General features: G+C 72.1%; 39 protein-coding genes and 1 pseudogene (2 of these 40 only partly in view). 23 read left to right on the top strand and 17 right to left on the bottom strand.

Annotated elements, in window-relative coordinates:
* On the top strand, positions 1-881 hold the 3' portion of the coding sequence (locus tag ACIQAC_RS23270; protein WP_402193831.1) for a PLP-dependent cysteine synthase family protein. It extends 244 nt beyond the left edge of the window; 881 of the gene's 1125 nt are visible here — the last part of the coding sequence; its start codon lies off the left edge, out of view; its stop codon occupies positions 879-881.
* A gap of 24 nt (positions 882-905) precedes the next feature.
* Here the strand turns inward: ACIQAC_RS23270 and ACIQAC_RS23265 are convergent, their stop codons facing one another.
* Both ACIQAC_RS23265 and ACIQAC_RS23260 read right to left on the bottom strand, forming a co-directional pair.
* Positions 906-1376 carry an SRPBCC family protein gene (locus ACIQAC_RS23265; RefSeq protein WP_402193830.1) on the bottom strand — a complete coding sequence of 157 codons (471 nt, stop codon included), beginning with the start codon at positions 1374-1376 and terminating at the stop codon, positions 906-908.
* Between the two features lie 58 nt (positions 1377-1434).
* On the bottom strand, positions 1435-2262 hold the full coding sequence (locus ACIQAC_RS23260) for a DeoR/GlpR family DNA-binding transcription regulator (RefSeq protein WP_402193829.1): 828 nt from the start codon (positions 2260-2262) through the stop codon (positions 1435-1437).
* Positions 2263-2551: 289 nt separating this feature from the next.
* On the opposite strand from ACIQAC_RS23260, the gene ACIQAC_RS23255 reads away from it, so the two are divergent.
* Complete coding sequence (locus ACIQAC_RS23255) at positions 2552-4873, top strand: hypothetical protein (protein WP_402193828.1); 2322 nt, start codon at positions 2552-2554, stop codon at positions 4871-4873.
* A gap of 40 nt (positions 4874-4913) precedes the next feature.
* Here ACIQAC_RS23255 and ACIQAC_RS23250 read toward each other — a convergent pair whose 3' ends face one another.
* The 4 genes from ACIQAC_RS23250 to ACIQAC_RS23235 all read right to left on the bottom strand — a co-directional run bounded on the left by ACIQAC_RS23250 (position 4914) and on the right by ACIQAC_RS23235 (position 9542).
* Complete coding sequence (locus tag ACIQAC_RS23250) at positions 4914-7349, bottom strand: right-handed parallel beta-helix repeat-containing protein (protein ID WP_402193826.1); 2436 nt, start codon at positions 7347-7349, stop codon at positions 4914-4916.
* Positions 7350-7457: 108 nt separating this feature from the next.
* Positions 7458-8060: a hypothetical protein gene (locus ACIQAC_RS23245; protein WP_402193825.1), complete on the bottom strand. Its 603-nt coding sequence runs from the start codon at positions 8058-8060 to the stop codon at positions 7458-7460.
* 183 nt (positions 8061-8243) lie between these two features.
* Entirely contained in the window at positions 8244-9068 is an 825-nt protein-coding gene (locus ACIQAC_RS23240) for an MOSC domain-containing protein (protein ID WP_402193823.1), read from the bottom strand.
* Between the two features lie 48 nt (positions 9069-9116).
* Complete coding sequence (locus tag ACIQAC_RS23235) at positions 9117-9542, bottom strand: DUF6643 family protein (RefSeq protein ID WP_402193822.1); 426 nt, start codon at positions 9540-9542, stop codon at positions 9117-9119.
* A gap of 297 nt (positions 9543-9839) precedes the next feature.
* On the opposite strand from ACIQAC_RS23235, the gene ACIQAC_RS23230 reads away from it, so the two are divergent.
* Positions 9840-11126, top strand: coding sequence for a TerD family protein (locus ACIQAC_RS23230; protein WP_402193820.1), 1287 nt, complete (start codon positions 9840-9842; stop codon positions 11124-11126).
* 31 nt (positions 11127-11157) lie between these two features.
* On the opposite strand, the gene ACIQAC_RS23225 is transcribed toward ACIQAC_RS23230, so the two are convergent.
* Positions 11158-12351 (bottom strand): glycosyltransferase, encoded by a 1194-nt coding sequence (locus tag ACIQAC_RS23225; RefSeq protein WP_402193817.1) that lies wholly within the window; start codon positions 12349-12351, stop codon positions 11158-11160.
* A 39-nt stretch (positions 12352-12390) separates the two neighbouring features.
* On the opposite strand from ACIQAC_RS23225, the gene ACIQAC_RS23220 reads away from it, so the two are divergent.
* Together ACIQAC_RS23220 and ACIQAC_RS23215 are read left to right on the top strand one after the other, a co-directional pair.
* Positions 12391-13182, top strand: coding sequence for a glutamate racemase (locus ACIQAC_RS23220; RefSeq protein WP_402193816.1), 792 nt, complete (start codon positions 12391-12393; stop codon positions 13180-13182).
* Between the two features lie 95 nt (positions 13183-13277).
* Positions 13278-13823: a hypothetical protein gene (locus ACIQAC_RS23215; RefSeq protein WP_402193814.1), complete on the top strand. Its 546-nt coding sequence runs from the start codon at positions 13278-13280 to the stop codon at positions 13821-13823.
* 205 nt (positions 13824-14028) lie between these two features.
* Here ACIQAC_RS23215 and ACIQAC_RS23210 read toward each other — a convergent pair whose 3' ends face one another.
* The gene (locus ACIQAC_RS23210) at positions 14029-15102 is read right to left on the bottom strand and encodes an O-antigen ligase family protein (RefSeq protein ID WP_402193813.1); all 1074 of its coding nucleotides are present in this window, start codon (positions 15100-15102) and stop codon (positions 14029-14031) included.
* A gap of 444 nt (positions 15103-15546) precedes the next feature.
* Between ACIQAC_RS23210 and lnt the strand changes: the two genes are divergently transcribed.
* From lnt to ACIQAC_RS23190, 4 genes are all read left to right on the top strand, one after another.
* Positions 15547-17148, top strand: a complete 1602-nt coding sequence (gene lnt, locus ACIQAC_RS23205; RefSeq protein WP_402193812.1) for an apolipoprotein N-acyltransferase — start codon at positions 15547-15549, stop codon at positions 17146-17148.
* A gap of 68 nt (positions 17149-17216) precedes the next feature.
* Positions 17217-17696, top strand: coding sequence for an NUDIX hydrolase (locus ACIQAC_RS23200; RefSeq protein WP_402193810.1), 480 nt, complete (start codon positions 17217-17219; stop codon positions 17694-17696).
* 54 nt (positions 17697-17750) lie between these two features.
* Complete coding sequence (locus tag ACIQAC_RS23195; protein WP_402193808.1) at positions 17751-18644, top strand: 3-hydroxybutyrate dehydrogenase; 894 nt, start codon at positions 17751-17753, stop codon at positions 18642-18644.
* Positions 18645-18720: 76 nt separating this feature from the next.
* Positions 18721-20655, top strand: coding sequence for a helix-turn-helix domain-containing protein (locus tag ACIQAC_RS23190; protein WP_402193807.1), 1935 nt, complete (start codon positions 18721-18723; stop codon positions 20653-20655).
* On the opposite strand, the gene ACIQAC_RS23185 is transcribed toward ACIQAC_RS23190, so the two are convergent.
* A complete protein-coding gene (locus ACIQAC_RS23185; RefSeq protein WP_402193806.1) occupies positions 20644-22059 on the bottom strand; it encodes an MFS transporter in 1416 nt (471 codons plus the stop codon). The two genes, ACIQAC_RS23190 and ACIQAC_RS23185, sit on opposite strands and share 12 nt — an antisense overlap.
* Positions 22060-22370: 311 nt before the next feature.
* Between ACIQAC_RS23185 and ACIQAC_RS23180 the strand changes: the two genes are divergently transcribed.
* Positions 22371-23378, top strand: coding sequence for a hypothetical protein (locus tag ACIQAC_RS23180; protein ID WP_402193805.1), 1008 nt, complete (start codon positions 22371-22373; stop codon positions 23376-23378).
* Between the two features lie 79 nt (positions 23379-23457).
* On the opposite strand, the gene ACIQAC_RS23175 is transcribed toward ACIQAC_RS23180, so the two are convergent.
* From ACIQAC_RS23175 to ACIQAC_RS23155, 5 genes are all read right to left on the bottom strand, one after another.
* The gene (locus ACIQAC_RS23175; RefSeq protein WP_402193804.1) at positions 23458-24207 is read right to left on the bottom strand and encodes a thioesterase II family protein; all 750 of its coding nucleotides are present in this window, start codon (positions 24205-24207) and stop codon (positions 23458-23460) included.
* Positions 24204-29498 (bottom strand): type I polyketide synthase, encoded by a 5295-nt coding sequence (locus ACIQAC_RS23170; protein WP_402193802.1) that lies wholly within the window; start codon positions 29496-29498, stop codon positions 24204-24206. The genes ACIQAC_RS23175 and ACIQAC_RS23170 overlap by 4 nt, the downstream gene beginning before the upstream one ends.
* A complete protein-coding gene (locus tag ACIQAC_RS23165) occupies positions 29495-38560 on the bottom strand; it encodes an SDR family NAD(P)-dependent oxidoreductase (RefSeq protein WP_402193801.1) in 9066 nt (3021 codons plus the stop codon). Before ACIQAC_RS23165 ends, ACIQAC_RS23170 begins: the two co-directional genes overlap by 4 nt.
* Before the next feature lie 118 nt (positions 38561-38678).
* Complete coding sequence (locus ACIQAC_RS23160; protein ID WP_402193799.1) at positions 38679-40157, bottom strand: acyl-CoA carboxylase subunit beta; 1479 nt, start codon at positions 40155-40157, stop codon at positions 38679-38681.
* A 462-nt stretch (positions 40158-40619) separates the two neighbouring features.
* Positions 40620-41171 carry a DoxX family protein gene (locus tag ACIQAC_RS23155; RefSeq protein ID WP_402193798.1) on the bottom strand — a complete coding sequence of 184 codons (552 nt, stop codon included), beginning with the start codon at positions 41169-41171 and terminating at the stop codon, positions 40620-40622.
* Positions 41172-41478: 307 nt separating this feature from the next.
* Here ACIQAC_RS23155 and ACIQAC_RS23150 point away from each other — a divergent pair, with 307 nt between their 5' ends.
* The gene (locus ACIQAC_RS23150) at positions 41479-42210 is read left to right on the top strand and encodes an aquaporin (RefSeq protein ID WP_402193797.1); all 732 of its coding nucleotides are present in this window, start codon (positions 41479-41481) and stop codon (positions 42208-42210) included.
* Between the two features lie 113 nt (positions 42211-42323).
* A complete protein-coding gene (locus ACIQAC_RS23145; RefSeq protein ID WP_402193795.1) occupies positions 42324-43784 on the top strand; it encodes an aldehyde dehydrogenase in 1461 nt (486 codons plus the stop codon).
* A gap of 156 nt (positions 43785-43940) precedes the next feature.
* On the opposite strand, the gene ACIQAC_RS23140 is transcribed toward ACIQAC_RS23145, so the two are convergent.
* Complete coding sequence (locus tag ACIQAC_RS23140; protein ID WP_402193794.1) at positions 43941-44690, bottom strand: IclR family transcriptional regulator; 750 nt, start codon at positions 44688-44690, stop codon at positions 43941-43943.
* A 159-nt stretch (positions 44691-44849) separates the two neighbouring features.
* Between ACIQAC_RS23140 and ACIQAC_RS23135 the strand changes: the two genes are divergently transcribed.
* The 3 genes from ACIQAC_RS23135 to ACIQAC_RS23125 are packed head-to-tail and all read left to right on the top strand — an operon-like array spanning position 44850 to position 47448.
* A complete protein-coding gene (locus ACIQAC_RS23135) occupies positions 44850-45482 on the top strand; it encodes a nuclear transport factor 2 family protein (RefSeq protein WP_402193793.1) in 633 nt (210 codons plus the stop codon).
* The gene (locus ACIQAC_RS23130; RefSeq protein WP_402193791.1) at positions 45479-46546 is read left to right on the top strand and encodes a maleylacetate reductase; all 1068 of its coding nucleotides are present in this window, start codon (positions 45479-45481) and stop codon (positions 46544-46546) included. Before ACIQAC_RS23135 ends, ACIQAC_RS23130 begins: the two co-directional genes overlap by 4 nt.
* The gene (locus ACIQAC_RS23125; protein WP_402193789.1) at positions 46543-47448 is read left to right on the top strand and encodes a dioxygenase; all 906 of its coding nucleotides are present in this window, start codon (positions 46543-46545) and stop codon (positions 47446-47448) included. Before ACIQAC_RS23130 ends, ACIQAC_RS23125 begins: the two co-directional genes overlap by 4 nt.
* Before the next feature lie 56 nt (positions 47449-47504).
* Here ACIQAC_RS23125 and ACIQAC_RS23120 read toward each other — a convergent pair whose 3' ends face one another.
* Entirely contained in the window at positions 47505-48089 is a 585-nt protein-coding gene (locus ACIQAC_RS23120) for a TetR/AcrR family transcriptional regulator (protein ID WP_402193787.1), read from the bottom strand.
* Positions 48090-48262: 173 nt separating this feature from the next.
* Between ACIQAC_RS23120 and ACIQAC_RS23115 the strand changes: the two genes are divergently transcribed.
* The 3 genes and pseudogenes from ACIQAC_RS23115 (at position 48263) to ACIQAC_RS23105 (ending at position 51194) form a co-directional block, all read left to right on the top strand.
* On the top strand, positions 48263-49723 hold the full coding sequence (locus tag ACIQAC_RS23115) for an MFS transporter (protein ID WP_402193786.1): 1461 nt from the start codon (positions 48263-48265) through the stop codon (positions 49721-49723).
* A gap of 19 nt (positions 49724-49742) precedes the next feature.
* A pseudogene (locus ACIQAC_RS23110) lies at positions 49743-49883 on the top strand (GMC oxidoreductase); the annotation flags it as partial.
* A 141-nt stretch (positions 49884-50024) separates the two neighbouring features.
* Positions 50025-51194, top strand: a complete 1170-nt coding sequence (locus ACIQAC_RS23105) for a sensor histidine kinase (protein ID WP_402193953.1) — start codon at positions 50025-50027, stop codon at positions 51192-51194.
* 299 nt (positions 51195-51493) lie between these two features.
* Here ACIQAC_RS23105 and ACIQAC_RS23100 read toward each other — a convergent pair whose 3' ends face one another.
* A complete protein-coding gene (locus ACIQAC_RS23100) occupies positions 51494-52039 on the bottom strand; it encodes a TetR/AcrR family transcriptional regulator (RefSeq protein WP_402193784.1) in 546 nt (181 codons plus the stop codon).
* 363 nt (positions 52040-52402) lie between these two features.
* On the opposite strand from ACIQAC_RS23100, the gene ACIQAC_RS23095 reads away from it, so the two are divergent.
* The 5 genes from ACIQAC_RS23095 to ACIQAC_RS23075 all read left to right on the top strand — a co-directional run.
* Entirely contained in the window at positions 52403-53566 is a 1164-nt protein-coding gene (locus ACIQAC_RS23095; RefSeq protein WP_402193951.1) for a serine hydrolase domain-containing protein, read from the top strand.
* A 258-nt stretch (positions 53567-53824) separates the two neighbouring features.
* A complete protein-coding gene (locus ACIQAC_RS23090) occupies positions 53825-54892 on the top strand; it encodes an aldo/keto reductase (protein WP_402193782.1) in 1068 nt (355 codons plus the stop codon).
* Positions 54893-55111: 219 nt separating this feature from the next.
* Positions 55112-56053, top strand: a complete 942-nt coding sequence (locus tag ACIQAC_RS23085) for an SDR family NAD(P)-dependent oxidoreductase (protein WP_402193781.1) — start codon at positions 55112-55114, stop codon at positions 56051-56053.
* A gap of 153 nt (positions 56054-56206) precedes the next feature.
* The gene (locus ACIQAC_RS23080) at positions 56207-57238 is read left to right on the top strand and encodes an SDR family oxidoreductase (protein ID WP_402193779.1); all 1032 of its coding nucleotides are present in this window, start codon (positions 56207-56209) and stop codon (positions 57236-57238) included.
* 78 nt (positions 57239-57316) lie between these two features.
* A protein-coding gene (locus ACIQAC_RS23075) for a VOC family protein (protein WP_402193778.1) crosses the window boundary here: on the top strand, positions 57317-57671 show its 5' portion. It continues 17 nt past the right edge of the window; only the first 355 of its 372 coding nucleotides appear in the window; it begins with the start codon at positions 57317-57319; its stop codon lies beyond the right edge, outside the window.

Below are 57671 nucleotides of genomic sequence, written 5' to 3'. Positions count from 1 at the left end.
ACGGCCTGTGCAACGGCTGGATCCGCCCCGGCCGCCCGGTGATCGAGGCCTCCAGCGGCTCCACCGCCGTCTCCGAGGCGTACTTCGCGAAGCTGATCGGCGTGCCCTTCGTCGCGGTGATGCCCCACACAACCAGCCCGGAGAAGTGCCGCCTGATCGAATTCCACGGCGGCCGGTGCCACTTCGTGGACGACCCCCGCACGGTGTACGCGGAGTCGGCCCGGCTCGCCGACGAGACCGGCGGCCACTACATGGACCAGTTCACCTACGCGGAACGGGCCACGGACTGGCGCGGCAACAACAACATCGCCGAATCCATCTTCCGCCAGCTGGAGTTGGAGCGGTTCCCGGAACCCGCGTGGATCGTCGCCACCGCCGGCACGGGCGGCACCTCGGCGACCCTCGCGCGCTATGTGCACTACATGCAGTACGACACCCGGATCTGTGTCGCCGACCCGGACAACTCCTGTTTCTTCGAAGGCTGGACCACCGGCGATCCGCACGTCACCTGCGACTGCGGCTCACGCATCGAGGGCATCGGCCGCCCGCGTATGGAACCCAGCTTCGTGCCCGGTGCCATCGACCGGATGATGAAGGTGCCCGACGCCGCGAGCGTGGCCGCCGTCCGGGCACTGGAACAGGCCATCGGCCGCAAGGCGGGCGGTTCCACCGGCACCGGTCTGTGGAGCGCCCTGAAGATCATCGCCGAGATGGTCGCCGAGGGGCGTCGCGGCAGCGTGGTGACGCTCCTGTGCGACCCGGGGGACCGGTACCTGGACAAGTACTACTCGGACGCCTGGCTGTCCGAACAGGGCCTGGACATCGGCCCGTACTCGACGGCGATCGCGAGCCTCCTCGCGACGGGCGTGTGGCCGAACTGACCGGGTCGTCCGCGCGGTAGGGCGTCAGCCCGTCAACCGTCGGTCCAGTCCCGTCACCGCGTCCCTGAAGGCCCGTCCCAGCCCCGCCCGCGCGCCCCTGAGCACGGCCCGGAACACCGCCGACCCGTCCGCCGCGAACGTCCACTGCACGCGCGTGCCGCCACCCGCCGGAGCCAGGCGCCACTCCTCCGCCAGGGCACGGACACCCGGCACGTTCGTCGCCTCGACCCGGTAGGCGTACACGGAGGGCTCCTCGGCGACGAGGATCGTCTCGTCGAAACGGGTACCGCCCCTGAGCCGGATCTCCCGCCCCGTGCCGTCCGCCGTCGGCCGCGCCACCGTCACCGCGGAGAACCACTCCGTCCAGCCGGGCACGTCGTGCGCCAGCGCATGGAAGACCGCGTCCGGGGGAGCGGAGATCTCACGGGCGAACACATGCCGTACCGGAGCCCTCCCGACGAAACCGGAGTCCACCGGACGCAGACGGCGAGCCATACGAACACCCCCAGGACAGCGGCCACTTCGCAGGCCACTCAGCCTAGTTGGCGGTCCGTCAGATGTCTGTGTCGCGCACGGGCTCGCCGGCCACGACCAGCCGCAGCTGCTCGGAGATCTCCTCGCGCTCCTCGGCGCCCAGACCGGAGTCGGTGACCAGCGTGTCGATCTGCTCCAGCGTCGCGAACGAACTCAGGCCCACCGTGCCCCACTTGGTGTGGTCGGCGACCACCACGACCCGCCGCGCGGACTGTACCAGCCGCCGGTTCGTCTCGGCCTCCGCGAGGTTGGGCGTCGAGAGCCCCGCCTCCAGCGATATGCCGTGCACACCGAGGAACAGCAGGTCGAAGTGGAGCGTCGCGATGGCCTGGTCGGCCACCGGCCCCACCAGCGAGTCCGACGGAGTGCGCACACCGCCGGTCAGCACCACGGTCGCCGCGCCCGGCCGGGGTCCGGAGGACCGCTGCGCCGCGTGGAAGACGTCCGCGACCCGCACCGAGTTGGTGACCACGGTCAGATCCGGCACGTCGAGCAGCTGGTGCGCCAGCGCGTACGTCGTCGTACCGCCGGACAGGGCGATCGCGCCGCCGGGCGTGACCAGCTCGGCCGCCGCCCGCGCGATGTCCTCCTTGGCGCTCAGCTCCAGGCCCGACTTGGCCTCGAAGCCCGGCTCGTGGGTGCTCGCCTCCACCACCGGGACGGCGCCCCCGTGCACCTTCTCCAGGACGCCCTGCCGGGCCAGCGCGTCGAGGTCGCGGCGGACCGTCATGTCCGACACGCCGAGCTTGCGGGTCAGCTCGTTGACCCGGACGCCACCCCGGCGCCGCACCTCGTCCAGGATCAGGGCCCGCCGCTGCTCCGCGAGGAGGTTCTGATTCTCACTCACGTACGCTCCGGTCCTTTCGCCGCTGGGCCTTCGACAAGCCCCGCACCTGCTACGACAGGCGGATATCCGCCTCTTTGGTGCGTGGGCGTCCCATCCTCGCACGGGTCGCGGCGGGCCGCGTCACCGCCTGCGTGGACGCGCACATGTCAGTTGTGGCCGCTCCGTTGCCGGTCCGTCACACAGAACGGGGAGATTCAGTGACGACAGGTGTGCGGGGGCCGCACGATGGAGATCCTTACGCGCGCACCGACAAACGCCGGAAGGCACGTCACGGGGGAAGTGCTCGACAGTGGAACGCGCGCAGGAACGTGCCGCGGCCGGCGGCACCGCCGGACCGGAACCAACGACCGCACTGGAGCTCCTCGTCCACGGAGTGGGCGGAGCGACACCGGAGAAGATGCTGCACGACCCGCGCACCGAGCGGGTCACCGGCGACGACACCGCGGCGATCTACCGCCGCGCCGACGACGTGGACGCGGAGAGCAGACCGCGCGGCGACCGCGACGGCAAGCCCGTCCCCGAGGCCTACGTCTGGTCCAACCTGACCTCCGGCAACGGCGCCCGCGCGCTGTGGCTGTTGCTGCTGCCGTTCATGGTCGTCAACCTCGCCCACTGGATGCGCCCCGCGGCCCGCGGCCGCGCCCGCGCGGTGCGCCTCTACGGACTCCTGGTGCGGCTCGCCGGGCTCACCCTGACCGTGCTGCTGGTCGCGGCGGCCTGCGAGGTCGCCCTGGACCTGGCCGCCTGGCAGTGCGCGGGCACCCGCGCGTGCGCCGAGCGCAACTCCTGGCTCGGCTTCATGTCCCCCGCCCTGTCGCACAACGGCTGGTGGAGCCCGCCCGGCCGCCGGCTCGCCCTGGCCGCCGTCGTCCCGACGGTCCTGGTCTGCCTGCTGTGGTACCTCTCCCACCGCACCTGGAGCGCGTACGAGTCAGCCCGCCCGATGTCGGGCAGCGCCGAGCCCGGTGACGCCACGGCCCGCACCGCGCTCGGCCGGCCCGGGTTCTGGTTCGGCCGCCGCCTGGTCGCCCGGCTGCGCGCCGCGCACACCGCCGCCGGCCTGCTCACCGTGGCCGGCGCCCTCACCTACGCCGCCGCCCGCCACGACCGCGAACCCGGCGGCCCGGCCACCCTCGACTGGCTCGGCCGGCTCCTGGAGGCCGCGCTGGTCGTGGGCGGCCTCGGCGTGCTGTGGGTGATCTGCCGCCGCGGCCGCAGTGAACGGCGCCTCGACCGCGAACTGGACGGCCATCTCGTCCGCCGGCTGCCGCTCGCCGCGCTGACCCTGCTGCTGCTCGCCGTGCTGTACACGGGCTGGGAGCGCCCCGACTGGCGGTCTACGCACGGACTGCCCGGCGACGCGGCCTTCGGTGCCGTCACCCTCGTCCAGGGCCTGTTCGTCCTCGCCCTCGGGGTGGTGGCCCACGTGCTGCATCGCGCGCGTCCCGAGCCCCGCGCCGCCATGCGCGGCCTCGGCGGTCCCGCGGTCGCCCTGCTGGCCTGCGCGCTGGGAGGCGTGTTCTCCGGCGGCGTGTCGCAGCGTGTCGCGGACTGGCTGGACGGCACCGGGGTGACGATCCCCGGCCCGCCCGTGCTGCTCACCTGGCAGGCGTCCGTGATCCCGCCCCTGCTGATCGTGCTGCTGCTGATCGTGGCGTGGCTGGCCCGGCGCGCCATGCGGCTGGCGCGCGCCGAGGCGGCCACCGTGGAGCGCGAGTACCCCCAGGAGTCCGCGGACGACGGCCGTACCCGCCGGATCGCCCGCACGCGCGCGATGGCCACCCTCACCGACCGGGCGCCCGTCCTCGTCGCCGTGACGGCGTGCGTGACCCTGCTGCTGGGTGCGGGCGCCCTCGTCGGGGCGATGACCACCGACCGGACGCCTGCGACCGCCGCGGCGGACGCCCACCCGTTCGTCCACGGCGCCGCCCAGACCGCGCAGGCCCTCGGCTCCTGGCTGATCGGGCTCGGCTTCATACTGTTCGTCACCTGGGGCCGGCGCGCCTACAAGGACGCCTCCGCGCGGCGCACGATCGGCATCCTCTGGGACGTCGGCACGTTCTGGCCGCGCGCCGCCCACCCGTTCGCGCCGCCCTGCTACGCCGAGCGCGCGGTGCCCGACCTGACCTGGCGGATGGCCACCTGGACGAAGGTGACCGGCGGCCGCCTGGTGATCTCGGGGCACTCCCAGGGCAGTGTCCTCGCGGCGGCCGCGGCCTGGCAGCTCACCCCGTCCGTGCGCAGGCGGGTGGCCCTGCTGACGTACGGCTCACCGCTGGAGCGGCTCTACGGCCGCTGGTTCCCCGCCTACTTCGGTCCGGCCTCGCTCAGCGCGCTGCACCACGACGTGGACTGCTGGCGCAATCTGTACCGCGTGACCGATCCGATCGGCGGCCCGATCCGGCTGACCGGCGAGTGCGGCCCGGAGGTCGACCGGGAGGCACTGGACGACCCGCTGGCGTTCGGCCGCACCGATCTGCACCCGCTGCCCGCGCCGATCCTCGGCCACTCCGACTACCAGGCCGACCCGGCCTTCGAGGACGAACGGGCCCGGCTGCTCGACCGGTTGCACCCGGGCGTGCCGGGCCAGCGTCCGGAGACCGGGACCTAGAGCGGCGCCCGGAAGAGACGGTCCCGGGAGGCCCGCCCGATCACGAGAGTTCGGGCAGGTCCTCCACGAAGAGCAGCGACAGATCGTCCGTGCTGGGTTCCGCGACCTGGGCGACCCGGCTCGCGTGCCGCTCCACCATGGCCTCGAACGTCTGCCGCGCGGTACGGCCGTTGCCGAAGGCGGGGCCCTTGGGGATCTCCGCGAAGTACTTCCGTACGGCCTCCTCGGCGCCCGGCGCGAGCCGGTACTCGTGCTCCTCGGCCTGCTGCTGCACGATCCGCAGCAGCTCGTCGGGGTTGTAGTCGCCGAAGGTGATCGTGCGCGAGAAACGCGACGCCACACCGGGGTTGACCGACAGGAAGCGCTCCATCTCGGCCGTGTAGCCCGCGACGATCACTACCACGGCGTCACGGTGGTCCTCCATGAGCTTCACGAGCGTGTCGATGGCCTCCTTGCCGAAGTCCCGGCCCGCGTCCTCCGGCGACAGCGCGTACGCCTCGTCGATGAACAGCACACCACCACGCGCCCGCTCGAACGCCTCCTGCGTGCGGATCGCCGTGGACCCGATGTGCTCGCCGACCAGGTCGACCCGGGACACCTCGACGAGATGCCCCTTCTCCAGCACACCGAGCGAGCGCAGGATCTCGCCGTACAGCCGCGCGACGGTCGTCTTGCCGGTGCCGGGGGAGCCCGTGAAGACCAGATGGCGCTTGACGGAGGCCGCCTTGAGGCCCGCCTCCTGGCGGCGCCGCCCGACCTCGATCATGTCGGTCAGGGCGCGCACCTCGCGCTTGACGCTGTCCAGGCCGACCAGCGCGTCCAGTTCGCCCAGCACGGCCTTGGAGGAGCGGGACGGCTTCTCCGGTTCCGCGGCGGCCGGCGACGGCTCCTGCTCGGACGTACGCTGCCCGGGGATCGCGCCCAGCAGACCCCCGGAGCGGCCCGCCGTCTCCACCGCCGGCTCCGCGGCGAAGGACGGCCCCACACCGCCGCTCTCGTCGCTGGTGCAGTCCTCCACCACCGCTCCCGCGCCGGACGAGTCCGGGCCCGCGTCCGCGAACTCGTACCCACCGCGCGCGCAGCGCTCCGTACGGCACTTCTTCAGCGTCGCGCGGCAGCCGTCGATCACATGGAAGCCGTAGCCGCCGCTGCCCGTGACCCGGCAGCCCAGAAAGCTGCCGCGGCCGCCCGCCGAGACATAGAACCCGGCCTCGGAGGGGGAGTCGACCGTGCAGCGCTCGACGGTGGGGTCGGCGCCCTTGGTCACGATCACGCCGGTCTGGGTGCCGGTCACCGTGCAGTTGTTGAGGGTGCCGCCGCTGCCGTGGTCGCGGAACCAGGCGCCGGTCGCGGCATCCCGGATCCGGCAGTCGTCGAGCTGCGCGGTGGCGCCGTCGCTCACCGACACCGCCGTGTTGCGCACCTGGGAGAGATCGCTGTCGACGACGTCCGCGCGGGAGCCGCGGTCCAGCACGAACAGCGCGTCGGGCACGTCGTGCACCCGGCAGGAGTCGAGCACCGCGGTCGCCCCGTCACTGACCCACACCGCCGGGTAGTCGCCGGTGCTGTCGAAGATCTCGCACTGGTTGGCGTCCACGCGCGTGCCCGGGTCCCACACCGACAGACCGTTGCGGCCGAACTGCCGCACGGTGGTGCGGGTCAGTGTCAGCACCGAGCGGGAGCGCAGGTCGACCGCGTTCTCCGGGATGTCGTGGATGCTGCAATCGGCCAGCGTCAGCACCGCGTCCGTGTCGAGGGTGACCCCGTCGGTGGTGGTGCGGTGCACGTCGCAGTCGGTGAGATGGGCGGTGGCGCGGGCGGTGATCTGCACACCGCTGCCCCGCACCTCGTAGATCTCGCAACCGACCGCCTCCAGCGCGGAGTTCTCACCCGTCGCGGTCAGGCCCGCGCCCGAGGCGTGGTGCACCCGGCAGCGGTCCAGGCGCGGATGACCGCCGCCGCGCACCGCGACGCCGGCCTGTCCGGCGGAGACCACCTCGCACTCCTCGAACACCCCGCCCCCGCCGTCGACGACGGCGATGCCGATGCCGGCCGGGTTGTCCACGGTGCAGCGGCGCACGGTCGGGCGGGCGCCGCCGCGCACCTCGATCCCGGACGCGGACCGGGTCACCACCCGCACGTCGATCAGCTCGGGCGCCCCGTCCTCGACGAGCAGCGCGGGCGCCGCCGCGTCCTGGCCCTCCACATGCAGATCCTGTACGACCGCCGAGGCGCGCACGGTCAGTGGCACCCCGTCGGCCGGGGCGATCCGCACCGAGCCGGGGGAGCCCTCCGGGCCGCGCAGCGTCACCGCGTGCTGGACCACGAGATTCTCCCGGTAGGTGCCGGGGGCGACGGTGAGCACGTCACCGTCGGCCGCGGCCTCCAGGGCGGCGGCGAGCGAGGCGTACTCACCCGTGCGGCGCCGCCACCTCGATGTACCGGTGTGCGTCACCTGGACCGTGCCCTGTGCCATGGCGTTGCTGTGCCCCCACCTCGTCGTACTCGGCTGCGCTGCCGAAGGGTTCGGCCGGTCCACCGTAGCGTGCGCGCGGGTGGTGGGTTGACCAGAGACGAAAGGCCGTCAACTGCCCGTCCCGGTCCGGCCCCAGTCCGGGCCCGCGCTGTCCCAGGCCTGGTCCCAGTGGGCGTAACGGCGTCTGACCATCCGCCAGACGATCAGCCGTCGGCCGCCCTCGATCAGCGCCGCGACGGCCAGGGCCGTCCCGAAGCCCGCGAGGACCGCGTGTGTGGTGGCCGTGGCCGGATCCAGCGGGCGGGCGACGGTCCGGCCGTCGTGGTCGGTCCAGATCGGGAAGTGGTCGCCCGGCCGCGGCGCCTTCAGCCGGGTCATGACGGCCCCGCTCCGGTCGCCGCCGTCCGGCGCGGCCCAGTGCGCGAGGACCCGGCTGCGGGTGTCGCCCGCGGCGGCCTCCGGGTCGAGGTCCAGCACACTGCGGTCGAGCTTGCGCACCACGGTGGCCGTCACCCGCAGCCGCTCGCGATGCTGCTCGCGCACGGACCGCTCCAGCGCGCCCCCGGCCGCGGAGCCGGTCAGGGAGCCGAGCAGCGGCGCGAGGACAAGGATCAGCAGCAGGGCCGCGAGGGCCACCCACGACTCGACGAGATCGGTTCTGCGGCGCAGCGGATTGTGCCGCCAACGCCAGAGACCGTTGATCGCTCGCACCGTCCCGCACCCCCTTCCTCGCTCCGTGATAACTCCCGGCGGAGCCGTGAACGCGCGAGTCCGGTCGAAGAGAGAGCGAAATCACCTCCGGCCGGGACCTCTCGTGCGGCTTTGACGCGCGGCTCTCATGCGGCTCTCAGAATCCCAACGAGACGCTCCCCGGCCCGGGTTCCCGCCGGACGGCTACGGAAGGATCCTGACCGGATCACCCACGTGGATCGTGCCGCGGTCGAGCGGCACCAGATTCTGTCCGAATACCAGCTTGCCACCGATACGGCGATGCCGCCCGAGGGTGAGCAGGGGCTCCCTGCCGCGCTCGGCGGTGACCTGGTCGGTGGTGGTCACCACACATCGCCCGCAGCGCTTGGCGACACGGAACCGCACCTGGCCGATCGCGAGGCGTGACCACCCGTCCTCGGCCCAGGGCTCGGTGCCGGACACGACCACGTTGGGCCGGAAACGGTTCATGGGCAGCGGGCCCTCGTGCGGATGATCGCCGTTCGCGATCAGCGAGTTGAGGGCGTCGAGGGAGGAGGCCGAGGTCAGCAGGAGCGGATAGCCGTCGGCGAAGCTCACGGTCTCACCGGGCAGCGCGAAATCGGGATCGACGGCACGGCGGCCGGCCGGGTCGTCCATGTGCACGAGGCGTGTGTCGGCGCCCAGAAAAGCGCTGCACCAGGCGTGCGCGGCGGCGTCCGCGAGCACGCCCTCCACCTTGTCCCGGAAGATCTGAAGCGTGATGGTGCTCGCCGGTTCGGGCACGGCCACGGCCAGCGGGTTGAACCCGGGCGCGGACAACAGCACTCCACCGCCCGGCAACGGCTCGGCGGCGGCCTGCGCGAGGCGCGGCTGCTGCCGTTGTGTGACGACCTTTCCCCCGTCGTCGATCAGCACCCAGCGTCGGTCACCGGCCGGCCCCCAGGGCTCCACGACGCATTCTCGGAGTGGCACACTCCGGAACGCCTTGACCGGATGGATGTGGATCGACTGCAACTGCGCGTTCCCCATGAGGCCATCGTGCCAGGTGGCACCCGCGGCCGGTGGTGGGGAACGCGATCAGTAGCCGCGGTACTGCTGGTTGTTGTACGGGTCCTGGTACCCCGTCGGAGCGGGCCGCGGGGCGGCCGGACGCATCGCCTCGTACCCGCTCGGAGCGGCCGGGCGGGGCTGCTGCGGCTGCGGGCCGGGGTAGCCGCGCGGCGCGGCGGTCTGCTGCGGGATGTACGCGGCGGGCGCCTGCTGGAGCGGCGAGGGCTGCTGCGCCTGCGGGTAGCCGTAGGAGGGCTGGGAGGGGCCCGCCGGGAGAGCGGGGAGCGCCGACGGCAGCGCGGGCAGGTGACTGCCCGTGTCGTACGCGGCGGGGACCCGGATCGGGGCGATCTGCGGGGTGCCCCGCTCGGCCACGAGAGAGTCGTAGATCGGAGTGTCCGGGAAGGAGGCGGAGTAGTAGCCGCCGCCATAGGTGGAGCGGGGGGAGGTCATGGCACATAAGTTAAGCCCACGATGTGCTGGTTGGGGAGACCGATAAGAGGGTTGTTTTCCGTGTCGGGCGTGAGCTGGGATCGCCAATGCGAGCGAACTCGGCAAAAAAGGGCGGCAGTCCGCGTTGAGATCGTGTAAAGGCTCAGTTCCCGGCGGGTAACCGGCGGTTGACCACGGGTGTTCGCGTGCGCGGCGCGGGAGTTCCGTGGCCTCAGGGAATAGGTTGAACCGACCGCGAAACGACGGTCGTCCGGAGCGCCGCGCGGCGCGAAGCTCACGATGGGGGCGGACATGTCAATGCCGAAAGGATCAAACGTCCCGGTGCCCACGACGGCACTGCGGGTCGAATTGGGGTGGCGCTCCGGAACGGGGGTGCCGGACGCCGATGCCTCGGCGCTGCTGCTCGTGAGCGGAAAGGTACGCTCCGACACCGACTTCGTCTTCTACAACCAGCCGGCGCACACCTCCGGCGCCATCCGCCACGAGGGCAAACGGGACAGCGGGGGCCGGGTGACCGACTCGCTGGTCGTCGACCTCGCGCGCGTGGAGCCCGCGGTCGAGACCGTCGTCCTCGCCGCTTCCTCCGACGGCGGCTCCTTCGGAAAGGTGCCCGACCTCTACATCGAGGTCCGCGAGGACGGCCGGGACACCGTCGTCGCCCGCTTCGACAGCACCGGCGCCACCGTCGAGACCGCCTTTGTGCTCGGCGAGTTCTACCGCCGCCAGGGCGCCTGGAAGTTCCGCGCCGTCGGCCAGGGCTACGACACCGGCCTCGCCGGCCTCGCCAGGGACTTCGGCATCACGGTCGACGAGCCCCAGCAGGCGGCACCGCCCGCGCGGCCCGCCGCGCCCGCACCACAGCCGGCCGCGCCCGCCCGGCCGCTGACCCCGCCCGCGGCACCACCCCCGCCCGCCGCGCCGCCGGCCACCCCGCCCGCACAGCCCGTACGACTGACCAAGGTCACGCTGACCAAGGCCGCCCCCTCTGTCTCCCTCACCAAGCAGGGCGGCACGTCCGGGATGATGCGGGTCAACCTCAACTGGGAGGTGCGCAAGCAGTTCTCCGGCTGGGGCGACAAACTCGGCCGCGCGGTCGCCATGCACTCCGACCTCGATCTCGACCTGTGCGCCCTGTACGAACTCACCGACGGCCGCAAGGGCGTCGTCCAGGCCCTCGGCAACGCGTACGGCGCGCTGAACCGGCCTCCGTTCATCCACCTCGACGGCGACGACCGCACCGGCGCCACGTCCAGCGGCGAGAACCTCACCATCAACCTCGACCAGCAACAGCAGCTCCGGCGCGTCCTGGTCTTCGTCACGATCTACGAGGGCGCCCGATCCTTCGCCGACCTGCACGCGACGGTCACCCTCACCCCGCAGCACGGCGCCCCCATCGACTTCTCCCTCGACGAGTGCACGGTCCCGTCCACCGTGTGCGCGCTCCTGCTGATCACCAACAACGGCGGCGAACTGACCGTCCAGCGCGAGGCCCGCTACCTGGTGCCCGCGCGCGGTGTCAGCCCCCAGCGGACCGTCGACCACACCTACGGCTGGGGCATGAACTGGACCCCCGGCCGCAAGTGACCGCGCGCGGCCGAGGCAGGCGGACGGTGGCTCAGGCCTCGTCCGTCACCGCGTCCGGGCGGCTGTAGGTGCGGCCCTTCCAGGCGGCACCACGCCCCCGGTAGTGCTGCACCGCGGAGTCCACCGTCATCAGGAGATAGAGGAACGCGGTGAACGGCAGCAGAGGAGCGAGCCACAGGGGCTGACCGTAGTACCGCAGCATCGGGACATACGTCCCCGTCATCACGAGCCATGCCGCCGCGCCGAGCCACGCGGCCGCCGCGTCGCCGGTGGCCGCGCCGCCGGCCAGGGCGACGGGCGGCACGAGATAGACGAGGGCGAGTCCCGCGACCGTACCGGCCAGGAGCAGCGGGTTGTGCCGCAGCTGCGCGTAGGCGCTGCGCGACACCATCCGCCACAGGTCGTGCAGCCGCGGATACGGACGCACGCTGTCCACCCGGTCGGCCAGGCCCAGCCAGACGTGACCACCGCTGTGCTTCACCGCGCGGGCGAGCGCCACGTCGTCGATCACCGCGTGCCGGATGGCGTCCGGGACCCGCGCCCGGTCGGCCGTGGCCGCGCGCAGCAGCACACAGCCGCCGGCCGCGGCCGCCGTGCGCGAGCCCTTCCGGCCGATCCGGCGGAAGGGATACAGCTGCGCGAAGAAGTAGACGAAGGCCGGTACGACGAGCCGCTCCCAGACGCTCGCGACCCGCAGCCGGGCCATCTGCGACACCATGTCGAAACCGCCGCCCTCCGCCGAGGCCACGAGTGCGCGCAGACTGTCCGGCGTGTGCGCGATGTCCGCGTCCGATAGCAGCAGAAACTCCGGACCGCGCGCGCGTGCCAGACCGATGCCGTGCCGCACCGCCCAGAGCTTGCCGGTCCAGCCGGTGGGCGGCTCACCCGGCGAGTCCACGGTCAGCGCCAGACCGCCGTGCCGCCGCGCGAGATCGCGGGCCAGCTCCCCGGTGCCGTCGGTGCTGCCGTCGTCCACGAGGATCACCTCGGCGCGCCCCGGGTACTCCTGCGCGAGCAGCGACGGCAGGCTGTCCGGCAGCACCGCCGCCTCGTCACGGGCGGGGACGACGACACAGACGTACGGCCACACGTCCGGCTCCCGGCGCGGCGGCAGACGCACGTCGGTGCGCCAGAAGAAGCCCTGGCAGAGCAGCAACCACAGCCAGGCGGCGAGGGACACGGCGGAGATCCACGCGAAGGCGCTCACGCGCGCAGTCTGCCCCACCGGACCGGCCCGACACGGCCCATCGTCTATCGTGGCCGGGTGAAGATCGCGGTTATGGACTCCGGAATCGGCCTGCTGGCGGCGACCGCCGCGGTACGACGCCTCCGCCCCGACGCGGATCTCGTCCTCTCCCTCGACCCCGACGGAATGCCCTGGGGTCCGCGTACGCCCGAGGACCTCACCCGGCGGGCCGTGGCCGTCGCCGAGGCCGCCGCCGCGCACCACCCCGAAGCCCTGATCGTCGGCTGCAACACGGCGACCGTGCACGCCCTGACCGCGCTGCGCGAACTGCTCGAACCCGCGCTGCCGGTGATCGGCACGGTCCCCGCGATCAAACCGGCCGCCTCGGGCGGCGGACCCGTCGCCATCTGGGCCACCCCCGCCACCACCGGCAGCCCCTACCAGCGCGGACTGATCCGCGACTTCGCCGACGGAGTCGCCGTCACCGAGGTGCCCTGCTGGGGCCTCGCCGAAGCGGTGGAACACGCGGACGAGAGCGCGATCGACGCCGCCGTGACGGCCGCCGCCGCGCTTACCCCCCACGAGGTAACGACCGTCGTCCTGGGGTGCACCCACTACGAACTGGTCGCCGATCGCATCCGCGCCGCCGTGCAGCGGCCCGGCGCACCGGCGCTGGTCCTGCACGGCTCGGCCGAAGCGGTGGCCGCGCAGGCGCTGCGCCGCATCGGCGGCCGGCCCAGGCCCGACGCGGTGGCCGACGGCACCGTGACCGTCCTGCTGAGCGGACGCCCCGGCGCGCTGCCCGAGCCCGCGCTCGCCTACGCGGAGGGGCGGCTCCTGCGCGCGGCCGCCCCGGCCCGCTCCGCCTAGCCGGCGAGGGGCCCGGACGCCCCGGGCGGCCGTCCGGAGCAGTCACTGTGTGCACCGAGGTACCCGCGCAGCGAATCCTGAGTAACCTCGAAGCCATGAGGGACCACCCCCACGGCGCGCACGCGCCGCATCCCGATGTCTGGACCGGGCGTGCCACCAACCGTGTCCAGTGGTTGCTGGCGCTCGTGGGCGCCGCCTGTCTGGCGCTCGGCATCCAGCTGGCCGTCGACTCCGCGTGGACGTCGAGCTCGGCCCCGCTGGTGATGTCCGTCGTCGGCTGCATCCTCGCCGGGATGCTGGTCCTCTTCGGCACCCTCGCCTTTGTGCACGTGGCCCTGCGGGTCGACCAGGAGTGCCTGGAAGTGCGCTGTGGCCACATCGGCGTACCGCGCCGCACCATCCCTCTCTCCCATGTCGCCGGCGCCGACTTCGTCGCCCACGTGACACCGCGCCACTGGGGCGGCTGGGGCTACCGCTGGCTCCCCGACAAGGGCACCGCGGTCGTCGTACGCCAGGGCGAGGGCCTGGTCCTGCGGCTGTGGGACGGCCACACCTTCACCATCACGGTGGACGACGCCGAGGCGGCGGTCCGGGTCATCCGCGACCGACTGCGCTCGACGACACCGGACACCGCGCACTGACTCACCCGTCCGGCGGTGGTTGGGTGCGTGAGCGGGGGCCTCGCGAGGACAGACGCGGTCGCTGACCGGCGCGCGCTGTCGGGTCGCCGCCGCCGCCGCGCGGGAGGGCCGGGTTCTTCGTCGGGCGCTGGGCAGGCGTTGGCCTGTTCGTCCGCCGGTCGCGTGCGCGGGCCGGGATGCCGTCGGCCACGAGACGGTCGGCGGTCTACCCCTCCGGCCGGGACGCTGTCGCCTGTACGCGTCGGGGTTCCTCGTCCCGTAGTGGACGTGCCGTGCTCAGACCGATCAGCAGGCCCGCGCCCGCCGTCACGGCGGTGAAGCTCAGCGCGTTGCCCACGGCGGCGACGACCGCCAGCGCGGTCAGCGCGGCACCGGCGGTGAGAACGACCGGCGTCGGCCGCGCGGCCCGCCACAGCGCGAACAGCACCCAGCCGAACGCCGCCCCGAGCAGCAGCACACCCACCACACCCTGTTCCGCCGCCTGCTGGAGCAGGGCCGAATGCGGTTTGCCGTCGGACGCCAGGGTCTCGACGGCCGTCGGACTCAGCTCGCCGAAACGACCCGGACCCACGCCCACCATGGGCTCCTGGCCCGCCATCCGCAGCGCGTCCCGCCACAACTCCACGCGGTGACCGGTCAGCTGTCCCTCCAGGGAGAGGGTGAGCCCGTCCGGAAGGATCTTCGCGGCCACGGCCCAGGTCCCTCCCGTCACCGCCGCCGCCGCGACGGCCAGACCCGCGATGCCGGCCCCGCGCCGCTGCATCCGCCCCGCCGCGATCGACGCCAGCAGCACCAGGGCGCAGGCCAGCGCGCCCGTCAGCGAGCCGAGCGCCGCCGCGGTGACCGCGGCCGCGGCGGCCAGCGCGCGCAGGGCCAGCCGGTTCGCGGGTACGGGGGTCGCCCAGGCCGCGCAGCAGGCGGCGCCCGCGGCGAGGGTGAGCAGGGCGGCGGTGGCGCCGGTGTGCCCGAGCGGCGGACCCGGCTGCGGTCCCGGGCCGAGGTGCGGCACCGCCACGGTCAGCGAGATCCCGGCCACCGTGGCGGCGCAGGGCGCGGCGACCGGAAGGAGGGCGCCCGTGATCCGGCCCGCTGCGTGACCGGCGGCCACGGCGAGCACGGCCAGCAACGCCCCCTCGGGGCGGCCGTCGTGCGCGGCAGCCGTGATCAGCGACCAGACGGCGCAGCCGCCGAGCACGGCGACGCCGACCGCGTCGGAAACGTTTCGTCTGTCGTCCTCCGCCGCCGCTCCGGCCGCGGAAACACTCCTCGTGGACCCCACCAGTCCCCCCGGACCTCTGCCCCGGCCCCGGCCGCGCGCGCCGGTGTGACAGCGGCGCGCCTCGGGGCTCGGGCACACGGTAACGGCTGAGGGGCGTTTTGTGGATGAAGGGCGGTGAGATGTGCAGAAACCGTGCGGTCCGGGACACGTGCGGAGGGCTCGGCCGCCGGGTCCGGTCCGCGTGCCGGGCCCCCGCCCCTCGCTCGCCCCCGACCGTCCTCCCGGCGTCACACCCCGGCCCCGGGCCCGCGCCCCGATCGCCCTCCCGGCGTGACAGCCGGCTCTCCGTCCCTCGCCTGCCACCGACCCGCTTCCCGGCGTGACCGCCCGCTCCCCGTCCCTCGCCTGCCTCCGGTCCGCTTCCCCGCGTCGCAGCCCGCCCCCGTCGCTCCCTCGCCCCGACCGTCCTCCCGGCGTCACAGCCCGTCGCCGTACACTCCCGGAGTGACCGTGACCGCACCTCCCGACAACGGCCCCGTCCAGACCCAGCCGCAGCGACCGCGCCCCGGCTGGCCTGTGCGTCTCGTCCCGGCCGTCGCCGCCGCACTCTCCGGAGTGCTGCTCTACGTCAGCTTCCCGCCGCGCACCCTGTGGTGGCTCGCCCTGCCGGCCTTCGCGGTCTTCGGCTGGGTGCTGCGCGGCCGGAGCTGGAAGGCGGGGCTCGGTCTCGGTTACCTCTTCGGGCTCGGATTCCTGCTGCCGCTGCTGGTGTGGACCGGCGTGGAGGTCGGCCCGGGACCGTGGCTCGCGCTGGTGGTGATCGAGGCGATCTTCGTTGCCCTGGTCGGCGCGGGTGTCGCCGTGGTGTCGAAGCTGCCGGCCTGGCCGGTGTGGGCGGCCGCCGTGTGGATCGCCGGAGAGGCGGCACGCGCGCGGGTGCCCTTCGAGGGGTTCCCCTGGGGCAAGGTCGCCTTCGGACAGGCCGACGGGATCTTCCTGCCGCTCGCCGCGGTGGGCGGCACACCGGTGCTCGGCTTCGGTGTCGCCCTCGCGGGCTTCGGCCTGTACGAGATCGTCCGCCTCGGCATCGAGACCCGCCGCACGCGCGTGGTGCGCCGGGGCGCGGCCGCGGTGGCCCTGCTCGCCGTGGCCGTACCCGTACTGGGCGCCCTGGCCGCCCGTTCGCTGGTCAGCGACGACGCCGAGGACGGCACGGCCACGGTCGCCGTCGTGCAGGGCAACGTGCCCCGCGCGGGACTCGACTTCAACTCCCAGCGCCGCGCGGTGCTCGACTACCACGCGCGCGAGACGGAGCGACTGGCCGCCGAGGTCAAGGCGGGCAAGGTCGCCCAGCCCGACTTCGTACTGTGGCCGGAGAACTCCTCCGACATCGATCCGTTCACCAACGCCGACGCCCGCGCGGTGATCGACAAGGCCGCCAAGGCCATCGGCGCACCGATCTCCGTCGGCGCCGTGGTCGAGCGCGACGGCAAGCTGCTCAACGAACAGGTCCTGTGGGACCCGGTCGAGGGTCCGACCGACACCTACGACAAGCGGCAGATCCAGCCCTTCGGCGAGTACCTGCCGCTGCGCTCGCTGATCGGAGCGATCAACAGCGAGTGGACCAGCATGGTCGCCCAGGACTTCAGCCGCGGCAGCGAACCCGGTGTGTTCACCATGGACGGCGCCAAGGTCGGCCTGGTCACCTGCTACGAGGCCGCCTTCGACTGGGCCGTGCGCTCCGAGGTCACCGACGGCGCCCAGATGATCTCCGTGCCGAGCAACAACGCCACCTTCGACCGCAGCGAGATGACCTACCAGCAGCTCGCGATGTCGCGGGTACGGGCCGTCGAGCACAGCCGTACCGTCACCGTCCCGGTCACCAGCGGCGTCAGCGCGATCATCATGCCGGACGGCACGATCACCCAGCGGACCGGAATGTTCGTGGCCGACTCGCTCGTCCAGGAGGTGCCGCTGCGCTCGTCGCAGACGCCCGCCACCCGGATGGGCATCGCCCCCGAGATGGCCCTGCTGCTGGTCGCGGCCGGCGGCCTCGGCTGGGCGATCGGATCGGGTGTGCGTCGGCGGCGCGCCGGTGACGCGTAGTCGTACGACCGCCGTACGCCCCCTGAAGTGGGCCGGAGCGCGCGTAGCGGCCCGTTAGGGTCGGAGTCATGGCTACTCCTGACTTCATCACCGCGCTGCGTGAGTCCGTCGGTCATCAGCTGCTGTGGCTCCCCGGGGTCACCGCCATCGTCTTCGACGACGAGGGCAGAGTGCTGCTGAACCGGCGTACCGACACCCGCAGGTGGTCGGTGCTCGGCGGCATCGTCGACCCGGGGGAGCAGCCCGCGGCGTGCGCCGTGCGGGAGGTCTACGAGGAGACGGCGGTGCGCTGCGTCGCCGAGCGGGTCGTCCTCGTCCAGGCGGGGAACCCGGTGACGTACGACAACGGTGACGTCTGCCAGTTCATGGACATCACGTTCCGCTGCCGCGCGGTCGGCGGCGAGGCCCGGGTCAACGACGACGAGTCGCTGGAGGTCGGCTGGTTCGCGGTGGACGCCCTGCCGGAGCTGAACGAGCACGGGCTGCTGCGGATCAAGCAGGCGATGGCCGACTCCCCGACGTGGTTCGACCCTATGGGTTCCAGGTGAAGTGTGGGGCGTGACCACATGGGTCGGGGTGCAGGGACGGCCTAGGGTCGGGCCATGACCACGCCCCCCGCCGCCGTCCCGGGCCCGCCCGCCACCCCAGCACCACACAGCACCTCAGCACCCCGTCCCGCTTTGGTACCCCATGCCGCTCCTGCACCCCATGCGGTTCCGGCTCCCTACGCCGTCCCGCTCGATCTCGGCGGGCGCACGGCCCTCGTCACCGGTGCCGCCGGGGGCATCGGCCGAGCCTGCGCGCTGCGGCTCGCGTCCGCCGGGGCCAAGGTCAGGGCGGTCGACCGGGACGCGGCGGGCCTGGACGCGCTCGTCGAGCGGGCCGCCGGACTGCCGGGCACCGTCGAGCCGCGGATCCTGGACCTGACCGACCTCGACGCCGCCGAACTCGTGGCCGCGGGCACCGACGTGCTGGTGAACAACGCCGGGCTGCAACTGGTGCGGCCCATCGAGGAGTTCCCGCCGGACGTGTTCCACACCGTGCTCACCGTGATGCTGGAGGCGCCCTTCCGGCTCATCCGCGGCGCCCTGCCGCACATGTACGGACAGGGCTGGGGCCGAATCGTCAACGTCTCCTCGGTGCACGGCCTGCGGGCCTCGCCCTTCAAGTCGGCCTATGTGGCCGCCAAGCACGGACTGGAGGGGCTGTCCAAGACGGCGGCGCTGGAGGGCGCGCCCCACGGGGTCACCTCGAACTGTGTGAACCCGGGCTACGTCCGCACCCCCCTGGTCGAGCAGCAGCTCGCGGACCAGGCCGCCGCGCACGGAATCCCCGAGGAGCGTGTCCTCACCGAGGTGCTGCTGCGCGACAGCGCGATCAAACGCCTGATCGAACCGGAGGAGGTCGCCGAGACCGTGGCCTACCTGTGCGGCCCGCAGGCCCGCTCCGTCACCGGCACCTCACAGCTCCTGGACGGCGGCTGGAGCGCGCACTGAGCGTACGGCGGGCGGGCCTGCCCCGAGTTTTCCACAGGCCTGACGGGGCGGCCGGACGATGAGCAATCCTGTGCACATGTCCCGCGATCACGTGCAGTCCACCGAGCGCCCCACCGGGGCCCCGTCGAGCGACGCCGAGGCGCCGTTCCTGGAGCTGCTGGCGCGCGGCGCCTCCGCCGACGCCTACGAGCAGCCGGTGCTGCTGGCCCGCGCGGAGGGCGGGGCGCCCGGGCGGATCGCCGCACTGGAGGGCGCCAAGCTGCTCGCGCTGCGCGTGCGCGCCGAGCTGGAGGGCCGCCGGCGCCGGGAGGCGGAGCTGTCGGCACTGTTCGAGACCGCACACGACCTCGCCGGACTGCGTGACCTCGACGCCGTGCTGCAAGCCATCGTGCAGCGCGCCCGCTCCCTGCTCGGCACCGACGTCGCCTACCTGAGTCTGAACGACCCGGCGCGCGGGGACACCTACATGCGGGTCACCGAGGGCTCGGTCGCCGCCCGCTTCCAGCAGCTGCGCCTCGGTATGGGTGAGGGGCTGGGCGGTCTCGTCGCACAGACCGCGCGGCCCTACGTCACCGACGACTACTTCAAGGACGCCCGCTTCCAGCACACCACGACCATCGACGCCGGCGTCGGCGACGAGGGCCTGGTCGCGATCCTCGGCGTGCCGCTGATGCTCGGGCCGCACGTCATCGGGGTGCTCTTCGCCGCGGACCGGCGCGCCCGTGTCTTCGAGCGGGAGCAGATCGCGCTGCTCGGCTCCTTCGCCGCGCTCGCCGCGGCCGCCATCGACACCGCCAACCTGCTCACCGAGACCCGGTCCGCCCTCGCCGGCCTGGAGCGGGCCAACGAGATCATCCGCGACCGCAGCGGGGTCATCGAACGCGCCTCCGACGTCCACGACCGGCTCGCCGAACTGGTGCTGCGCGGCGGCGGGGTGCACGACGTGGCCGCGGCCGTCTCCGAAGTCCTCGACCGCACGGTCGAGTTCGCCGAGTCCGACGCGGCTCCCGCGACCGCGCTGGAGGCGTCACGCGCCGAAGGACACGCCGTACTCCACAAGGACGACTGGATCGCCGCCGTCGCCGCGGGCGGCGAACTCCTCGGCGCCCTCGTCCTGCGCGGCCACCCCGGCCTCGACCCGGTCGACCAACGCACCCTGGAACGCGCCGCGATGGTCACCTCGCTGGTGCTCCTCGCCCGGCGCTCCGCCGCCGAGGCCGAACAGCGCGTACGCGGTGAACTCCTGGACGACCTCCTCGACGCCCGCGACCGCGACCCACGGCTGCTGCGCGACCGCGCGACCCGGCTGCACGCCGACCTCGACGCCACCCACGTGGTCCTCGCCGCCCGGCTCCACGGCACCGCCGCGGACGCCGAACAGGAGGCGGCGGCCCGCCGCCGCCTCTGGTCCGCCGCCTCACACCTCGCCGCGACCCGGCACGGCCTCGCAGCGGTCCGCGACGGGGGCACGGTCCTACTCCTGCCGCTCACCGGCGGCGACACCGCCACCGACGTGGCCCGCCGCACCGCACGCCACCTCGGCCGGGCCGTCCACGAGTCCGTCACCGTCGGCGCCTCCGCCCCCGTCGAACACCTCGCCGCCCACCCGGACGCCGTCGCCGCGGCCTACGCCGAGGGCCGTCGCTGCCTGGACGCCATGCGCCTGCTGGGGCGCGACGGAGACGGCGCCGCGGCCGAGGACTTCGGCTTCCTCGGCCTGCTGCTGGCCGGCGACCGCGACATCGCGGGCTTCGTCGACCGCACGATCGGCGAGGTGGTGGCCTACGACGAACGCCGTGGCACGGAGCTGCTGCGCACCCTCGGCGCCTACTTCGACTGCGGCATGAGCCCGGCCCGCACCAAGGACGAACTCCACGTCCACGTCAACACGGTGGCGCAGCGCCTGGAGCGGGTCGGCCGCCTCCTCGGCGACGACTGGCAGAGCCCGGCCCGCACCCTGGAGATCCAACTCGCCCTGCGCCTGCACCGGTTGGCGTCCTCACCGCCCTGACCGCAGCGGCGGGGACGTCTTCGCGGACGTGTCGGACCCGTCGGACCCGTCGTCCTCGCCGGCCGGGGACGACGATCGGACCTCGTTGAGGTCCCGGTCGCGGGTCTCCTTCGCCACCCCCACCGCGATCAGCGTGAGCACCACGGCGGCGATCACGTACAGGGCGATCGGGGTGGAGCTGTCGTGGTCGGCGAGCAGTGCCGTCGCGATCAGCGGCGCCGGGGCGCCCGCCGCGACCGACGAGAACTGGGCGCCGATGGAGGCGCCGGAGTAGCGCATCCGGGTCGCGAACATCTCGGAGAAGAACGCCGCCTGCGGCGCGTACATCGCCCCGTGCAGCACCAGGCCGACGGTCACGGCGAGGACGAGGTGGCCGAAGCCTCCGGTGTCGATCAGCGCGAAGAACGGGAACATCCACAGGCCGACCCCCGCCGCGCCCAGGAGATACACGGGCCGCCGCCCCACACGGTCCGACAGTGCGCCCCACAGCGGGATCACCGCGAAGTGCACCGCCGACGCGATGAGTACGGCGTTCAGCGCGGTCTGTTTGGAGACGCCGGCCGAGGTGGTGGCGTAGACGAGGATGAAGGCGGTGATGACGTAGTAGCTGATGTTCTCCGCCATGCGGGCGCCCATCGCGACCAGGATGTCGCGCCAGTGGTGGCGCACGACGGCGACCAGCGGCAGCTTCTCCGCCGGCGCCGAGGTGGCCTTGCGGGACTCGGCCTGCGCGAGGGCCTGTTGGAACACCGGCGACTCGTCGACGGACAGCCGGATCCACAGGCCGACCAGTACCAGGACGCCGGAGAGCAGGAAGGGGATGCGCCAGCCCCAGTCGGAGAACGCGGCGTCCGACAGCACGGCCGTCAGGAACGACAGCACACCGGTCGCGAGCAACTGCCCTGCGGGCGCGCCGGTCTGCGGCCACGACGCCCAGAAGCCGCGGCGGCGCGCGTCCCCGTGCTCGGACACCAGCAGGACGGCGCCGCCCCACTCGCCGCCGAGCGCGAAGCCCTGCACCAGCCGCAACACGGTGAGCAGGACCGGCGCCGCCGAGCCGATCGTCGCGTGGGTCGGCAGCAGACCGATCGCGAATGTGGCCCCGCCCATCAGCAGCAGACTCAGCACCAGCAGCTTCTTGCGGCCCAGCCGGTCCCCGTAGTGCCCGAAGACCAGTGCGCCCAGCGGCCGGGCGGCGAAGCCGACCGCGTACGTCAGGAACGAGAGCAGGGTGCCGACGAGCGGGTCGGAGCCCGGGAAGAACAGCTCGTTGAAGACGAGCGCGGCGGCGGAGCCGTAGAGGAAGAAGTCGTACCACTCGATCGTCGTGCCGATGAGACTGGCGGCGACGATGCGCCTGAGATTGCCGGGTGGGGTGGGCGGGGCGGGTGCTGCGGAGGCCATGAACGCCACTTCCTCGTGTGCCGTGGGGACGGGTACGTGTCGGCACACGGTAGGAACGTCCAGGTCACTGGCGTATATGGCGGGACACCATAGTTCTGCGCGCTGGAGTGCGTGTTCGCACCATGGAGGCGCCACCGAGCATCATCGATGGCCGCACTGGGGCAGCGAAGGCCTGTAGGTCCGAAGGTCTGGTGCCTGGTCCGCGGTCCCACCGTCCCGCGTTCGCCCGCATTGCCTGATGGCCCACCGGTTGTCTGACGGCCTACCGGCCGGTCACTGCCGCCGATAGAGTCCGCCGCGGAGGACTGACCATGACGCGCATACCCGGACCGGCTGTGGCGCTCATGTTGGCTGCCTCGGTCGTCGCGACGACGGCGCTCGCCGGGTGCGGGGAGCAGGGGCCCGCGCCGGCGGTGAAGAGCCCGTCGGCGAGTGGGTCCACACCCGCACCTCACCCGGTCGTTCACCTCCGTGCGGACGGCAACACCCTGGTCCCCGGAGGCCCGCCCCTCCCTCTCCACCTCTCCGTAACGGGCCTCACCGCCGCGCAGGCCGAGCGACGCCATGTGGCGCTCTACGTCGGGACGGTCCCCGACGAACTCCAGATCCGCGAGAACGGTTCCTGGCACGATGTGCCGTTCCAGTGGACCAACGAGCAGGACGACAACGGGGAGTTCGCCGCCGTCGTGCCGCTCTCGTATCGCGGCAAGGCGCGGACGGAGCTCGACTTCCGGCTGTTCACCGCCGACCAGCCCGTCGACGACGTGGACGGCAAGGTTCCCGCCACGACCACCACGGTCGCCGCGGAGATGTCCAGGGATGCCAGCTATGTGCGCATCCACCCGGCGGCATCCGCGACGCGCCTGCGTCTTTCCGTCGACCCCACGCATGTCACCGTCGAGGTACCGCAGATACTCCGGGCGACCGAGGGCGGGACACCGGCGGAGTGGTACGTGCGGGTGCGCAACGCCGGGGGCAAGCTCACTCGCTCCCACCTCCGCGTCGCGATCTCCCTCACCCCCGGAGAGATCGGCCAATCCGTGCGACAAGTGCACTGGTCGATCAACCGCGAGGGCCGCTGGGCCGACCTGACAGGCCAGACACACGTGGAGACGGACGAGTTCGAGCTCAGACCCGGGGAATCGCGGACCGTGCGGATCCGACTCGCTCTGCCGGCCGACACAACGCCAAGCCGGTCCGCCGACGTCGGCGCCGTACTGTCCGCGGCGGTCACGGCTCCTTGGTGGCCCTCCGACCCGGATCGGCCGTCAGGGATCACACACTACGCGGAGTCCACGAATATTCTCGTCGAACGCTGACCTGCGACGCCTTTCCGGTCCCAGGGCCGCTCGCACCATGAGGCGCCGTTCGGACGCGTGAGGGGTGCGGGTTTCGCTGTCACCGCTGGTTTCCCGAGGAAGGTCCGCGCAGTTGCGTGTGGACGAGGGCAAGAACCTCGGCGGAGTGGTGCAGGAGGTAGAAGTGGTCGCCGGGGAAGACGGTCAGTTCGAAGGCGCCGGTGGTGACCGCGGACCACGTGGCCGCCGAACTCACCTGGGTGAGCGGGTCCCGGGAGCCGACCAGCACGGTCAGCGGGCACGTGAGCAGGGGCTCGGGTGCCGTGTGGCGGTAGTCCCGCATCAGCTGCCAGTCGGCGGTGAAGACGGGCACCAGCATGGCGCGGGCGTCCTTGTCCTCCAGCAGGGCGGCCGGAGTGCCGCCGAGAGTCCGCAGGGCGTCGACCGCGTCCAGCGTGGGGTCGGCGGCGGGTCCGGACGGTTTCGGGGCCCTGGCCGACAGGAAGAGCCGTTGTGGTTGCGGGGCTCCGGCGTCGCGCAGCGCGCGAGCGGTCTCGTAGGCGATGGCTGCGCCCATGCTGTGGCCGAAGAGGGCGTAGGGGCCGATGACGTCGTCGAGCAGGGCGCCGCGGATCTCCTCGACGAGGGCCGTCATGTCGGTAGTGGGTGGTTCACCCCATCGGTCGGCCCGGCCCGGGTATTGGACGGCCACCAGTTCGGTGTCGGCGGGCAGGGCTCTCGCCCAGGGCGCGTACACCCCGGCCGAAGCGCCCGCGTGGGGAAAGCAGACCAGGCGCGTGCGAGCGCTCGGCCGGGGCTCGAACCGCCGGAGCCACGGGGAGGCCGTCATCGGGACTCCTCCGCCGACCGGTCCGCGGAGTCACCGGCACTGTCCTCGTCCGGCGGGAGTCCGTGGAGGTAGGTGCCGAGCGCGGACGGGCTGGGATGTTCGTAGATGACGGCGAGCGGCAGTGGACGGCCGCACAACTCGCTCAGTCTGTCGCGTAGTTCGAGGGAGCCCAGCGAGTCCAGTCCGGCCAGAACGAGATCCGCGTCCGGGGGAAGCCGGTCGGGCGAGGGATGCCCGAGTACGTCCGCCGCAACGGCTCGCACCAGGGTGATCCACGCCTCGCCGGTCCGCGGGCGGGCGAGAGCGACGGCTGCCGGGGAGGCGCTCTCTCCACAGGCCGGCGACCGCGTCTCCTCCCTGGCGCTCGTCCGGGCGCCGGCATCGATGCCGGCTTCCCGCCGGGCCGGCGCAGGGGAGAACGCGGAATCGTCGAACCGCCCCGCCAGGACCACGGGACTGTCTTCCTCCACCGCCCGGTCGAAGAGCGCGAGCGCGCCCTGGGGCGCCATCGGCCGCAGTCCGAGGCCGTGCAGCCGCTGCCGGGCGTCGAGGGGAAGTCCCTGTGTCATGCCGGTGTCCTCCCACCATCCCCAGCCGATACTCAGCCCAGGCAGGCCGAGCCCGGCACGGTGCACGGCCAGGGCGTCGAGGAAGCCGTTCGCGGCGGCGTAGTTCGCCTGGCCCGCCGTGCCGAGGAGCGCGGACGCCGAGCCGAACAGGACGAACCGGGTGAGTGGCAGATCGATCGTCGCCTCGTGCAGGTGCCACGCGCCGTCGACCTTCGGCCGCAGCACACGGTGGACCTGCTCGGGACTCATGCGGGCCACCGTGGAGTCGTCCAGCACACCCGCGGCGTGCACGACCGCGCGCAGCGGACGGCGTTCGCCCGCCGTGGCGACCAGGGCCCGTACGGCGTCGGGATCCGCGACGTCGCAGGCGACTGCCCTGATGTCCGCGTCGAGTCCGTCCACACCGTGCGGCAGCCGGCCGGACCGGCTCGCCACCACGATGTGCCGGATACCGTGCACGGTCACCAGGTGAGGCACGAGTTCCGCGGCCAGTGCCCCGCCACCACCCGTGACCAGGACGGTTCCGTCAGGGTCGAACGCGGGTCCGGGGGATGCCGCTTCCGCCGACTGCGTGTGGACGGGACCGTGCACGATGCCATCGATCAACGTCAACTCGATGCCGTCGGCCCCTCCGGCGAGCCGCGCCGCCGCCTCGGCCACCGCCTCCGCCGAGCCCCCGTGGCCACGGACGTGCAGCAGTCCCAGCCGCCCGGGATGCTCCCGTGCGGCCGACCGCCACAGGCCGCGCACCGCCGCCGCCACCAGCTCTGACTCCCCGGAGTGGTCCCGCGTCAGCAGGACCGGCGTGGTGCCCACAAGCGTCGGACCGGCGAGGCATCGCCTCAGCAGGGCCAACTGCTCGACGACAGCAGTGTGGACGGCACCGGCCACGCCGCCGGAGGCTTCGGCAGCAGGCTGGAGTGCGATCACGAGCGCTTCCGGAATGCGGTCGGCCCGGTCTGCCGCCGCCATCAGCGTGGGGAGATCGGGGTGTGCTCGCGCGAACCCGGACAGACCCTCGGCCGGCGTACCCAGCAACCACGGTGCCGTGGTTGGACGTTGCGCCGCGGGGCCGAGCGCTGCCCATGTACGCCGGTACAGGTTGGGCTCGGCGGGCGGGTCGGCCGGGGCGGGCAGCGGGCGCATCGTCAGGGTGCCGACGGACAGTACCGGTCGGCCGTCGGCGTCCTCGACCTCCGCGGCGTACGAGTCGGCGGACAGACGAGTGATACGGGCTGACAGCGGGCCCTGCGCGGTGCGGTGCACGGTGACCGAGGCCCAGCTGAAGGGCAGCCGAAGGCGCCCCTCCAAGAGTGCGCCCGGCTCGGTGAGCAGGGCCTGGAGGACGGCGTCGAGGGCGGCGGGCGCGAAGAGTTCGCCTGTTGCGTCGCCGTACGGCGGTGCTGAGGCGCTCCGCGAGTAGAGCGTTCCGTCCGTGTGCCGCACCTCGGCGAGCGTGCGCAGGGCCGGACCGTAGGAGAGGCCGAGGCGGGTGCATCGGGCGTAGTGCTCTTCCAGCGGCCGCGGGACTGCCTCCTTCGGCGCTCTGGCCCGGTGCGGGACAGGGGGTTCGGCAGCGGGGTCGGGGCGGGGGACGAGGTGGCCGGAGGCGTGCGTGGTCCACGGGCCGCCGGACGCAGGCCGCGAGGTGACGGTCAGATCGAGTCCGCCCGCCGTGCTCGGTGCGGTGGTGACACGCACGTCGGTCGGCACGCCGCCGGTCAGGTCGAGCGGAGTGTGGAGGACGAGTTCACCCAGCCGCGGATGCCCGGCCCGGTACCCGGCCCGCAGGGCGAGTTCGAGGAAGGCGGTCGCGGGCAGCAGTACCCGGCCGCCCACGACGTGGTCACGCACCCAACCGTGCGCGCCGCCGCCGAACCGCTCGGTGAGCGCCGGTTGCGCCGCCCCGGCTCCGGATGCGGGGCGTGCGGTGGAGGTGTGGGCGGAGTTCGCCGGAGCAGGCAGATGGCCGCCGACGGCACCGTCGGCCGTTGCCTCGTGCGTGTGGTGACCGAGTCGTGCGGTCGGTGAGCGTGGGGAAGTCGGCACGGCCGGTACATCGTCGGCGGGTGTCGCGGGGAGGAGCCAGTAGCGCTCGTGCTGCCACGCGTACGAAGGCAGGCCGACGTGCTGTCCCGGCACCACCGCGGGCAGGTCCGAGCCAAAGCCGTGGACGTACAGGCGGCCCACCACGTTCAGCGCCTTCTCGGCCCCGGTCGTACGTCGATCCGAACCCGGGTCGTTGCCCGCCATGGACAGGACCACCGCCTCTCGCGGCGCGTGGGCGCGAGCGACGGGGTCCGATCCGGTGCCCAGCTCCACCAACGCACCCGCCCCGTGCACCTCGACGGCCGCTCGCACCGCGGCGCGTGGGTCGCCCGGACCGCGTACCACGTGGTTGACCCAGTGGTCGGGATCGGCCAGGGTGTCGCCGGCCCGGCCGGTGAGCGTCGAGACGACCGGCAACCGTGCGATGTGCGGGTTCAGCCCCGCGACGACGGCGCGGAACTCGGAGAGCGCGGAGTCGAGGGGCCCGGCACCTGGCAGAGGCCGGTTGTGTGCGCCGCTGTCCTCGGGGAGTTCTCCGTGCGGGGAATCCGCCTGTCCGTCCCGGCGCGACGACACCACCGTCACTGCGTCCGCCCCGCCGAGCCGCTGCGCCAACCGGGCCCGTGCGACGGCGAGTCGGACCGCGTCGGGCAGCGACAACGCACCCGACACGTGAGCCGCCGCCACCTCACCGGCCCCGTCCGCGACCAGCAGATCCGGCGCGATCCCCCAGCTGTGCAGGAGCCGGAACTGGGCCACCTGCACGGCGAACAGCGCCGGCTGCGCGGCCGGCGCGTCCTCGATCCGCACGGTGCCACCGGCCGCGAGCGTGCCCTCGCCGGTGCGCAGCAGCTCCCCGAGAGAGGTCCCCAGCAGGGGATCGGCGAGCGCGCAGACCTCGTCGAGTGCGCGCCGGAACACCGGGTGGCCGGTACGGAGTTCTTCGGTGCCGCCGATCGCCGCCCGCAGCCCGTCCTCGCCGCCGAGCAGGAACGCGAGCCGCCCCCGCCTGCCGTGCACCTGGGCACCGGTCAGCCGGGCGTGTGCGGTCCCCGACGCGATCGACGCCAGCACCGCGCATGCCTCGGCGGTGTCGCGGACGACCGCCGCCGCGCGGTGCTCCAGCGCCGCCCGGCCGGCCAGGGTGTGCGCGACGTGCCGCACGGGAGACGGATGTGCCGTCAAGTGCGCCCCGATCCTCGCGGCCTGGGCGCGCAGGGCCTGCTCGCTGTGGCCCGAGAGCACCAGCAGCGCGGGCCCGTCCTGGTCGTGCGCTGCCTCATCAGGCGCCGACGTGGTGTCCTTCGGCGCTTCCTCGACGACGACGTGCGCGTTGGTGCCGCTGATGCCGAAGGAGGACACACCAACCCGCCGCGGCCGGCCGTCGGCGCGGCGCCACGGCCGCGACGCGTGCAGCAGCCGAACCGGGCCCGCCGACCAGTCGACGTGCGGTGTCGGCTCGTCGGCGTGCAGCGTCCGCGGCAACTCCTCGTGGACGAGCGCGCCGACCATCTTGATGATGCCGCCGACACCCGCGGCGGCCTGGGTGTGCCCGATGTTGGACTTCAGCGAGCCGAGCCACAGCGGGGTGCCCGCCGGGCGGGACCCTCCGTACGCGGCGAGGATCGCCTGGGCTTCGATCGGGTCGCCGAGCGCTGTGCCGGTGCCGTGGGCCTCGACGGCGTCCACGTCGGCGGCGCCGAGGCCGGCGTCGGCCAGCGCGGCGCGGATCACGGCCTGCTGCGCGGGGCCGCTGGGCGCGGACAGTCCGTTGCTCGCCCCGTCCTGGTTCACCGCGGAGCCCTTGATCAGGGCGAGCACACGGTGTCCGTTACGCCGGGCGTCCGCGAGCCGTTCGAGTACGAGGACGCCCGCGCCCTCGGCGAGCCCGGTGCCGTCGGCGGCGGCGCCGAACGCCTTGCAGCGCCCGTCCGCCGCGAGCCCGCCCTGCCGGCCGAACTCGGCGACCGTGCCGGGGGTGCTCATCACCGTCACCCCCGCCGCGAGTGCCAGTCCGGTCTCGCCCGAGCGCAGGGCCCGGCAGGCCAGGTGCACGGCCACCAGGGACGACGAACACGCGGTGTCCACGGTGAGGGCGGGTCCGTGCAGGCCCAACACGTAGGAGAGCCGCCCGGAGACGACGCTGCCGGCCATGCCGGTCAGCCGGTGTCCGGCGACCCGGGAGGGAGAGGCGTGCAGCGGTGGGCCGTAGTCCTGCTGGTTGGCGCCCGCGAAGACCGCCGTGCCGCTGTCGCGCAGGGTGTGCGGATCGATGCCCGCGTCCTCCAGCGCCTCCCACGCCACCTCCAGCAGCAGGCGCTGCTGCGGGTCCATGGCGGTCGCCTCGCGCGGCGAGATGCCGAAGAACGCGGCGTCGAAGCCCGCCGCGTCCGGCAGGAAACCGCCCCGTGCCGGCCCTCCATCGCCGTCGGGGACCGGGGGCCACTGCCGGTCCTCAGGGACGGGTCCGGTCGCGTCACGGCCCTCGGCGACCAGTCGCCACAGGGCCTGCGGGGAGTCGGCGCCGGGATAGCGGCAGCCGATGCCGACGACCGCGACGGGTGCACGGCGCTCGACCTCCCGCTGTTCGAGCTGAGCCACGTGGTCCTTCGTGGCGCGCAGTTCGGCCGTCAGGCGCTTCAGATAGTCGACGAGTTGGGGCTGGTCGCTCACCGGGTCTCCTCGGGCTCGTCGCCGGTCCTGCGGTGGGCCGTGTCGTCGGTCTTGGGGCGAGCCGTGTCGTCGGTCCTGTGGTGGGTTGTGCCGCCGCTGCGGCCGAGTTCCGCGTCGATGAGCTGGAGCAACTCCTCGCCGTCCGCCTGCGCGAGGTCGGCCGGGAGCTCGTGGGGCTCCACCGACGTGACGGTGGTCGCCGCCGCCGGGGTCGATCCGGCATCGTCCGCCGCCGCTGCCGGTCCAGTGTCGTCCGCCGCCGAAGCCGGCTCGGCCGCGTCCGCTGCCGGGGGCCCGTCGGGTGGTGCCGGGAAGAGCAGCTCCACGACACGGTCGGCCAGCGCGTCCAGCGTGGGGTGGTCGAACACGACGGTGACCGGAAGCCGTAGCCCGGTGGCCGCGTTCAGCCTGTTGCGCAACTCCACGGACGTGAGCGAGTCGAAGCCGAGGTCGCGAAAGGCCCTCGTCCTGCGTACGTCGTCCGGGTCTGTCAGCCGCAGTACGGTCACGGCCTGGCCGGTGATCCAGTCTGTCGTTGCCTCCAGACGCCGCTCGGCGGGCAGCGCCGAGAGCCGTTCGGGCAGCCCCGCTGTCCGGTCCGGATCTGGTGTGCCGGAGGCGGTGGTGTCGAACGTGCGGGCGGGGAACGTGCCGGTGAGTGCGGGGAGCGCGTCGGCCGAGTGTGCGTCGTAGGACGCAGACGCAGACGCAGACGCAGACGCAGACGGAAGTGGAGGCGGAGGCGGCGAGGCGGGGGCAAGCGCAGGTGCCGGGGCCGGAGAAGCCGTTCCCCGCGCGGCGACCAGCGTGGCCTCCGGGCGGTCCGCCGCGGCGTCGAACAGGGCGAGGCCCTGCGAGGTGGGCAGAGGAACGAGCCCCGCGGCGGCCATCCGGGCGATGTCGGTGTCCGTCAGGTGCCCGCTCATGGCGGAGCGCTGTTCCCACAGACCCCAGGCCAGGGACTGCGCGGGCAGCCCGTCGGACGCGCGTACGCACGCGAGCGCGTCGAGGAAGCCGTTGGCGGCGGCGTAGTTGGCCTGACCGGGCAGGCCCAGTACTCCGGCGACCGAGCTGTACAGCGTGAAGCGGGCCAGGTCCAGGTGACGGGTCTGCTCGTGCAGGTGCCAGGCGCCGTCGGCCTTGGGCGACAGGACGGCGGACAGTTGCTCGGGGCCGAGCGACATCACGGTGGCGTCCCGCAGGATCCCGGAGGTGTGGACCACGGCGGTCAGCGGGTGGGCGGACGGTACCGCCGCGAGCAACTCCGCGACCTGGACCGGATCCGACACGTCGGCTTGCCGGTACTCGGCGTGCGCACCGAGCGCGTTCAGGCCGTCCAGCAGGGCTGCGACGCGTGGCTCGTCCGCGGGTGCGCGCCCGGACAGCAGCAGTCGGCGTACGCGGTGCCGGCGCACCAGGTGGCGGGCCAGTTCGCCGCCGAGGGTGCCGGCGCCGCCGGTGATCAGAACGGTGCCGTCGGGGCGGAGGGACGACGGGAGGGTCAGCACCAGCTTGCCGACGTGCCGGGCGTCGCGGAAGGTCACCATCGCGTCCTTCGCCTCACGGACGTCCCAGGCCGTCAGCGGCAACGGGTGCAGCTCACCCGCCAGGAACAGCTCCCCCAGGTCGCGGAGGGCGGTCGCGATGTCGTCGGGGTCGACGCTCAGCACGTCGAAGGGCTGGTAGTGCGCGTCGGGCCGGACCGCGTCGACCTGGGTGCGGGTACGGATGTCGAGCTTGCCCATCTCCAGGAAGCGGCCCCCCGGGGCGAGCAGCCGCAAGGAGGCGTCCACCAGCGGCCCCGCCAGAGCATTGAGCACTACGTCCATGCCCCGCCCACCCGTGGCGGTACGGAACTCCTCCTCGAACCCGGCCGTCCGGGAGGACGCCGTCCTGTCGGACGGGACGCCGAGCGCGGCGAGCGTGGGCCACTTGTCGGGGTGGGCGGTGGCGAACACCTCGGCGCCCAGCCGGCGGGCGATCTGGAGGGCTGCCATACCCACACCCCCGCTCGCCGCATGGATCAGCACCCGCTCCCCGGCCGTGAGCCGGCCGAGCGTGACGAGGCCGTGATGGGCGGTCAGGAACGCGATGGGGACGGTGGCGGCCTCGGCGAACGTCCAGCCGTCCGGGACCGGTGCGACGAGCCGGTGGTCGGTGACGACCCGCGGGGTGATCGCACTGCGGTCGAGGGCGACGATGCCCATGACCCGGTCGCCCGGGGCGAGGCCCGGCGTGTCCGGTCCGACCTCGGTGACGACACCGGCGAACTCCCGGCCGAGCGACGCCTCGCCGGGGAAGAGCCCCATCGTGGTGATGACGTCTACGAAGTTCAGCCCCGCCGCCCGTACGGCCACCCGCACCTCGCCGGACCCGGGCGCGCGGTCGTACTCGGGCGCGGGTACCAGCGCGAGTCGGTCGGGTGTGGTCTGCCGGGCGGGCCCCGTCAGGGCGAGTTTCCACGCACCCGGGCCGGGCGGCGGGCTCAGCGGGCCGTCCTGAACGGGGGCGAGGACCGGCACATGCGCCTGTCCGTCCCGGAGCGCCACCTGCGGCAGGTCGGCCGCGACGGCGAGCGCGAGCAGCGCGTCGGAGGCCGGGGTCCCGTCGCTGTCCACGTGGGTGAGCTGCCCGGGGTGTTCGGCCGCGGCACTGCGCCACAGGGCGGCCACCGCCGCGGCCACCGGATCGGGACGCCGTGCGGTGGCCCGGCGGGTGCTCAGGACCAGGCGGGTGCCGGCGTACGCGCTCTCGCCCAGGAAGGCCCGCACCAGTTCCAGATGGCGTGCGGTGGTGGTGTGCAGGGCGTCGGGGAGGCCGTGCGGCGCGGCCGTGCCGCCGTGCGCGGCCGGGTCCAGGTGGACGACCACGATCCGGGGCACCGGTGCCCCGGCTGCGGGGAGGGTGTCCGCGGCGGGCACGCCGGGCAGGGCCGGATGCGGCGGTCCGACGATCGTGGTGTCGGTCGACGTGGCCGGTGCCCCGCTGAGGATCGCGGGGGTCCAGGACGTCGCCCGCAGCGGGGGATGGATGCCGGTGGCGGGCAGGAACGAGACCGCGTCGAGGTCGAAGACGGCGGCACCGGCCGGGTCGACGGCCGCGATCCGCCAACTGCCGTCCGCCCCCGGTTCGGCGTGGATCCGCAAGGAGGACGCGGTCGAGGGGCGGATTCGGACGCCACTGAAGGCGAACGGCATCCGGGCCGGCCGCGTGTCGTCGTTGTTGTCCTCGCCGTCCTTCGCCAACTCGGCGAGCAGCAGGGCGTGGAGCGCGGCGTCGATCAGGACGGGATGCGCGTCGAACCCGTCGGCCGGTCCGGCCTGGGCGGGCAGGGCCACCTCGGCGAACACGCCGTCACTTCGGCGCCACACGCCGCGCAGCGCCCGTAGCGCCGGCCCATAGGTGTATCCCTCGGCGGCGAGCCGGTCGTAGGCGTCCTCGATGTCCATCTCCTGGGCGCCCTGCGGGGGCCATGTGCCGTCACCGAGCGCGGGCCGAGCGGTGGGGGAGACAGGGACGGGGTGGGTGGGGGAGACAGGGACGGGGTGGGTGGGGGAGGCGGGGACAGGGTGGGTGGGGGAGACAGGGACAGGGTGGGTGGGGGAGGCGGGGACAGGGTGGGTGGGGTAGGCGGAGGCGGAGGCTGAGGTGGGTTCGGAGGGGGAGGCGGGTTCGGCGGTCACCCGGCCGTGCGCGTGGACCGTCCACCCGGGCTCGGTGGCGTCCTCGCCGGCCCGGTCGCGCGCACGGGCATAGAGCGACACCGCCCGCGTGCCGTCCGGGTCCGCCCGGTCCAGCACGACCTGGAGTTCGAGCGCCCCGCCGTCGGCGGGCAGCAACAGCGGTGCGGAGACCACGAATTCGTCGAGGGGTCCGGCACCGGCGTGGCGTGCGGCGTTCGACACGAGTTCCACCAGGGCGGCACCGGGAACCAACGCGACCTCGAACAGGGCGTGGTCGGTGAGCCAGGGCGCCTGCGCGGCGGACACGCGGGCGGTCACCAGGTGCCCGCCGGTGTGCGGCAGATCCAGGGGCGCGGTCACGAAGGGGTGCCCAAAAGCCCGGGACGGCGCGGGCGGCGGTGTGGCGGCCACCGGGGGAGCGGGCCAGAAGCGGCGGTGCTGGAAGGCGTAGCCGGGAAGCGGCACCGGTGGTGTGTCCGGCCCGGCCTGTGCGGTCCAGTCCACCGGCAGGCCGGCGCGGAAGGCCTCGGCGGTCGCCTCCAGGAAGCGGTCCCGCGACGGCTCGTCCCGGCGCAGCGTGCTGAGCGCGACAGCGGGCGCGCCGGCGTCCTCGAAGGTCTCCAGCAGTGCGGAGTGCAGCAGCGGATGCGGGTTGACCTCTACGAAGGCCCGGTGGCCCGTGGCCAGCAGGGCCCGTACGGCGGGCTCCAGCAGTACGGGCTGCCGTGCGTTGCGCCACCAGTAGTCGGCGTCCAGGCCCGTGGTGTCCAGGCGCTCGCCGGTCACGGTCGAGTAGAAGGGGATCCGGGAGGCGCGCGGCGCCACCGGGGCCAGGACGTCGAGCAGATGCTCGCGCAGCGGTTCGATCTGACGGCTGTGTCCCGCGTTGCTGACCGGCAGCCTGCGATACGGCACTCCCTCGGCGTCGAGCGCGGCCAGCAGGGAGTCCAGGGCCGCCGGCTCCCCGCCGACCGTCGTCGCCGCGGGCCCGTTGACCGCGGCGATCTCCAACCCGGCGGCCCAGGGCTCCAGTCGGCGGCTCAGCGCGTCGGCCGGCAGGAAGACGGCGGCCATGGCGCCCCGCCCCTGGAACCCCAGCAGGGCACGGCTGCGCAGTGCGACGATCCGCGCCGCGTCCGCGAGCGAGAGTGCGCCCGCCACATGGGCGGCGGCGATCTCCCCCTGCGAATGTCCGACCACCGCGGCCGGCCGCACACCGCGGGACTGCCACATCCGCGCGAGCGACACCATCATCGTGAACAGCGCTGGCTGGACCACGTCCACGCGGTCCAGCGGCGGGGCGTCCGGGGCCCCGGCCAGCACATCGAGCACCGACCAGTCCAGGTGGGCCGAGAACGCCTCCGCGCACTGCCGGGCCGTCTCCGTGAAGACCGGGTCGTCTCCGAGCAGCCCCTCGGCCATGTCCGGCCACTGCGCGCCCTGACCGGGAAACACAAACACGGCCGCGTCGTCGGCCACTTGGCTCTCGGCGCCTTCGCCGCGGGCGATGTCCGCCAGGGCGGCCAGCAGGCCGGCCCGGTCGTGTGCCACGGCCACGGCCCGGTGCGCGAAGGCCGAGCGGCGGGCGAGGGTCCGGGCGACGCCGGGCAGCGGTGCCGCGGGCTCGGTCAGCAACCGGGTGTGCAGCCGCGCCGCCTGGCCCGCCAGAGCGGCGGCCGACTTTCCGGACAGCGGAAGCGCGAGCGGCCGACCGACTTCCGGTCGGGAAGGGGATCCAGCGGGAGACGGCCGGGGCTCACCGGCTGCACGGGCCCTGCTGACGTGACTGGCCTCACCCACCTCACCGGCCCTGCTGACCTCACCGGCTTCACGGGCCCCGCGTACGTCACGGGCTTCACGGGCTTCACGGGCTTCACCGGCTTCACCGGGCTCGTCCGCGGCTTCCAGGACGATGTGCGCGTTGGTGCCGCCCGCCCCGAACCCGGAGACCGCCGCGCGCGGCGGCCGGCCGGTCGACGGCCACGGACGCGCCTCGGTCAGCACCCGCACACCGCCCCCGCTCCAGTCGACCCGGCTGGTCGGCCGGTCGACGTGCAGGGTGCGGGGCAGCAGGCGGTGCCGCATCGCCATCACCGTCTTGATCACCCCGGCGACGCCGGCCGCGGCCTGGGTGTGCCCGATGTTCGACTTCACCGAGCCCAGCCACAGCGGCATCCCCGCCGCACGCTCCGCGCCGTACGTCGCGAGCAGCGCGTTCGCCTCGATCGGGTCACCGAGCCGGGTACCGGGACCATGGGCCTCGACCGCGTCCACATGGGCCGGCGGCAGCCCGGCGTCGGCGAGCGCCGCACGGATCATCCGCACCTGCGCCGAGCCGTTGGGCGCGGTGAGCCCGTTGCTCGCACCGTCCTCGTTGAGCGCGCTGCCACGCACCACCGCGAGCACCTGGTGGCCATTGCGGCGCGCGTCGGACAGCCGCTCCAGTACCACCATGCCCACCCCCTCGGACCAGCCCGTGCCGTCGGCGCCCTCGGCGAACGCCTTCGACCGGCCGTCCGGCGACAGGGCGCCCTGCGCGGTGAAGTCGGTGAACATCCACGGCGTCGACATCACGGTCACCCCGCCGGCCAGCGCCATGGACACCTCGCCCGAACGCAGCGCGCGGCAGGCGAGATGCAGGGCCGTCAGCGACGAGGAGCACGCGGTGTCCACCGCCAGCGCCGGGCCCTCCAGGCCCAGTACGTAGGCCAGTCGGCCCGCGAGCACACTCGGCGTGCTGCCGGTGTAGACGTAGCCGTCCAGGTCCTCCGGCGACTGCTGCACCAGCGCGTCGTACTGCTGGGCGATGACGCCGACGAACACTCCCGTCTGCGTGGCGCGCAGCGACAGCGGATCGATTCCGGCGTGTTCGACGGCCTCCCAGCCCACCTCGAGCAGCAGGCGCTGCTGCGGGTCCATGGCGGTCGCCTCGCGCGGCGAGATGCCGAAGAACGCGGCGTCGAAACCGGCCGCGTCGTCGAGGAACCCGCCCCGCCACCTTCCCTCCGGTACCGCCCAGCCGCGGTCGTCGGGCAGATCGCCGAGCACGTCCCGCTCCCCGGCGACGGCCGCCCACAGGTCCTCCGCGGAGTTGATGCCCCCGGGGAAGCGGCACCCGATTCCCACGAGCGCGATCGCGTCGCGGCCGTCGTCCGGTTCCTTCCGCTCGGCGACGGGAACGGTGGCCGAGCGGGGGAGTGGTGCGGAGACGTCCGTGGGACGCACAAGAGCGCGCGCCACCTCGCGCGGGGTCGGACGGTCGAACAGCAGACTGCTGGGCAGCGGCCGCGCGACAGCGTCCTCCAGACGATCCGTCAGTTCCACCATCGTCATCGAGTCCGCGCCGAGCGAGGCGAACGCCGCGTCGGCAGGGACTTCGCGGTCCGGATCCAGTTCGAGTACGGCGCCGGTCTCCCGCAGGACGAGAGCGAGCATCTGCTCGAACGGGTCGGCGTCGCCCGCGTTGTGCTCCGCGCCGGTGCCGCCCCCGTGGCCCCCGTCAGGGTCGCGGCCCGGATCCGGGGCGGCTGTGCCCGCCCCGTCGTGCGGGCGTTCAGCGGCTGACGGGTGGTGCGGGTGGGCGGAGTTCGCCGCGGCCGTCGCGGGCGGGGCGCCTACGCCGTCGGTGGTCGCCTCGGGCAGGAGCAGGCGCCGGGTGAAGTGGTACGTGGGCAGGCCAACCCGCCGGCCACCCGCGCCGATCGAGACCCAGTCCACCGCAAGACCCTGGACATGGCGTCGCGCAACGTCGGTCAGTGTCCCGGCAGCATCCGCACCGGACGCGGTCAGTACCGTGCCGGACGCATCATCACGGTTGGCCAACGCGGTCAGCGCGTCCAGCAGTTGTTCCCGCGACGAGGCCACGACGGCACACCGGTGGGCAAAGTGGGTACGACCGAGGGCCAGTGTGTGGGTGACGTCGGTGAGCGCGTTCGTCCCCTCCGGGCCGTGCGGGCCGCCGTCCAGGTCGGCGATGTGCGCCCGCAGCGCGGCGAGTTGAGCGCGGAGAGCCTTCGGTGAGCGCGCCGACACCGGCCACAGGACCGTCCCGGACCCGTCGATGGAGGATGCGGGTGGGCCGGCCGCCGCGGGTGGTGCCTCCACCACCACGTGGCAGTTCGCGCCGCCCATGCCGAACGAGCTGACCCCGGCGATCCGCGGCCCCTCCCAGCGCTCGAGCGCCGTCTGTACCCGAAGCGCGAGGCGCTCCAGCGGGATCGCCGGATGCGCGGTGGCGAAGTGCAGGCTCGGGGGGAGTACGGCGTGGTGGACCGCCAGTGCCGTCTTCACCAGCCCGGCGATTCCGGCGGCGCCCTCCAGATGGCCGATCACGGTCTTCACCGAGCCGACCCGCAGGGGAGCCGACCGGCGCGACGGATCCATGAGGGCACCCAGAGCGGCGGCCTCCACCGGGTCCCCGGCCCGCGTCCCCGTCCCGTGCAGTTCCACGTATCCGACCGTCTCCGGCGCGAGCCCCGCGTCGTCGTACGCCTGTGCCAGCACGTCGGCCTGTGCACTCGCCTGCGGCATGGTGAGGGTGCCGCCACCGCCGTCGTGGTTGAGCGCGCTGCCCCGCAGGACGCAGTACATCCGGTCGCCGTCGGCCAGCGCCGCGGCCAGGGGTTTGAGTACCACCAGGGCGCCACCCTCGCCCCGGACGAAACCGTCGGCCGAGGCGTCGAAGACGGCGCTGCGCCCGGCAGCGGAGAGCGCACCGGTCCCCGCCACCGCGCGGTCGGCGGCGTCGTCGAGCATCAGGCTCACCCCGCCGGCGAGCGCGATCTCCGCGGTGCCCGCCCGCAGGCTCTCCACCGCCAGGTGCACGGCCGCCAGCGAGGACGACTGCCCCGTGTCCACGCTGAGGCTCGGCCCGCTCAGGCCCAGGACATGGGAGAGCCGGCCGGCCGCCATGCCCCGCTGCGCGCCCGTATAGGTGTGCACGTCCGCCTCGACGCCGGCCGCCCGCAGTGCGTCGGCCCACTCGCCGTTCGCCGCGGCGAGGAACACCCCGGTACGGGTTCCGCGCAGTGTGCCCGGGACGATCCCGGCGTCCTCCAGCGCCTCCCAGCCCAACTCCAGCGTCAACCGCTGCTGAGGGTCGGTGCGTCGGGCCTCGCGCGGGGACATCCCGAAGAACTCCGGCTCGAAGCCGTATATCGCGGCCAGGCTCTCCTCGACCGGACCGCCCTCGACGTCCCCGGCCGGCGCCCGCAGGTAACCGCCCCGGCCCGCAGGGCGTCCGCCCACCCGCCCCGGAGGGCGCCCCGTGACCGCATCCGTGCCGCCACGCAGCAAGGTCCAGAATCCGTCCGGGCTGTCGGCTCCGGGAAAGCGGCAGGCGATACCGATGACAGCGATGTCAATCCGGGGAGTGGTCATCTGCGATCAGCTTTCGTCGTGGAGGTGGTGCGATTCCGGCCGGGTGCCGGAAGGCACAGGAGGGGCAACCGCTCCGCACACACGGCGTGTCCGCGGTGCCGCCGGGTGTGCTCCCTGCTCACAGCGGCAGGTTGTCGTGCTTCTTGGGTGGCCGTTCCTGGCGTTTGTCCCGCAGCAACCACAGGGCTCGGTGCAGGTGTTGACGCGTGTCCTGCGGCAGCAGGACCTCGTCGACGACGCCGTCACCGGCCGCCGACCAGACGTCCCGCCCGTCGACCAGGGCTTCTGGCCACGCGAGGTGGAGGTCGCCGCCGATCCGCCGGGAACCGAGCGCCGTATGGGCAAGGCCCGCGGCCACGCCGGTGGCCACGGTCAGCAGCGGAACCGTCGCCTCGGCATAGGCGTGCAGCAGGCGGGCGCCGCCGAGGCCGGTGCCCGGGAGGGTTCCGCCGCGCGTACTGGCGGGCGCGTCCACGAGTGAGACCACGGGAAGTCCGTACGCGTCACAGGTCCGTACGAAGCGGGCGATCTTGTCGCAGGCGGCCGCGGTCAGCGCTCCGCCTTCCACCAGGGGCTGGGTGGCGACGACTCCGACCGCGCACCCGCCCAGCCGGCCGAAGGCCACGACCACACTGGGCGCGTAGCCGGCGTGCACCTCCAGGCTGTCCCCGTCGTCCAGCAGCGCCGCGAGCACGTCCCGGGCGTCCCGGAATCCGCCCGCCGGGGGCGGCAGCCGGCCGGGACCGGGAGGCGTGGGGGCCGGGTCCGCCGCGGTCCACGGGGGACGCAGCCCCGGCAGAACCTCGCCACGGGCGGGCAGGTACCCGAGGAGCGCGCGGGTCCACGCGAACGCGTCGTCCTCGTCGACCGCCAGATAGTGCGCCGTTCCGGCCCGCACGCTGTGCATGTGTGCGCCGCCGAGTTCGTCGAGGCCGACGGCCTCGCCGATCGACTGACGGGTCACCTCCGGCCCGGTGACGAACATGTGCGACAGGCCGTCCACCATGACGACGAAGTCGGTGAGCGCGGGCGAGTACGCGGCACCGCCCGCACACGGGCCGGTGATCAGCGAGATCTGCGGCACCGCACCGGACAGCCGCACGTTCCGGGCGAAGATCTGACCGTAGAGGCTCTGCGCGACCGGCCCCTCCTGGATGCGTCCGCCGGCACTGTCGTTGATCCCGACGACGGGCGCCCCCGCGTCCATGGCGAGGTCCATCAGCCGGACGATCTTCTCGCCGACGACCTCACCCAGGCTCCCGCCGAACACCGAGAAGTCCTGCGCGAAGCAGCACACCGGACGGCCCTCGACCAAGCCGTGACCGGTCACCACGGCATCACCGGGCGGATGCCGGTCCGCCAGCCCCGGCGCCGCCGAGCGGTGCACCGCCTGCGAGCCCAGCTCGGTGAAGGAACCGGCGTCCAGCAACGCACGTATCCGCTCGTCGGCCGAGCGCGCGCCCCGCAACCGCTGACGGCGCACTGCCTCCGCGCGTTGCGTGGCCTTGTCCCGCAAACGGCGGGCGTAGGCGGCGTATTGCGTCTGCTCCCCGGGGCTCGGCGGCAACGGGCCGGCCCCGGCATGTGAAGTACTCACGCCGCTTACAACTTTCTTCTCCGTCCCGGTGTTCACGGTTCAATATGTAATCCCGGTCACACAGTCGACGTCGGCGTACAGGCGATTCACACGGCCGCCCGGCTCGCCACCCATAACAGTCTCCCATTTGGCAAAGACCGCACAAAAAAGCCGAGTTGGCCGTGCTCCGTGTTTTCCCGGACGACGTAATTGCGGGTCATACGTGATCGCGGACTTCGCCCCGCGCGCGTCTTGTCGTCCGACGGAAACCACGTCGTCGCTTCGTACGGTGAAATCCGCGGACGGCACACCTTCTGGCCGCGGCCCTCGCGCTCGCGGAGGAAGGCCGGCGCCGTTGGACCGAGACGGTCACCGGGCGGGCGCGACCGTAGCCGACAGAGCGACGGGGAGGGCAGGGCACCGTGTTCCAACGGTGTCCTGCCCTCCCTGTCGGCCACGGCCACGACAAGTGCCCGGCGCCCGTCAGTTGCGCATCGCGAGGAAAATGCCGGCCGTGATGAGAGCGAGGGCCACGGCGGAAGCTCCGTAACCGAGGCGATGGACTCGCAGGACCGGCAGCGAGCGATCGACGGAGAACCTTCCCGGACCGCTCAGGGCCAGGGCGCCCGCGGCGCAGGCGAGGAGGAGCGGGAACTCGATTCCCGTCGGAGCGAAGAAACCACCTGCCCAGCCGACCGCGACGGCGTTGACCATGTTGCCGAGCACGGCGGCAGCCGCGAGCGGGGTCAGCAGTCCCAGCGCCAGGGCGATTCCTCCACCGGTCTCGATAAGACCGGCGACGGTGGCCATGAACTCGGGGGCCGGATATCCGCTCGCCTGAAAGAACCGGCCCGTGCCGTCGATTCCGTTTCCTCCGAACCAGCCGAAGAGCTTCTGCGTGCCGTGTGCCGCGAGTATCACTCCGAGGGTGAGGCGAAGCACCAGAAGCCCTACGTCCTGAGGCGCCACGGATGTGGAAGGCGGCTCGGGCACGGGGCGAGTGTCGAATTCCGCCGACCGCAGCTGTGAAGTCATGCCTGTTCCTTTCGGGGAATGGTGGGGATCTCAGAAGAAATCTTGAGCACAACGTCACAGGCCGGTCGGGTTGAGTCAACGCACGGATGCCACTGGGTGGCATCCGCGTCCCGTCGAGTGGTGGGGCGGCCCCGGCCCCGCTGTCGGGTGCCGCTCAGTGGCAACAGGTGCTTGGTGCAGGAGCCGAACACTCCGCACACTCCAGGAAATCGCCCATGTACGTGCGGAGACTTCCCGGGAACGCCCGTGCATCTCGCCCCCCAGCACCTGCCGAGTGCTTTCTCCCTTTCCCCACAGGAGTGATTCCGTGAGCGCACCCCCGAAAACCCGTGGAGATATCGCCGTCAATGCCGCGTGCGAGTTCGGCCTGACGACCGTTCTGCTTTTTGGTGTGGTGACGACGGTCCGCTGGCTCGCGGATCCCTTGTCGCCACTGGCCATCGCCAACCCGCGCATCCTGTTCACCGTGGCGGGACTTGTGGTCGCCGTACTGATCGCCGCGCTGATGTACAGCCCGCCGGGACGGCGTTCAGGCGGTCACATGCACGCCGGAGTCAGCGTCTTCGTCTGGTTGAACGGCAGACTGCCGGGGCGGGCTGTCGCACCGTACGTCGTCGCGCAGTTGGCGGGTTCGCTGGTCGGCACCGCGCTTGCCCGTCTTGTCTGGGGGCCGGAAGTCGCGCGGTTGGGCTATGCCGCCGTACATCCACGACCGTCGTTGGGGTCCGACGGACTGGTCCTGGCGGAGACCCTTCCGCTCCTGGTCGTCTTCGCGGCCGTGACCGCTTGTCTGCGCAGGCCGGCCTGGATGCGGTTCGTGCCGATCGTGATCGGCGTGGGCGTCGGCCTGAGCATCGCTCTGCTCGCGAGTGTGAGTGGTGCCTCGATCAACCCCTCGCGCCAGTTCGGGCCGGCTCTGCTCTCCGGTGTCACCGGCGAGCTGTGGATCTACCTGCTGGTGCCCATCGCCGCGCCCGCCCTGGTCGCCCTCGTGGCGCGATCCACCCCCCGCGCGACGAGCCCTGCCCCTGCCCGATAGCCCATCAGCCCATCAGCCCGCCAGCCCATCAGCCCGCCAGCCCATCAGTCCGCCCGCCCGACCCATCCGGCCCCGGCACCACTGAACTCGTCCGGGGCGACCAAGGAGTTCCCATGGCCATCACCCGTGACCTGTTCATCGACGGCAAGGACGTACCGGCAACCGACGGACGTACCACCGACGACATCAATCCCTACACAGGCGGGCTGCACGCGACCGTCGCCGCCGCCGGCCCCACCGACGTCGAGCGTGCGGTCGACGCGGCTCACCGCGCCTTCCCGGACTGGGCGGCAACACGTCCGTCCGTCCGCAGGGCGATCTTCCTCAAGGCGGCCGACGTCTTCGAGTCCCGTGCGGAGGAAGCGGTCGCTCTGATGGCCGGCGAGGTCGGGGGCGCCGCGCCCTGGGCGAGGTTCAACGTCGGCCTGGCCGCCGACATGCTGCGTGAAGCGGCGGCCGCCGTCACACAGCCCCTCGGCGAGGTGCTCACCACCGACACCGACGGACAGGTCTCCTTCGCGGTCCGCGAACCGGCCGGTGTCGTCGCCGCGTTCGCACCCTGGAACGCCCCCCTGATCCTGGGGGTCCGTTCCGTGGCGGTGCCGATGGCGGTCGGCAACACGGCCGTCCTCAAACCGAGTGAGGACGCCCCCATCAGCAGCGGGCTGTTCATCGCCGAGGTGTTCCGCGACGCAGGGCTGCCGTCCGGAGTCCTGAACGTGATCACCAACGCGAGGGAGGACGCCCCCGCGGTCGCCGAGGCGCTCATCGGCGACGAACGGGTGCGCCGAGTCAACTTCACCGGTTCCACCAACGTCGGCCGCATCATCGGAACCGCGGCCGCCCGCCACATCAAGCCCGCCGTACTGGAGTTGGGCGGCAAGAACTCGCTCCTCGTACTGGAGGACGCCGATGTCGACTACGCCGTGGAGGCCGCGGCCTTCGGCGCGTTCCACAACGCGGGTCAGGTCTGCATGTCCACCGACCGCATCCTGGTGCACCGGTCCGTCGCCGAGGAGTTCACGAAGAAGCTCAGCGACAAGGTGGCCTCTCTGCCGCACGGCGATCCCACCGATCCGCGCACGGTGGTCGGCCCCCTCATCAACCAGCACGCCGCACGCCACGTCGCCGACCTCGTCACGGACGCCGTCCTGGAGGGCGCCCGCATCCGAACCGGCGGCGATGCACCGGACGGCGTGACGTACACCGCGACCGTCCTCGACCACGTCACCCCCGAGATGAGGATCTTCCGCGAGGAGATCTTCGGGCCCGCGGTCCTCGTCATCGCGGTGGACAGCGACGACGAAGCCGTCACCCTGGCCAACGACACCGAGTACGGCCTCTCGGCGGGAGTGATCACCGAGAACGCCGGTCACGGGCTCGCGGTCGCCCGGCGGCTGCGGACGGGCATCGTGCACGTGGGCAACCAGACCATCGACGACGAGGCCCAGGCACCCTTCGGAGGGGTGAAGTCGACGGGCTACGGGCGCTTCGGCGGCCGGTGGGGCGTGGAAGCGTTCACCGACACCCGCTGGGTGACCATCGCGGGCCGGCACGGCCACTTCCCGTTCTGAGAACAATCCGTTCTGAGAACGATCCGTCTTCAGAACAACTCGGCTTTCAGAACAACTCGGCTTTCAGAACAACTTGGTTGGCCGGCAACCCGGGACAGAGCGGCCTTCGACGACCTCGCCCGGCCAACAGGCGTACCAGCCGGCACGCGGGCCGAGTCAGCCACTGAATCGCGCGATCGCCCGCGCCGCGGTGATGACCGCGGGCGCGAGGTGGTCGACGCGTTTTGTGGCTCTGACCACGATGCCCAGCGCTCCGAGCAGGACGTCGTCCGGCCCGAGGACGGGTGCCGCGACCGACACCGCGCCCACGCTCATCTCCTCCTTCGAGTAGGCGACACCGCCCTGCCTGATGCGCCTCAGTTCGGCGACGAGACGGGCGGGTTGCACGATGGAGAACGGTGTCACCCGGGTCAGACCGGTGTTGATCACCTCCTGCACCAGCTCCTTCGGCGAGTACGCCAGGATGCACTTGCCCACCGCCGTGGCGTGCAGGGGCAGATGCCCGCCCACCTCGGTGGAGGTGGGCGCAGAGTTCGGGCCGGCCACCTTCTCGACGCAGAGCGCCTGGCGTCCGTCGAGGACCACAAGCTGAACGGTCTCCTGGGTCGCCCCGTAGAGGTCGTACAGCATCGGCATCGCCGCTTCACGGATACCGCGCTGCTGCGGCGCCATGATGCCGATGTTCCAAAGTCGAATTCCCACTCGGTAGCGATTGTCGACGAGGCGCTCGACAGCCCCCCAGCGGCCAAGCTGGGCAAGAAGTCGCTTGGTGGTGGAAACCGGCAAATTCGATTTCTCTGAGATTTCCGTGAGAGTCAGCGCAGGATGCCGGAGGTCGAAGCACTCCAGAATGGTCAAGGCGCGCTCGACCACACTCGCCCCGGGCGTGCTGATGTTGCCGGCCATCGTGCCTCCTGGCAGATCCAAGCAGGGTGGAAAGCGTAAGCCCCACTGCCGCTCAGTGGCAATCCGTCCTAGGGCGGAGGCGATGACGCCTCTACTGTCGTCACATATCGCGCTGCATCAAGAATATGCAGGTGCGTACCCCTATGGAGGTTTCCGACCATGGTAATGCGAAGGCCGTTCTCCGCCGCCCCGCCCACCGCCGCGCAGGAAATTCGCGGCGTGATCGAGAATTGGGCGATCTGGCGTGATTCCGGGGACTGGGAGCGATTCGCCACCGTATGGCATCGCGACGGCTACATGTCGGCCACATGGTTTCAGGGCAGCGCCGAGGAATTCATTGCCGTCTCGCGGAAAGGATTCGAAGCGGGCGTTCGCATACTGCACTTTCTCGGCGGTACGTCGGTCGACGTGGTCGACGATCGCGCCGTCGCGCAGACCAAGATGACGATCACCCAGCGCTCCCGTGTGCACGGAGTACTCGCGGACGTCGTGTGCACGGGGCGCTTCTACGACTTCTTCCTCCACGAGGAGGGCCAGTGGCAGCTTGTCCACCGGCAGCCGATCTACGAGACCGACAGGCTCACCCCCGTGGACCCCGGCGACCGTCTCACCCTCGACGCCGCCAGGCTCGCCGCGTTCCCCGTGGGCTACCGGTATCTGGCCTACCTTCAGACCGAGGCCGGTCACACGGTGCAGAACGGTCTGCCCGGACTCGTCGGCCCCGAAGTGGAAGAGCTCTACCGCACGGGCGACGCCTGGCTGGCGGGCGCAGCGGTCCCGGAGTACCGGTGAACGCCGCTCGGCCCGCGCCCTTCACCCAGGACGACCTCCCGGGACGAGTGGTGTACGGCCGCGGAGCCGCCCACAACGAACTGGCGGCGGAGCTGGCCCGGCTGGGAGTTCGGCGCGTGATGCTGGTCGCCACTCCCGGCGGAATGCCACTGGCCCAGCACCTCACGCTCTCACTGAAGGACCTCGTGGTCTGCGCGTTCGACGGCGTCCGCCCCCACGTTCCCTACGAGACGGTCGTCGAGGCGCGCCTTCTCGCCGAGCAGTACGAGAACGACGCGGTGTTGTGCGTGGGAGGGGGCTCCGCGGTAGGAACCGCCAAGATGATGGCCCTCACGCGGCGGGTACCCGTCGTCGCGGTGCCGACCACCTATTCCGGCTCGGAAGTGACACCGATCTGGGGAACCACCATCAGCGGCGCGAAGCGGACCGGACGTGATGTACACGTACGCCCGCAGGTCGTGGTGTACGACCCCGAACTCCTCAAGACCCTTCCCGCGCCCTTCGCCATGGCCTCCGGCCTCAACGCGGTCGCCCACTGCGTCGAGTCGCTGTGGCTGAGCGACGCCCCCGCCGTCCGGCTCTTCGCGGCCGAGGGCGTAGCCGCGCTGGCCCGGGGACTGCGCACGCTCGCCACGGGCGAGGACGGCTCGGACCACCTGCTCTACGGCGCCTATCTGGCGGGCACCGCGTTCGCCGCCGCCGGCTCGGGCCTGCACCATCTGATCTGCCACGTACTCGGCGGGGCCTTCAATCTGCCCCACGCCGAAACCCATGCCGCCGTGCTCCCGCACGTGCTGGCCTTCAACGCCACCGCCGTGCAGGACCGACTGGCCGTGCTCGCGGACGCGTTGAAAGCCGACCATCCCGTCACCGGCCTGAGCCGGCTCTACGAGGACATAGCCGCGCCCCGTTCACTAGCCGCTCTCGGTCTGACCGCACAGCAGATCCCCCGGGCGATCGAACTGGTCCAGGCGTCACCGCCGGTGCGCAATCCCCGGCCCGTCGAGCCGGACCAGGTGCGGGCCATCATCACCGCGGCACACGAAGGAAGGGGATACCGGTGACGACCGACGACATCACCCGCGAAGCGGCGGCAGCGGACGAACGCGCGGCGCTGGAGCAGGCGGTGACCGAGAAGGTGATCGCGAGTTTCGCGGACTCCACAACGGACCGCTTCGGTCGGCTCATGGCCAGTCTCGTCCGCCATCTCCACGCCTTCGCCCGCGACGTGCGCCTGACCGAGGCCGAGTGGGAGGCCGCGATCCGGTTCCTGACGGACACCGGGGCGATCTGCGCGGACAAACGACAGGAGTTCATTCTGCTGTCGGACGTACTGGGCCTGTCGATGCTCACCATCGGCATCAACTCACCCCCTGATCGTGCCGTCACGGAGTCGACGGTCTTCGGGCCGTTCTTCGTGGACGGCAGCCCGCACATCAGCCTCGGCGGCACCATGTCCGCCGGAGCCGCGGGCCGCCCGTGCTTCGTCGGCGGCCGCATCACCGACGAAGAGGGCGTCCCGGTGGCGGGGGCACGTGTCGAGGTCTGGGAGGCCGACGACGACGGTCTGTACGACGTCCAGTACGAGGACGACGTCACCCAGGCGCGCGGACATCTCTTCTCGGACGAGAAGGGCGGCTACCGCTTCTGGTCGATCGTGCCCTCGCCCTACCCCATCCCCGACGACGGGCCGGTCGGCCGACTTCTGCGCGCGGCCAACCGCTCGCCCATGCGTCCGGCGCACATCCACTTCATGGTGAGCGCTCCTGGCTTCCGTACGCTGATCACACACATCTTCGTCGCAGGTGGGCCCCATCTGGAGAGCGACGCGGTCTTCGCCGTCAAGCCGGGCCTGATCGTCGAGTTCGCGCAGCAGCCTCCGGGGCGCGCGCCCGACACCGACGTGATGGCCACCACGTGGTACCGGGCGGAGTTCGACATCACACTGGCGCGCGCCGAAGCCTGACACCACGGACCGCGTCCACCCACCCGGGAGTACTGGAGTACATGAGTACTGGAGTACTAGAGGCTCCGCGGTTCCTGCTGGATGCCGTTGAACACCGTGGCGATCAGCCGCCGGCCTTGGGCGACGCCGTCGTCGTCGGGTGCGACGCGCCACAGGAAGCTCATCAGCATGATGAGGTCGGCCGGGTCGTGGCCCGGTGCGACGGTGCCCTCCGCGACACAGGCGTCGACGAGTTTGCCGACCGCCTCGCTCGCCGGGCCCCAGGCCTCGGCCACCAGGCTCTGGGCGGCGGCGGAGTGCAGTGCGTCACCGAGGCCGTGTTTGATGCGGATGAAGCCGGCAAGGGTCTCGAACCATTCGACGAAGGCCGCCTTCGCGGAGGGGGAGCGGGCGAGCAGCTCGTCGGCCATGCCGCTCAGCCGGTCCACGTCGTGCCGGTACACGGCGACGAGCAGGTCGTCGCGTGTCGGGAAGTGCCGGTAGAGCGTCGCGATGCCGACGCCGGCGGCCGTGGCGACGTCGGTGAGGGGAACGAGGGGGTTCTCCGCCAGTAGTCGGTGTGCCGTCTCGATGATGGCCACGCGGTTGCGCGCGGCTGCCCTGCGCTGGGTCCCGTAGCCGGACTGTGTCTCCTCGCTCATATCTGAATTCTGCCTTCGCTTTGACTCGCGGAGGATCCTCCGCTAGTTTGAGAATACATTCGGAGGATCCTCCGTGTTGTGTTCCCCTCATCGGCGCCTCACCCACTGCCCGGCTGTAGCCGGCGCCGGTTTCCGGCATGTCGCGGATGTGCGCCACGGACGAAAGACCTCGCATGACAGACATCACCGCTTCCGCCGACAGGGCGACCGGCGTCGCCACGGCACCGGCCCGCCGCTGGTGGCTGCTGGCCGGCCTCGGACTGGCACAGATCATGATCACGCTGGACGCGACGATCATGAACATCGCACTTCCCTCGGCCCAGGCCGACCTCGGCTTCAGCGCGGCCAGCCGTTCGTGGGTACTCACCGCCTACACCGTCGCCTTCGCCGGCCTGCTGCTGCTCAGCGGACGCCTGGCGGACCGCATCGGACGCCGTAACGTGCTCATCATCGGCCTGGTCGGCTTTATGGTCGCCTCCGCCGTCGGGGGAGCGGCACCGAGCTTCGGGGTGCTGATCGTCGCCCGCGCCGTGCAGGGCGTCTTCGCCGCGCTACTGGCGCCGGCAGCCCTGGCGATGGTGACGACGACCTTCCCCGGTGGACCCGACCGGGCCCGCGCCTTCGGCATCTTCGGCGCGATCGGGGTGGCAGGCGCGTCCGTCGGACTCGTCCTCGGCGGCGTGCTCACCGAGTACCTGTCCTGGCGCTGGGCGATGTACATCAACATCCTCTTCGCGATCCCCGCGATCCTCTTCGCCGTCCTTCTCGCACCGCGCGAACGCTCCGGCTCCGCCCGGATCAGCCTGCCGAGCACCCTGACCGTCTCCGCCGGTCTCGTCGGTGTCGTCTACGGCTTCACCAACGCGGGGGAGCACCACTGGGGCGACTTCTGGACCGTCGCCCCGCTCGTCGCGGGCGCGGTGCTGCTTGCCCTGTTCGCCGTTCTCCAGACCCGGGTCGTCCACCCCCTGCTGCCGTTGCGCGTCCTGAACGACCGCGACCGTGTCGGCGGTCTCGTCGGGATCTTCGTGGGGACCGCGAGCCTGTTCGGTGTGGTGCTGTTCAGCGCCTACTACCTTCAGGGCGTCCTCGGGTGGAGCGCGCTGAAGACGGGGCTCGCCTTCCTGCCGCAGCCCGTCGCCCTCATCACCGCCGGTGTCGTTCTCGGCCCGCGCCTGAACCGGCGTTTCGGCCCCAAGGTCCTCATGCCCACCGGCCTCGTCCTCGCGACCCTGGCCGTGCTGTGGCTGACACGTCTGGATCCCACCTCGACCTACGCCGCCGACATGCTGCCCGCGATCGTCGTCCTCGGCTTCGGTCTCGGACTGTTCTTCCCCATCAGTACGGCGCTCTCCACCCGCGGCCTGCTGCCCGAGGACGCGGGCGTCGGCTCCGCCCTGGTCGGCACGTTCCAGCAGGTCGGCGGCTCCATCGGGGTGGCAGTCCTCAACGCCGTCGCGGCCTCGGCCACGGCCGGATACCTCACCGCCCACCGGCCCACGGCCGCCCTCCCCGCCGAGGCGGCCGTCCACGGCTACACCACCGCCTTCTGGATCTCGACCGCCATCTTCGCCGTCGCCGCCCTCGCCACCGCGGTGCTGCTGCGCCGCAAGGCCGACGAATCCACGTCCTAGGCCCCGAGCGCGGCAACCCATGCCTCCGGGAGTACCACCCACTGTGCGTATCCACCGCCCTCGGGCACGGACGGAGCCGGACTTCCGGGTCCGCGGAGCGGGCAACCTGTTCGTCGCCGACGCGTCGGTCATCCCGCATCTCATCAGCAGTCACACCATGGCGCCCTCCATGTATGGGGAAGAGGTCGCCGCCCGGCTGATCCGGAACCGGCACCGACTCGGGGGACAGGAGGCCGGGAGCAGGAGACCGGGCGACCGATGGGAGGAGGTTGTCCTCGGAGGTCCGGGCTACGTTGAGTCGGTGCGCGTACCTCTACAGACTCGCCCATGGCTGGACCCACTGGTCGCCGTCGTCATGGCCGGCGTCGGTGCGGCCAGCATCGTCCTCGGTCCGCCCACGGACCGGCCCGTGCTGCAATGGGTGCTGGTCGAGGCTGCCGCGCTGAGCCTGGCACTGGCCCGCAGGCTGCCCACCGTCGGGCTCGCCGTCAGTACGGTGCTGACCGCGGTAACCGGACTGGTACTGCCCGACGTCAGTCATGTGGCACCCCTGGCGGCGGGTGTCCTGCTCGGAGTGGTCGCCTATCGCCGCAGCATGGTTTTCACGGCGGTGGCCTGGGCCGTCACCGTCGCCGCCGTCCTGGCGGGGATGGGCAGTGAGGCGAGCGAACTGCTGGACGGGACGGACGGTGTCCTGATGACCCTGGCGACCGTCCTCGCCGTCGCCGCGCCGGCCGCCTCCGGCCGCTACCTCTCCGCGCTGAGCCAGGCCGCCGTCGTAGCCGAGGAACGCGTCCGGGAAGCGGAGGAACGGCGCCTGGTGGAGATACACGCTGCCCGCATGACCGAACGTGCGCACCTTGCAGGCGATCTGCACGACCTCGTTGCGCACCATGTGTCCGCCATAGCCCTGACGGCAGGCTCGGCCCACTACGCCACGGCGCACGCCCCCGACGAGCCGCAACGGTCCGATGCCGCGCTGGAAGGGTTCCTGTCCATTCAGGTCGCCGCCCGCCAGGCCCTGGACGACCTGCGAGGCCTGTTGCACGTTCTGCGCGACCCCAGCAGCCCCGACGTCCTGGTGGACCCCGAGCGGATGATCACCGACGCCGTCGAACGCAGTCGGTCGGCGGGGCTGAACGTGACATTCACGCACGACAGTCGCGTGGGTCAGGTGCCGCTCGCCCTGCGCCTCACCGTCGCCCGGGTGATGCAGGAGGGGCTGACCAACGCGCTGAAGCACGCAGGTCCCGGCTCGGACGTGGCAGCCGCCGTAGCCGTACGCGACGACCGGATACTCATCGACGTCACCAACACCCTGCACCCCGCTTCCGCCGTGAACCTTCCGGTGTCCGGGCACGGCCTCATCGGGATGCGAGAGCGGGTCGAGGTGCTCGGCGGGACGCTCGACGTGGGTCCCGCCGCCCACGGCTGGCACCTGGCCGCCGCCCTGCCACTGGCCGCGCGGTAGATCGGGCGACCCCGCGCGGAGCAGACGGAAAACGGCCAGTCCTGCACGCTCCGGGGGGGATGGCCCGCAGGACTGGCCGGACCGACATCCAGCCTTCTCGGTCGGTGTCGGTCGTCTCGGCGAAAGGCAGGATCCGTCCCCACGTCCCTGCCTCCACAGTCGAGCCGCCGCTCACGGCCCACTGCCGAGTCAACCCGGAGATCTCTCCGGTTCGCTCCGGACGTTACCGGAGAGGTCTCCGTATGGCAACCGGGGATGGTGGGCGCAGCCCAGGCTCGGGCGCCGGCCGAGGGCTCTTCCTACGTGGGTACGCGGATGCTGTCCAGGGCGAGGTCGAGCAGGCGTTGCGCCTGCTTCTCGCCGGCGGAGTCCTTGGGAACGCGCCAGACGCAGCTCATCAGCATGAGGACATCGTCCGGGTCCAGCCCCGATCGGATGGTGCCGTCCGACTGTCCGGCTTCCAGCAACGTCCGGATGGCACCCGTCACCGGGCCGTGCGACTCCCTTGTCACGGCGTCGTGGGCGGCGGAGGTCAGGGCCTCGCCGAGACCCTGCTTGATGGTGATGTGGGCGGCGAGCCGCTCGAACCAGCGGCGCAGCGCTTGCAGGGGCGTTTCGGTGAGCAGCAACTCCGAGGCCCACTCGACGAGTTTCTGCACTTCGGTGCGGAAGACTTCGAGAACGAGCGCTTCGCGGTTGGGGAAGTGCCGGTAGAGGGTCCCTGGCCCCACCCCGGCCCGCTTGGCGATGGAGTTCAGGGATGCTGAGTCGTCCTCGGTGAGCGCTTCGCGAGCGACGCTGACGATCCGGATTCGGTTCTGCTGTGCGTCACTCCGCTGACCCATGACATCCCCCGTTCTGTGGCCCGAACTTACATGAGATTCAAACATGGGACGTGTGGCGCCGGTTAACCGACGTGAACCACGGCTGGCGGGTGTCCACCGTGCGGAGCGCGGCCGCTCGAAGGGTGGAGTGGGCCGGTCCGCGAGTGCTCCGTTGAGTCGTCCCCGCTCCTGAGGTGGCCGAACCGCCGAGACGGAGAGCTCTCCGTCTCCCTCTTGACCAACCGGAGAGCTCTCCGTTACGTTGCTCGCGGAGGGCCGGGCCGACTCGTCGGGCGGGCCGGACAGGTGTTCCGCCAAATAGCCCGAGAGTGATCCGAATGCATAGGCGGATGGCGAATTCAATTCCCGTTTTCATTGTTCACCGTGAGGAGAGTCATGTCTGTTTTCGGCACCGTGCAACCTGGTTATGAAACCGTGCGTGAGGCATTCGCCGCAGGCCAGGAAGGAGACGAGGGTGACGCGCAGCTGGCCGTGTACCGGGACGGCCGACTCGTCGTGGACCTGTGGAGCGGACGCTGGTCGGGGGAGTCGGCCGTCATTCTGATGTCATGCACCAAAGGCCTGATGGCCACCTGTGTGCACATGCTGGCGGAACAGGGACGGCTCGACATCGACGCCGCGGTCCAGGCGTACTGGCCGGAATTCTCGTCGCCGGACGTCACGGTTCGCCATCTGTTGACGCATTCGGCCGGCCTGCCCGGGTTCGCCAAGTCGATGGGCGTCGACGCGCAGAAAATCCTGGACTGGGAGGCGTGCACGGAAGCTCTTGCCGCTGCCGAACCATTGTGGAAGCCGGGAACGGCGTACCGCTATCACTCCTTGACCTTCGGCCACCTGGTCGGAGAGGTCATTCGGCGAATCACCGGCCAGACGCCCGGTGAATTCTTCCGCGCCTCGGTGGCTGAGCCCCTCGGACTCGCGTTGTGGGTGGGACTGCCGGCCGGTGAGGAGGGCCGGGTCACCCCGATCTTCAGTACGAACCCGCTGCCCGGTGTCGACGAGACTCTCGCGCAGCTCGCCTCACTGGGAATCGACATCAATGAGCCCGTGCTGCGCACCGTAATGGAGGACCGTCAGGCCGGCGAGGGGGCCGAGTCCCTGTTCAACCGCCGGGAGGGGCGCGCGGCAGAGATCCCGGCTGCCAACGGCATCGGCAACGCACGGTCTCTCGCCCGTATGTACGCCGCACTGATCGGTGAGGTGGACGGCGTCCGTCTCCTTCACCCCGACCAGGTCGCGATTGCGAGCACGCCGCAGACCGACGACCTTCCCGCCGCGGGTGCGTTCGCCGCGATCCCCACCCCGAACCCCCTGCGCTTCGCCCTCGGGTACGAGGCACCTCGTCCCGGCAACCCGATGCTGGGCTCCTCCGGCTTCGGGCACTCCGGCCTCGGCGGCAGGCTCTCCTTCGCCGACCCGGAGAGCGGGCTGGCTGTCGGCTACACCTGCACGAACGGGTCGTGGAACGTCTACGAGGGCGCTGACCCACGCTGGCTGCCGTGGCTGGCCGCCCTTGGCGATCTCTGACTGCTGGACGTCGACTCCGCGGAAGTCTCTTCGGGTCGCCTGCGGTTTGCGAAGAGGAGAGCTCTCCGCTAATCTGGCACTAAATGGAGAACTCTCCGTTTGCTGTGGGGTCGGACGCACGCGACGTTGTCCGTAGGTCCGGCAGCCGCTTGCTGAGATACGCCGGCCCCGCGGCATCACGGCCACTCATGGTCGTCCGTACCGGACGACTGACATGGCCCTCTTCTACGAACGCTGGAAAGCTGAGGACGCCGACCCATGCAACTCGACAACTACCGCACCCTTGGCTGCTCCGGACTCCGTGTCAGCCCGATCACGCTCGGCACGATGGCCTTCGGGGACCCGGGCTGGGGGTCGGACGACAAGACGTCCGCCGACCTCATCGGCGCGTACCTGGATGCCGGCGGCAACGTGATCGACACGGCCAACGGCTACACGGAGGGTGCCTCCGAACGGATCATCGGCGCCTACCTGGCCGCACACCGGGACCTGCGGGATCGCGTGGTGATCTCCACGAAGTTCGCCCGGGGCATGTTCCCCGGCGACCCGAACGGTGGCGGCGCGGGCCGGAAGGCGGTGATCCAGCAGGCCGAGGCATCCCTGCGGAGGCTCGGCACCGACTACATCGACCTGTACTGGCAGCACTGCTGGGATCGGCACACGCCGCTTGAGGAGACCCTGACGGCGCTCGACGACCTCGTACGCAGCGGCAAGGTCCGCTACATCGGCCTGTCGAACACTCCGGGGTGGGCCGTCGCCCGGATGGTGACACTGTCCGAGTACCGGCACCTGGCTCCGGTGGTCGCACTCCAGGTCGAGTACTCCCTGGTCCGTCGTACCGTGGAAGGCGAACTCTTCGGCGCCGCAAGCGAGTTCGGCCTGGGCGCGCTCGCCTACAGCCCGTTGGCCAGTGGTGTGCTGTCGGGCAAGTACTCCCGGGACGACCGCAGCCCCGAGGGTTCGGGGCGGGGAGCCCTGGCGGAGGCCCAGCTCAGCGACCGGACGTTCGACATCATCGACGTACTGCGCCGGGTGGCCGACGCCAACGGGTGCAGCGTGGCCGCTGCGGCCCTCGCCTGGGTACGGCAGCAGCCGGCGACGACCTCGACCATTGTGGGCGCCCGCTCCCTCGGCCAGCTCCGGGCCAACCTCGACTCCCTCGCCGTGACGCTCCCGGACGAAGCGCTTCAGGAACTCGACAAGGTCAGCGCGCCCGATCTGAACTACCCCTTCCCCTGGCTGGCCACGATCGCCACTCCGCTACAGCAGGGCGGAACCGAGATCAACGGCATCGGTGCGGCCGCGTACCGGCGCAACGTGAAGTAGTTCAGCGCGTCGCAGCCACGGCACCTGCCGCGAGCCGGCAGGTGGGCGCGGACCTGTCCGTGACGTCTCGGCAGTGATCCGGCAGTGATCCGGCAGTGATCCGTCAGAAGGCGGTCAATATCAGGTCGATATCAACAGAAGGGCCGGCACGCCAACATGCCCACTTCACAACGGCCACTTTCCACCCGCCGCTTCGACGCGTCCGCAACCGCCGAAGACGTGGTCAAGGGCCTTGATCTGACGGGTACCGTCGCCGTCGTCACGGGAGGCCACTCCGGTATCGGGCTGGAGACGACGCGGGCGTTGCGCCATGCCGGTGCCACCGTCGTCGTTCCCGTACGTGACCCTGCCAAAGGTGCCCTGGCGCTCGCAGGCGTCCCGGGTGTCGAGATCGAGCACCTCGACCTTCTGGACCCGTCGTCCGTGGACACCTTCGCCGAGCGGTTCCTCGGCACCGGCCGCCCTGTGCACATGCTGGTCAACAGCGCCGGCATCCAGGGTGTGCCACTGCGGCTGGACGACCGTGGCTACGAATCCCAGTTCGCCACCAACCACCTTGGCCACTTCCAGCTGACGGTGCGGCTGTGGCCGGCCCTGATGCGGGCGCGGGGCGCTCGAGTGGTGTCTGTCTCCGCTGCCGCCCACCGGGTTTCTCCCGTGGTCTTCGAAGACATTCACTGTGCGCGGCGCGAGTACGACCCCATGGCCGCCTACGGGCAGTCCAAGACCGCCAACATCCTCTTCGCCCGTGGGGTGGACGAGCGCGGTGAGCGTCATGGCATCCGTGCGTTCTCACTGCACCCGGGCGCGATCGTGGGGACGAACCTGAGTCCGTGGGCCACCGGTGACGTACTGCGGTCGCTCGGCCTCGTCGATGACAGCGGGAACCCCGTCATCGACCCGCGGCAAGGCAAGAAGACGCCCCAGCAAGGGGCTTCGACCAGCGTGTGGTGTGCGACGAGTGAGGAGCTCGTCGGTGTGGGGGGTGTGTACTGCGTCGACAACAACGTTGCATCGCTCGCTGTGCCACGGGAGGACGACGGCCGCTGGGTCGCCGAATTGCGCGTCCCCACCGGCGTCTCCCCGCATGCGGTGGACGCACATGCGACGGCGACGCTGTGGGACGTCAGCGAGGCGTTGACGGGCGTGTCGCTGGATTGAGCCGATCCGCGCACCCGTGGGCGCGACGCCGGTTCCTGGTTCGGCCTGCCCGCCCCGCGCGACACGTCTGCGTTTGCCAAGTGGAGAGCTCTCCGTTAGATTGGCCTTAAGCGGAGAACTCTCCGATTGAGACTTGCAAGGAGGACGAGGATCATGGCTGAAGTACTGGTGACAGGCGGATCGGGATACATCGGCAGCTGGTGCATCCTGGCTCTGCTGGAAGCAGGACACTCGGTACGCACCACCGTCCGCAGCCTGTCCCGCGAAAGCGAGGTCAGGGCGAACCTCCAGCGGGGCGGGGCCGCGCACGACGCACCGCTGCGTGTGGTGGCCGCCGACCTCACCAAGGACGAGGGCTGGGCCGAAGCGGTGCAGGGCTGCGACGCCGTACTGCATGTCGCTTCTCCCACCCTCACCAGCGTGCCGAAGTCGGACGACGAGATGGTCGGGCCGGCCCGCGACGGCGTCCTGCGCGTCCTGCGCGCCGCCCGCGATGCGGGCGTACGCCGTGTGGTCCTCACTTCCGCCATCGGCGCCGTCGCCTACGGTCACCCCGACCGCGACGTCCCCTTCACCGAAGAGGACTGGACCAACGTCGACGCGCCGGGCATCCAGCCCTACCAGAAGTCCAAGACGCTTGCGGAGCGCGCCGCCTGGGACTTCGTCAGGACCGAGGGCGGCGGCATGGAACTGACCACGGTCAACCCCACCGGCGTACTGGGACCCGTCCTCGGACCCGACTTCTCGCCCTCCCTCGGACTCATCCAGCGCATGCTCGAGGGCAAGATGCCCGTGTCCCTCAAGTTCGCCTCCGGCTACGTCGACGTACGCGACGTGGCCGACCTCCACCTGCGCGCCATGACCGACCCCGCCGCCGCGGGCCAACGCTTCATCGCCACCTCTGGACACAGCCTCTGGGTCCGCGAGGTCGCCGCAATCCTCCACGAACGCCTGGGGGTACGAGCCGGCAAGGTACCCACCCGGGAGATGCCCGTCTGGGCCGCCCGAGGTGTCGCCCTCGTCAACCCCGACATGCGCATGCTCCGCAAGCTCCTCGGCAAGAACCTCGACGCCACCTCCGAGAAGGCCCAGCGTGTCCTGGGCTGGCGCCCTCGCCCCGTCGAGGACACCATCGCCGAAACCGCCGAAAGCCTGCTCGCCCTCAACGCCACCCGGGCGGCCTGACCCCCGCCACCACCCGACGGCGACGAACGCCGGTCGTGGACGTACTGAGTGAGTCACAGAGCAGAGAGCTGATTTCACATGACTGAGCCTGTTGGACGTCTGGGGTCCGTGGCCCTGGACTGCGACAACCCCCGCGCGCTGGCGGCGTTCTGGGCAGCGGTGCTCGGCGGCACCATGCGCATCGAGACGGATTCCTTCTGTGCGGTCGCAGTCGACGGCCTGTTGCTGGTCACCGTGCGCGTTCCGAACCACCAGCCGCCGCAGTGGCCCGACGGCGACCCGAAGCAGTTCCATCTCGACGTGGCTGTGGACGACCTGGACAAGGCCGAGGGTCTGACGCTGGCCGCCGGCGCGACCAAGGCCGCCGCGCAGCCGAACCCGGAGAGCTGGAGGGTGCTGCTGGATCCCGCCGGCCACCCGTTCTGCCTGACCA

Origin of the sequence: Streptomyces sp. NPDC088387 (genome assembly GCF_044753385.1) — a bacterium.
Classification (GTDB): Bacteria; Actinomycetota; Actinomycetes; order Streptomycetales; family Streptomycetaceae; genus Streptomyces.
The sequence above is the reverse complement of the archived record's forward strand: the minus strand, read 5'-3'. Positions and strand labels throughout refer to the sequence as shown.

Excerpts from the sequence above, each read along its gene's own strand:
- ACIQAC_RS23265 (WP_402193830.1), bottom strand. The coding sequence starts at position 1,376 with ATGGCTCGCCGTCTGCGTCCGGTGGACTCCGGTTTCGTCGGGAGGGCT.
- ACIQAC_RS23250 (WP_402193826.1), bottom strand. The coding sequence starts at position 7,349 with ATGGCACAGGGCACGGTCCAGGTGACGCACACCGGTACATCGAGGTGG.
- ACIQAC_RS23240 (WP_402193823.1), bottom strand. The coding sequence starts at position 9,068 with ATGGGGAACGCGCAGTTGCAGTCGATCCACATCCATCCGGTCAAGGCG.
- ACIQAC_RS23235 (WP_402193822.1), bottom strand. The coding sequence starts at position 9,542 with ATGACCTCCCCCCGCTCCACCTATGGCGGCGGCTACTACTCCGCCTCC.
- ACIQAC_RS23230 (WP_402193820.1), top strand. The coding sequence starts at position 9,840 with ATGCCGAAAGGATCAAACGTCCCGGTGCCCACGACGGCACTGCGGGTC.
- ACIQAC_RS23215 (WP_402193814.1), top strand. The coding sequence starts at position 13,278 with ATGAGGGACCACCCCCACGGCGCGCACGCGCCGCATCCCGATGTCTGG.
- ACIQAC_RS23200 (WP_402193810.1), top strand. The coding sequence starts at position 17,217 with ATGGCTACTCCTGACTTCATCACCGCGCTGCGTGAGTCCGTCGGTCAT.
- ACIQAC_RS23195 (WP_402193808.1), top strand. The coding sequence starts at position 17,751 with ATGACCACGCCCCCCGCCGCCGTCCCGGGCCCGCCCGCCACCCCAGCA.
- ACIQAC_RS23190 (WP_402193807.1), top strand. The coding sequence starts at position 18,721 with ATGTCCCGCGATCACGTGCAGTCCACCGAGCGCCCCACCGGGGCCCCG.
- ACIQAC_RS23185 (WP_402193806.1), bottom strand. The coding sequence starts at position 22,059 with ATGGCCTCCGCAGCACCCGCCCCGCCCACCCCACCCGGCAATCTCAGG.
- ACIQAC_RS23180 (WP_402193805.1), top strand. The coding sequence starts at position 22,371 with ATGACGCGCATACCCGGACCGGCTGTGGCGCTCATGTTGGCTGCCTCG.
- ACIQAC_RS23175 (WP_402193804.1), bottom strand. The coding sequence starts at position 24,207 with ATGACGGCCTCCCCGTGGCTCCGGCGGTTCGAGCCCCGGCCGAGCGCT.
- ACIQAC_RS23165 (WP_402193801.1), bottom strand. The coding sequence starts at position 38,560 with ATGACCACTCCCCGGATTGACATCGCTGTCATCGGTATCGCCTGCCGC.
- ACIQAC_RS23155 (WP_402193798.1), bottom strand. The coding sequence starts at position 41,171 with ATGACTTCACAGCTGCGGTCGGCGGAATTCGACACTCGCCCCGTGCCC.
- ACIQAC_RS23145 (WP_402193795.1), top strand. The coding sequence starts at position 42,324 with ATGGCCATCACCCGTGACCTGTTCATCGACGGCAAGGACGTACCGGCA.
- ACIQAC_RS23140 (WP_402193794.1), bottom strand. The coding sequence starts at position 44,690 with ATGGCCGGCAACATCAGCACGCCCGGGGCGAGTGTGGTCGAGCGCGCC.
- ACIQAC_RS23135 (WP_402193793.1), top strand. The coding sequence starts at position 44,850 with ATGGTAATGCGAAGGCCGTTCTCCGCCGCCCCGCCCACCGCCGCGCAG.
- ACIQAC_RS23120 (WP_402193787.1), bottom strand. The coding sequence starts at position 48,089 with ATGAGCGAGGAGACACAGTCCGGCTACGGGACCCAGCGCAGGGCAGCC.
- ACIQAC_RS23115 (WP_402193786.1), top strand. The coding sequence starts at position 48,263 with ATGACAGACATCACCGCTTCCGCCGACAGGGCGACCGGCGTCGCCACG.
- ACIQAC_RS23100 (WP_402193784.1), bottom strand. The coding sequence starts at position 52,039 with ATGGGTCAGCGGAGTGACGCACAGCAGAACCGAATCCGGATCGTCAGC.
- ACIQAC_RS23090 (WP_402193782.1), top strand. The coding sequence starts at position 53,825 with ATGCAACTCGACAACTACCGCACCCTTGGCTGCTCCGGACTCCGTGTC.
- ACIQAC_RS23080 (WP_402193779.1), top strand. The coding sequence starts at position 56,207 with ATGGCTGAAGTACTGGTGACAGGCGGATCGGGATACATCGGCAGCTGG.